This window comes from Pseudomonas cremoris (assembly GCF_014230465.1).
Genome location: NZ_JAAXCY010000011.1, coordinates 172,312 through 228,866 on the forward strand (window position 1 = coordinate 172,312; position 56,555 = coordinate 228,866).

53 protein-coding genes, 5 tRNA genes and 2 pseudogenes (2 of these 60 only partly in view) are annotated in these 56,555 nt (G+C 60.3%); 25 read left to right on the forward strand and 35 right to left on the reverse strand.

Going from position 1 to position 56,555, the window contains the following annotated elements:
• The 5 genes from HF257_RS25430 to HF257_RS25450 form a co-directional block, all read left to right on the forward strand.
• On the forward strand, window positions 1–1,004 hold the 3' portion of the coding sequence (locus HF257_RS25430; protein ID WP_185708330.1) for an ABC transporter substrate-binding protein. It extends 595 nt beyond the left edge of the window; the window shows 1,004 of its 1,599 coding nt (coding positions 596–1,599); its start codon lies beyond the left edge, outside the window; its stop codon occupies window positions 1,002–1,004.
• A gap of 76 nt (window positions 1,005–1,080) precedes the next feature.
• Window positions 1,081–2,091 (forward strand): ABC transporter permease subunit, encoded by a 1,011-nt coding sequence (locus tag HF257_RS25435; protein ID WP_017739471.1) that lies wholly within the window; start codon window positions 1,081–1,083, stop codon window positions 2,089–2,091.
• 10 nt (window positions 2,092–2,101) lie between these two features.
• Window positions 2,102–3,013: an ABC transporter permease subunit gene (locus HF257_RS25440; RefSeq protein WP_185708329.1), complete on the forward strand. Its 912-nt coding sequence runs from the start codon at window positions 2,102–2,104 to the stop codon at window positions 3,011–3,013.
• A 10-nt stretch (window positions 3,014–3,023) separates the two neighbouring features.
• Window positions 3,024–3,992, forward strand: a complete 969-nt coding sequence (locus HF257_RS25445) for an ABC transporter ATP-binding protein (RefSeq protein WP_185708328.1) — start codon at window positions 3,024–3,026, stop codon at window positions 3,990–3,992.
• A complete protein-coding gene (locus HF257_RS25450; RefSeq protein WP_185708327.1) occupies window positions 3,992–4,963 on the forward strand; it encodes a peptide ABC transporter ATP-binding protein in 972 nt (323 codons plus the stop codon). The genes HF257_RS25445 and HF257_RS25450 overlap by 1 nt, the downstream gene beginning before the upstream one ends.
• 112 nt (window positions 4,964–5,075) lie before the next feature.
• Here the strand turns inward: HF257_RS25450 and HF257_RS25455 are convergent, their stop codons facing one another.
• The 3 genes from HF257_RS25455 to HF257_RS25465 all read right to left on the reverse strand — a co-directional run bounded on the left by HF257_RS25455 (window position 5,076) and on the right by HF257_RS25465 (window position 7,498).
• Window positions 5,076–5,336, reverse strand: a complete 261-nt coding sequence (locus HF257_RS25455; protein WP_185708326.1) for a hypothetical protein — start codon at window positions 5,334–5,336, stop codon at window positions 5,076–5,078.
• Window positions 5,337–5,433: 97 nt separating this feature from the next.
• Window positions 5,434–5,673 (reverse strand): hypothetical protein, encoded by a 240-nt coding sequence (locus tag HF257_RS25460; protein ID WP_185708325.1) that lies wholly within the window; start codon window positions 5,671–5,673, stop codon window positions 5,434–5,436.
• Window positions 5,674–5,914: 241 nt separating this feature from the next.
• Window positions 5,915–7,498, reverse strand: a complete 1,584-nt coding sequence (locus HF257_RS25465) for a peptide chain release factor 3 (RefSeq protein ID WP_185708324.1) — start codon at window positions 7,496–7,498, stop codon at window positions 5,915–5,917.
• A gap of 332 nt (window positions 7,499–7,830) precedes the next feature.
• On the opposite strand from HF257_RS25465, the gene HF257_RS25470 reads away from it, so the two are divergent.
• From HF257_RS25470 to HF257_RS25490, 5 genes are all read left to right on the forward strand, one after another.
• The gene (locus HF257_RS25470; RefSeq protein ID WP_185708323.1) at window positions 7,831–8,547 is read left to right on the forward strand and encodes an ABC transporter permease; all 717 of its coding nucleotides are present in this window, start codon (window positions 7,831–7,833) and stop codon (window positions 8,545–8,547) included.
• A gap of 20 nt (window positions 8,548–8,567) precedes the next feature.
• On the forward strand, window positions 8,568–9,461 hold the full coding sequence (locus tag HF257_RS25475; RefSeq protein ID WP_185708322.1) for a glycine betaine ABC transporter substrate-binding protein: 894 nt from the start codon (window positions 8,568–8,570) through the stop codon (window positions 9,459–9,461).
• A 12-nt stretch (window positions 9,462–9,473) separates the two neighbouring features.
• On the forward strand, window positions 9,474–10,127 hold the full coding sequence (locus tag HF257_RS25480; RefSeq protein WP_016971596.1) for an ABC transporter permease: 654 nt from the start codon (window positions 9,474–9,476) through the stop codon (window positions 10,125–10,127).
• A complete protein-coding gene (locus tag HF257_RS25485; protein ID WP_133074677.1) occupies window positions 10,124–11,281 on the forward strand; it encodes an osmoprotectant ABC transporter ATP-binding protein OsmV in 1,158 nt (385 codons plus the stop codon). Before HF257_RS25480 ends, HF257_RS25485 begins: the two co-directional genes overlap by 4 nt.
• Before the next feature lie 477 nt (window positions 11,282–11,758).
• Window positions 11,759–12,922 (forward strand): type III PLP-dependent enzyme, encoded by a 1,164-nt coding sequence (locus tag HF257_RS25490; RefSeq protein ID WP_010213203.1) that lies wholly within the window; start codon window positions 11,759–11,761, stop codon window positions 12,920–12,922.
• Window positions 12,923–12,971: 49 nt separating this feature from the next.
• Here HF257_RS25490 and HF257_RS25495 read toward each other — a convergent pair whose 3' ends face one another.
• Complete coding sequence (locus HF257_RS25495) at window positions 12,972–13,721, reverse strand: tetratricopeptide repeat protein (protein WP_185708321.1); 750 nt, start codon at window positions 13,719–13,721, stop codon at window positions 12,972–12,974.
• Window position 13,722: 1 nt separating this feature from the next.
• Entirely contained in the window at window positions 13,723–14,403 is a 681-nt protein-coding gene (locus tag HF257_RS25500; protein WP_185708320.1) for a Fe2+-dependent dioxygenase, read from the reverse strand.
• Between the two features lie 209 nt (window positions 14,404–14,612).
• Here HF257_RS25500 and HF257_RS25505 point away from each other — a divergent pair, with 209 nt between their 5' ends.
• On the forward strand, window positions 14,613–16,898 hold the full coding sequence (locus HF257_RS25505; protein WP_185708319.1) for a TonB-dependent receptor: 2,286 nt from the start codon (window positions 14,613–14,615) through the stop codon (window positions 16,896–16,898).
• Between the two features lie 135 nt (window positions 16,899–17,033).
• Complete coding sequence (locus HF257_RS25510; protein WP_185708318.1) at window positions 17,034–19,559, forward strand: PepSY domain-containing protein; 2,526 nt, start codon at window positions 17,034–17,036, stop codon at window positions 19,557–19,559.
• A 134-nt stretch (window positions 19,560–19,693) separates the two neighbouring features.
• On the opposite strand, the gene HF257_RS25515 is transcribed toward HF257_RS25510, so the two are convergent.
• The 4 genes from HF257_RS25515 to ptsP all read right to left on the reverse strand — a co-directional run bounded on the left by HF257_RS25515 (window position 19,694) and on the right by ptsP (window position 26,933).
• A complete protein-coding gene (locus tag HF257_RS25515; RefSeq protein WP_185708317.1) occupies window positions 19,694–21,235 on the reverse strand; it encodes an alkaline phosphatase D family protein in 1,542 nt (513 codons plus the stop codon).
• A 194-nt stretch (window positions 21,236–21,429) separates the two neighbouring features.
• Window positions 21,430–23,142 carry a PTS fructose-like transporter subunit IIB gene (locus HF257_RS25520; protein WP_185708316.1) on the reverse strand — a complete coding sequence of 571 codons (1,713 nt, stop codon included), beginning with the start codon at window positions 23,140–23,142 and terminating at the stop codon, window positions 21,430–21,432.
• A gap of 11 nt (window positions 23,143–23,153) precedes the next feature.
• Window positions 23,154–24,074 carry a 1-phosphofructokinase gene (pfkB, locus tag HF257_RS25525; protein ID WP_185708315.1) on the reverse strand — a complete coding sequence of 307 codons (921 nt, stop codon included), beginning with the start codon at window positions 24,072–24,074 and terminating at the stop codon, window positions 23,154–23,156.
• Window positions 24,075–26,933, reverse strand: coding sequence for a phosphoenolpyruvate--protein phosphotransferase (gene ptsP / locus HF257_RS25530; RefSeq protein WP_185708314.1), 2,859 nt, complete (start codon window positions 26,931–26,933; stop codon window positions 24,075–24,077).
• A 292-nt stretch (window positions 26,934–27,225) separates the two neighbouring features.
• Between ptsP and cra the strand changes: the two genes are divergently transcribed.
• Both cra and HF257_RS25540 read left to right on the forward strand, forming a co-directional pair.
• Window positions 27,226–28,221, forward strand: a complete 996-nt coding sequence (gene cra, locus HF257_RS25535; RefSeq protein ID WP_185708313.1) for a catabolite repressor/activator — start codon at window positions 27,226–27,228, stop codon at window positions 28,219–28,221.
• Between the two features lie 2 nt (window positions 28,222–28,223).
• Complete coding sequence (locus HF257_RS25540; protein ID WP_185708312.1) at window positions 28,224–29,000, forward strand: TatD family hydrolase; 777 nt, start codon at window positions 28,224–28,226, stop codon at window positions 28,998–29,000.
• Here the strand turns inward: HF257_RS25540 and HF257_RS25545 are convergent.
• The 6 genes and pseudogenes from HF257_RS25545 to HF257_RS25565 form a co-directional block, all read right to left on the reverse strand.
• On the reverse strand, window positions 28,947–29,378 hold the full coding sequence (locus HF257_RS25545; RefSeq protein WP_185708311.1) for a hypothetical protein: 432 nt from the start codon (window positions 29,376–29,378) through the stop codon (window positions 28,947–28,949). The two genes, HF257_RS25540 and HF257_RS25545, sit on opposite strands and share 54 nt — an antisense overlap.
• 126 nt (window positions 29,379–29,504) lie before the next feature.
• Window positions 29,505–30,218 (reverse strand): methyl-accepting chemotaxis protein, encoded by a 714-nt coding sequence (locus HF257_RS33685; protein ID WP_408635735.1) that lies wholly within the window; start codon window positions 30,216–30,218, stop codon window positions 29,505–29,507.
• A gap of 144 nt (window positions 30,219–30,362) precedes the next feature.
• Window positions 30,363–31,502, reverse strand: a pseudogene (locus HF257_RS33690) (HAMP domain-containing protein); the annotation flags it as partial.
• Window positions 31,503–31,680: 178 nt separating this feature from the next.
• Entirely contained in the window at window positions 31,681–32,517 is an 837-nt protein-coding gene (ampE, locus tag HF257_RS25555; protein WP_185708309.1) for a regulatory signaling modulator protein AmpE, read from the reverse strand.
• A complete protein-coding gene (gene ampD, locus HF257_RS25560) occupies window positions 32,514–33,077 on the reverse strand; it encodes a 1,6-anhydro-N-acetylmuramyl-L-alanine amidase AmpD (protein ID WP_185708308.1) in 564 nt (187 codons plus the stop codon). The genes ampE and ampD overlap by 4 nt, the downstream gene beginning before the upstream one ends.
• Before the next feature lie 61 nt (window positions 33,078–33,138).
• Complete coding sequence (locus tag HF257_RS25565) at window positions 33,139–35,277, reverse strand: DUF1631 domain-containing protein (RefSeq protein ID WP_185708307.1); 2,139 nt, start codon at window positions 35,275–35,277, stop codon at window positions 33,139–33,141.
• Window positions 35,278–35,465: 188 nt separating this feature from the next.
• Between HF257_RS25565 and nadC the strand changes: the two genes are divergently transcribed.
• A complete protein-coding gene (gene nadC / locus HF257_RS25570) occupies window positions 35,466–36,314 on the forward strand; it encodes a carboxylating nicotinate-nucleotide diphosphorylase (RefSeq protein ID WP_185708306.1) in 849 nt (282 codons plus the stop codon).
• A gap of 51 nt (window positions 36,315–36,365) precedes the next feature.
• Here the strand turns inward: nadC and HF257_RS25575 are convergent, their stop codons facing one another.
• The 4 genes from HF257_RS25575 to HF257_RS25590 form a co-directional block, all read right to left on the reverse strand.
• The gene (locus HF257_RS25575; protein WP_185708305.1) at window positions 36,366–36,671 is read right to left on the reverse strand and encodes a DUF6388 family protein; all 306 of its coding nucleotides are present in this window, start codon (window positions 36,669–36,671) and stop codon (window positions 36,366–36,368) included.
• A gap of 151 nt (window positions 36,672–36,822) precedes the next feature.
• Window positions 36,823–36,895, reverse strand: a tRNA-Thr gene (locus HF257_RS25580).
• A gap of 48 nt (window positions 36,896–36,943) precedes the next feature.
• The gene (locus HF257_RS25585) at window positions 36,944–38,344 is read right to left on the reverse strand and encodes an O-antigen ligase family protein (RefSeq protein WP_185708304.1); all 1,401 of its coding nucleotides are present in this window, start codon (window positions 38,342–38,344) and stop codon (window positions 36,944–36,946) included.
• A 35-nt stretch (window positions 38,345–38,379) separates the two neighbouring features.
• Entirely contained in the window at window positions 38,380–38,796 is a 417-nt protein-coding gene (locus HF257_RS25590) for a pilin (protein WP_185708450.1), read from the reverse strand.
• 202 nt (window positions 38,797–38,998) lie between these two features.
• Between HF257_RS25590 and HF257_RS25595 the strand changes: the two genes are divergently transcribed.
• Genes HF257_RS25595 through yacG form a run of 4 tightly spaced genes read left to right on the forward strand, consistent with a single transcriptional unit; the run spans window position 38,999 to window position 41,887 of the window.
• Window positions 38,999–40,207, forward strand: coding sequence for a type II secretion system F family protein (locus HF257_RS25595; protein WP_185708303.1), 1,209 nt, complete (start codon window positions 38,999–39,001; stop codon window positions 40,205–40,207).
• Window positions 40,204–41,070, forward strand: a complete 867-nt coding sequence (locus tag HF257_RS25600; protein ID WP_185708302.1) for a prepilin peptidase — start codon at window positions 40,204–40,206, stop codon at window positions 41,068–41,070. Before HF257_RS25595 ends, HF257_RS25600 begins: the two co-directional genes overlap by 4 nt.
• Window positions 41,067–41,690 (forward strand): dephospho-CoA kinase, encoded by a 624-nt coding sequence (gene coaE, locus HF257_RS25605; RefSeq protein ID WP_185708301.1) that lies wholly within the window; start codon window positions 41,067–41,069, stop codon window positions 41,688–41,690. The genes HF257_RS25600 and coaE overlap by 4 nt, the downstream gene beginning before the upstream one ends.
• Entirely contained in the window at window positions 41,687–41,887 is a 201-nt protein-coding gene (gene yacG, locus HF257_RS25610; RefSeq protein ID WP_017845472.1) for a DNA gyrase inhibitor YacG, read from the forward strand. Before coaE ends, yacG begins: the two co-directional genes overlap by 4 nt.
• Here the strand turns inward: yacG and HF257_RS25615 are convergent.
• The 3 genes from HF257_RS25615 to HF257_RS25625 form a co-directional block, all read right to left on the reverse strand.
• A complete protein-coding gene (locus tag HF257_RS25615; protein WP_003171680.1) occupies window positions 41,884–42,099 on the reverse strand; it encodes a hypothetical protein in 216 nt (71 codons plus the stop codon). The genes yacG and HF257_RS25615 overlap by 4 nt on opposite strands.
• 66 nt (window positions 42,100–42,165) lie before the next feature.
• Complete coding sequence (locus tag HF257_RS25620; RefSeq protein WP_185708300.1) at window positions 42,166–42,855, reverse strand: energy-coupling factor ABC transporter permease; 690 nt, start codon at window positions 42,853–42,855, stop codon at window positions 42,166–42,168.
• On the reverse strand, window positions 42,852–43,319 hold the full coding sequence (locus tag HF257_RS25625) for an FAD/FMN-containing dehydrogenase (protein ID WP_185708299.1): 468 nt from the start codon (window positions 43,317–43,319) through the stop codon (window positions 42,852–42,854). The genes HF257_RS25620 and HF257_RS25625 overlap by 4 nt, the downstream gene beginning before the upstream one ends.
• A 102-nt stretch (window positions 43,320–43,421) precedes the next feature.
• On the opposite strand from HF257_RS25625, the gene HF257_RS25630 reads away from it, so the two are divergent.
• From HF257_RS25630 to HF257_RS25640, 3 genes are read left to right on the forward strand one after another with little or no spacing between them, the layout of a single operon-like run.
• A complete protein-coding gene (locus tag HF257_RS25630; protein ID WP_083360208.1) occupies window positions 43,422–44,051 on the forward strand; it encodes a DUF1780 domain-containing protein in 630 nt (209 codons plus the stop codon).
• Window positions 44,052–44,106: 55 nt separating this feature from the next.
• Window positions 44,107–44,280, forward strand: a complete 174-nt coding sequence (locus tag HF257_RS25635; protein ID WP_185708298.1) for a DUF3094 family protein — start codon at window positions 44,107–44,109, stop codon at window positions 44,278–44,280.
• A gap of 60 nt (window positions 44,281–44,340) precedes the next feature.
• Window positions 44,341–45,639: an NAD(P)/FAD-dependent oxidoreductase gene (locus HF257_RS25640; protein WP_185708297.1), complete on the forward strand. Its 1,299-nt coding sequence runs from the start codon at window positions 44,341–44,343 to the stop codon at window positions 45,637–45,639.
• Window positions 45,640–45,831: 192 nt separating this feature from the next.
• On the opposite strand, the gene HF257_RS25645 is transcribed toward HF257_RS25640, so the two are convergent.
• From HF257_RS25645 to rluD, 7 genes are all read right to left on the reverse strand, one after another.
• A tRNA-Pro gene (locus HF257_RS25645) sits at window positions 45,832–45,908 on the reverse strand.
• Between the two features lie 94 nt (window positions 45,909–46,002).
• Window positions 46,003–46,078, reverse strand: a tRNA-Lys gene (locus tag HF257_RS25650).
• A gap of 5 nt (window positions 46,079–46,083) precedes the next feature.
• Window positions 46,084–46,160: transfer RNA gene (locus tag HF257_RS25655), tRNA-Pro, on the reverse strand.
• Between the two features lie 9 nt (window positions 46,161–46,169).
• Window positions 46,170–46,245 (reverse strand) — tRNA-Asn (locus tag HF257_RS25660).
• 303 nt (window positions 46,246–46,548) lie between these two features.
• On the reverse strand, window positions 46,549–49,113 hold the full coding sequence (gene clpB / locus HF257_RS25665; protein ID WP_185708296.1) for an ATP-dependent chaperone ClpB: 2,565 nt from the start codon (window positions 49,111–49,113) through the stop codon (window positions 46,549–46,551).
• 130 nt (window positions 49,114–49,243) lie between these two features.
• Window positions 49,244–49,969, reverse strand: a complete 726-nt coding sequence (gene pgeF, locus HF257_RS25670; RefSeq protein WP_185708295.1) for a peptidoglycan editing factor PgeF — start codon at window positions 49,967–49,969, stop codon at window positions 49,244–49,246.
• Window positions 49,966–50,928, reverse strand: a complete 963-nt coding sequence (rluD, locus tag HF257_RS25675) for a 23S rRNA pseudouridine(1911/1915/1917) synthase RluD (RefSeq protein WP_058423068.1) — start codon at window positions 50,926–50,928, stop codon at window positions 49,966–49,968. The genes pgeF and rluD overlap by 4 nt, the downstream gene beginning before the upstream one ends.
• A 149-nt stretch (window positions 50,929–51,077) precedes the next feature.
• On the opposite strand from rluD, the gene HF257_RS25680 reads away from it, so the two are divergent.
• Both HF257_RS25680 and HF257_RS25685 read left to right on the forward strand, forming a co-directional pair.
• Window positions 51,078–52,103: an outer membrane protein assembly factor BamD gene (locus HF257_RS25680; RefSeq protein ID WP_185708294.1), complete on the forward strand. Its 1,026-nt coding sequence runs from the start codon at window positions 51,078–51,080 to the stop codon at window positions 52,101–52,103.
• Window positions 52,104–52,231: 128 nt separating this feature from the next.
• The gene (locus HF257_RS25685) at window positions 52,232–52,465 is read left to right on the forward strand and encodes a PP0621 family protein (protein WP_178919156.1); all 234 of its coding nucleotides are present in this window, start codon (window positions 52,232–52,234) and stop codon (window positions 52,463–52,465) included.
• Here HF257_RS25685 and thiO read toward each other — a convergent pair.
• Genes thiO through pilV form a run of 5 tightly spaced genes read right to left on the reverse strand, consistent with a single transcriptional unit; the run spans window position 52,452 to window position 55,746 of the window.
• On the reverse strand, window positions 52,452–53,561 hold the full coding sequence (gene thiO, locus HF257_RS25690) for a glycine oxidase ThiO (RefSeq protein ID WP_185708293.1): 1,110 nt from the start codon (window positions 53,559–53,561) through the stop codon (window positions 52,452–52,454). The genes HF257_RS25685 and thiO overlap by 14 nt on opposite strands.
• Before the next feature lie 59 nt (window positions 53,562–53,620).
• On the reverse strand, window positions 53,621–54,022 hold the full coding sequence (locus HF257_RS25695) for a type IV pilin protein (RefSeq protein ID WP_185708292.1): 402 nt from the start codon (window positions 54,020–54,022) through the stop codon (window positions 53,621–53,623).
• Window positions 54,023–54,033: 11 nt separating this feature from the next.
• On the reverse strand, window positions 54,034–54,561 hold the full coding sequence (locus HF257_RS25700; protein ID WP_233081434.1) for a pilus assembly PilX family protein: 528 nt from the start codon (window positions 54,559–54,561) through the stop codon (window positions 54,034–54,036).
• A gap of 10 nt (window positions 54,562–54,571) precedes the next feature.
• Window positions 54,572–55,276 (reverse strand): prepilin-type N-terminal cleavage/methylation domain-containing protein, encoded by a 705-nt coding sequence (locus HF257_RS25705; protein WP_185708291.1) that lies wholly within the window; start codon window positions 55,274–55,276, stop codon window positions 54,572–54,574.
• Window positions 55,273–55,746, reverse strand: a complete 474-nt coding sequence (gene pilV, locus HF257_RS25710) for a type IV pilus modification protein PilV (protein ID WP_185708290.1) — start codon at window positions 55,744–55,746, stop codon at window positions 55,273–55,275. Before pilV ends, HF257_RS25705 begins: the two co-directional genes overlap by 4 nt.
• A 191-nt stretch (window positions 55,747–55,937) precedes the next feature.
• Between pilV and HF257_RS25715 the strand changes: the two are divergent.
• Window positions 55,938–56,518: pseudogene (locus tag HF257_RS25715) on the forward strand (GspH/FimT family pseudopilin).
• Here HF257_RS25715 and ispH read toward each other — a convergent pair.
• Window positions 56,472–56,555, reverse strand: the 3' end of a protein-coding gene (ispH, locus tag HF257_RS25720; RefSeq protein WP_185708289.1) for a 4-hydroxy-3-methylbut-2-enyl diphosphate reductase. The gene runs 864 nt beyond the window's last position; 84 of the gene's 948 nt are visible here — the last part of the coding sequence; the start codon falls outside the window, past its right edge — the gene reads right to left on this strand; its stop codon occupies window positions 56,472–56,474. The pseudogene HF257_RS25715 and the gene ispH sit on opposite strands and share 47 nt — an antisense overlap.

Genomic DNA, 56,555 nt, shown 5'->3' on the forward strand with positions numbered 1-56,555 from the left:
TGAACGCCAAGCCCATCGGCACCGGGCCGTTTGTCTTCACCCGCTACCAGAAAGACGCCCAGGTTCGCTTCAAGGCCAACCCGGAGTACTTCCGTGGCAAGCCGCCAGCCGACCCGCTGATCCTGGCCATCACGGTGGACAACAACGTGCGCCTGCAGAAGCTCAAGGCCAACGAGTGCCAAGTCGCGCTGTATCCCAAGCCCGATGACATCCCGAGCATCAAGGCCGATCCGAACCTGAAAGTGGACGAACTGGCAGCGATGACTACTGCCTACACCGCCATGAACACCACCCACAAGTACATGAGCGACGCACGGGTGCGTCACGCGATCAACATCGCGTTCGACAAAAAAGGCTACAACGAGTCCCTGTACGGTAAAGGCAATGCAGTCGATGCCACCGGCCCGTACCCACCGACCCTGCTGGGTTTCAACGACAAGCTGAAAAACCCGCCACGTGACCTCGACAAAGCCCGCGCCCTGCTCAAGGAAGCCGGCGTACCGGAAGGCACCGAGCTCACCCTGTTCACCCGTAATGGCGGCGGCCCGACCAACCCTAACCCGTTGCTCGGCGCCCAGCGCATGCAAGCGGATCTCGCCCAGATTGGCTTGAAGGTCAATATCAAAGTCATGGAATGGGGCGAGATGCTCAAGCGTGCTAAAAACGGCGAGCACGACATGGTTTCCGCCGGCTGGGCCGGTGATAACGGTGACCCGGATAACTTCCTCACCCCGAACCTGAGTTGCGATGCTGCAAAAAACGGCGAAAACTACGCGCGCTGGTGTAACAAAGAGTTTCAAGACTTGATCGACAAGGCACGCGCGGATGCTGAACCCACCCGGCGCGCAGCACTCTATGAACAAGCACTGGACGTTTTCGAGAAGGACCAACCGTGGATCCCCATGGCTTATCCGAAGATGTTCACCGCACTGCGCAAGAACGTCGAGGGTTATACCCAAAGCCCGCTGACGACCAATAACTTCGCCACAACCCAGGTGAAGTAAATAAGAGAAACGCTCGGCACCGCCCACCAGGGCGGTGCCGGACTTGCCTAACCGGCTGATTGAGGTACACAACAAGATGTTTAGTTTTATTGCCCGCCGATTGGGACTATTGATCCCGACGTTTTTCGGCATCACTTTGTTGACGTTTGCGTTAATTCGCATGATCCCTGGCGACCCCGTCGAAGTCATGATGGGCGAAAGGCGCGTCGACCCCGAGATGCACGCACAGGCAATGGAACGCCTTGGCCTTAACAAGCCGCTGTATGCGCAATACCTGGACTACGTCGGCAAGCTCGCCCAAGGCGACCTTGGCGAATCACTGCGTACCCGTACCAGCGTGTGGACCGAATTCACCGCCCTCTTCCCCGCGACCCTGGAACTGTCCATGGCCGCCCTGTTGTTCGCCGGTATCCTGGGCCTGTTGGCCGGGGTGATCGCGGCCTTGAAGCGAGGGTCCCTGTTCGACCATGGGGTGATGGGCATCTCCCTCGCGGGATACTCGATGCCGATCTTCTGGTGGGGCCTGATCCTGATCATGTTCTTCTCGGTGAGCCTGGGCTGGACGCCGGTTTCCGGGCGGATCGACCTGCTCTACGACATCGAGCCGCGCACCGGCTTCATGCTGATCGACACCCTGCTGGCTGACGAGCCGGATGCGTTCTTCGACGCCCTGCACCACCTGATCCTGCCGGCCATCGTGCTCGGCACCATTCCGCTGGCAGTGATCGCGCGGATGACCCGTTCGTCGATGCTCGAAGTGCTGCGCGAAGACTACATCCGCACCGCCAAGGCCAAAGGCCTGTCGCCAGCACGCGTGGTATTCGTCCACGGCCTGCGTAACGCACTGATTCCGGTACTGACCGTGGTTGGCCTGCAAGTCGGCACGCTGCTGGCCGGTGCGGTCCTGACCGAAACCATCTTCTCGTGGCCCGGCATCGGCAAATGGCTGATCGAAGCCATTGGCGCGCGGGACTACCCGGTGGTGCAAAACGGCATTTTGCTGATCGCCTGCCTGGTGATCCTGGTGAACTTCGTGGTGGATATCCTCTACGGCTTCGCCAACCCACGCATCCGTCACCAGCGCTGAGATCAAGACCATGACCACACCTACTCAAGTGTCAGCAGTCGATCAAAGCCTGCTGTACCCGTCCCCGTACAAAGAATTCTGGCAAGCCTTCTCCAAGAACAAAGGCGCGGTTGCCGGCCTGGCGTTCATGTTGCTGATCGTGTTCTGCGCGCTCTTTGCCCCCTGGGTTGCACCGCATAACCCAAGCGAGCAATACCGCGACTTCCTGCTGACCCCGCCAGCTTGGCTGGAGGGTGGACAGATGCAGTTCCTGCTGGGCACCGACGAACTGGGCCGTGACTTGCTCTCGCGCCTGATCCAGGGCTCGCGCCTGTCGCTGCTGATCGGCTTGTCGTCGGTGGTGATGTCGCTGATTCCGGGCATCCTGTTGGGCTTGTTCGCCGGGTTCTTCCCGCGTTTGCTTGGCCCGACCATCATGCGCTTGATGGACATCATGCTGGCCCTGCCGTCGCTGCTGCTGGCTGTCGCCATCGTCGCCATCCTCGGCCCTGGCCTGATCAACACCGTGATCGCCATCGCCATCGTTTCGCTGCCGTCCTACGTCCGTCTGACCCGCGCTGCGGTAATGGGCGAACTGAACCGCGACTACGTGACCGCCGCTCGCCTCGCCGGCGCCGGCCTGCCACGCCTGATGTTCATCACCGTGCTGCCCAACTGCATGGCACCGTTGATCGTTCAGGCGACCTTGAGCTTCTCTTCGGCGATTCTCGATGCCGCGGCCCTGGGCTTCCTGGGCCTTGGCGTACAACCGCCAACCCCTGAGTGGGGCACCATGCTGGCTTCGGCCCGTGACTACATCGAACGCGCCTGGTGGGTGGTGAGCCTGCCGGGTTTGACCATTTTGCTCAGCGTGCTGGCAATCAACTTGATGGGCGACGGCCTGCGCGATGCGCTGGACCCGAAACTCAAGAACGCCGCCTGAGGAGATTCCCATGTCACTGTTAGAAATCAAGAATCTCAACGTCCGCTTCGGCGACAAGACCGCCGTACCAGTGGTCGATGGCCTGGACCTGTCGGTCGACAAAGGCGAAGTCCTGGCAATCGTCGGCGAGTCGGGCTCGGGTAAATCCGTGACCATGATGGCGCTGATGGGCCTGATCGAGCACCCCGGCATCGTCACCGCCGACTCGCTGACCTTCGACGGCAAGGACATGCTCAAGCTGAGCAACCGCCAGCGTCGCCAGATCGTCGGCAAGGACCTGGCGATGGTCTTCCAGGACCCGATGACCGCGCTGAACCCCAGCTACACAGTGGGTTTCCAGATTGAAGAAGTGCTGCGCCTGCACCTGAAAATGTCCGGCAAACAAGCACGCAAGCGCGCCATCGAACTGTTGGAAAAAGTGGAGATCCCGGGCGCTGCCAGCCGTATGGATGCCTACCCGCACCAACTGTCCGGCGGTATGAGCCAGCGCGTGGCGATCGCGATGGCGATTGCTGGCGAGCCCAAACTGCTGATCGCGGACGAGCCAACCACGGCGTTGGACGTAACCATCCAGGCGCAAATCATGGAACTGCTGCTGGCCCTGCAGAAAGAGCAGAACATGGGCCTGGTGTTGATCACCCACGACTTGGCCGTGGTGGCCGAAACTGCCCAGCGCGTGTGCGTGATGTATGCCGGCCAAGCGGTGGAAGTTGGCCAAGTGCCGCAATTGTTCGATATTCCAGCACACCCCTACAGCGAGGCGCTGCTCAAGGCGATTCCCGAGCACAGCCTGGGCGCCTCGCGCCTGGCCACGCTGCCGGGTATCGTTCCAGGCCGTTATGACCGGCCGCAAGGTTGCCTGCTGTCACCGCGCTGCCCGTACGTACAAGAAAGCTGCCGCGCCCAACGCCCAGGCCTTGATCCGAAAACCAACAGCCTTGCGCGCTGCTTCTACCCCTTGAACCAGGAGGTGGCGTAATGGCCGTCGTTCTTACCGCCCGCGACCTCACCCGTCACTACGAAGTGTCCCGTGGCCTGTTCAAGGGCCACGCGTTGGTACGTGCGCTTAATGGCGTGTCGTTCGAATTGGAAGCCGGCAAGACTCTCGCGGTTGTCGGCGAGTCGGGGTGCGGCAAGTCCACCCTGGCCCGTGCGCTTACGCTGATTGAAGAACCGTCTTCTGGCTCGCTGAAAATCGCCGGCCAGGAAGTCGCCGGCGCCGACAAAGCCCAACGCAAGCAACTGCGCAAAGACGTGCAGATGGTGTTCCAGAGCCCTTATGCATCGTTGAACCCACGGCAGAAAGTTGGTGATCAACTCGGCGAGCCGCTGCTGATCAACACAGACCTGTCTGCTGCCGAGCGCCGCGAGAAAGTGCAGGCGATGATGAAGCAGGTGGGCCTGCGCCCTGAGCATTATCAGCGCTACCCGCACATGTTCTCTGGCGGCCAGCGCCAGCGTATCGCCTTGGCTCGCGCGATGATGCTGCAACCCAAAGTGCTGGTGGCGGATGAGCCGACTTCGGCGTTGGACGTGTCGATCCAGGCCCAGGTGCTCAACCTGTTCATGGACCTGCAGCAGGAATTCAACACGGCCTACGTGTTCATTTCCCACAACCTGGCGGTGGTGCAACACGTTGCCGATGACGTGATGGTGATGTACCTCGGTCGCCCGGTGGAAGTGGGCCCCAAGGAAGACATTTACGCGCGTCCCTTGCACCCCTACACCCAGGCGCTGCTGTCGGCCACCCCGACCATTCACCCGGACCCGAACAAGCCGAAGATCAAGATCGTCGGCGAACTGCCCAACCCGCTGAACCCGCCGCCTGGCTGCGCGTTCCACAAGCGCTGCCCTTACGCGACAGCACGCTGCAGCACCGAAGAGCCGCAACTGCGGGCCTTGGATAACCGCCAAGTGGCCTGCCACTACGCGGAGCAGTTCGTGGCGTAACCCGCAATAAAAATGCCCTGGGTGATCAAGCCCAGGGCATTGCACGCGTTCTACCGCCCCATTCGTCGGATTGCGCATCAGTCCTGCAGATGGGGCGTTTTTTTACCGAAAATCAGGTATCGCTGTCGCCATCACTGTCATCGTCATCCGGTGGTGCCTGTTGGTCGTCATCATCCTTGGAGCCGCCCTGGTCTTCATCTCCGGGCTCTGACTCGCTCTTGGCCAACTGCAAACCACCCACCTGCGCCGTCTTCGCCGCTACAAACCCCGGCGACTGGCTCTGCACGGCAGTATTAGCCCACGCGGAGGAGATACCCAGCGATAGCATCACCAGCACTTTTAGCAACAGCACTAAACGTTGAAAAATACTCATGGTCGATTTCCGTCCAGTCAGTGGGTCACATGCGCCGGCGTTCGACCGTCGCTGTCAATCAAGCTAGTTCCAATCCAGGGTTTGCGCCACTCGCCGATCAGGTATCGCCGTCGTCATAGGTTTCGCTGTCTTCGCCTTCGTTGTAGGGGTTTTCGGCGTCTTCCTTTGGCGCAGGCTGGGCTTGAGGTTGCCAACTGCCAGAGTTGACCTCGTTCTGCTTGCGCTTGGTGACGGGGCCGGTGTCTTTCCACTGGGGCGTGCCGGCGTCGGCCAGTACCGGCGTGGCGGGCAGGGCTAGGCTGGCGAGCAGTATCAGGTGGATAAAGCGTTTAAGCACAACGGTCTCCTTCTCGGTCGTTGGGTAAAAACTAGACCCGACGCGCGCTTCTCGCCAATCCCAAGCCAAGTGGAGATTAAATTGTGGGAGCGGGCTTGCTCGCGAATGCGGTGGGTCAGTCACATCTGCATTGACTGGCACACGGTATTCGCGAGCAAGCCCGCTCCCACATTTAGTTTTGCTGCGCCCATGAAAAAGGGTGAAGCCATCACAGCTTCACCCTCTTTTTACCGCTCAGACCTTAATGGTGCTCGCGGGTCGCGCGGAATTTCACATCCGGCCAGCGCTCTTCCATCAGTGCCAGGTTCACCCGGGTCGGCGCCAGGTAGGTCAGGTGACCACCGCCATCGACTGCCAGGTTTTCCACGGCCTTGTTGGAGAACTCTTCCAGCTTCTTCTTATCGCTGCAATCGATCCAGCGCGCGGAGTACACGGTGATCGGCTCGTAGGAGCATTCGACCTTGTATTCCTCTTTCAAACGGCTGGCCACCACATCGAACTGCAGCACACCCACGGCGCCGAGGATGATGTCGTTGCTGCGCTCGGGGAAGAACACCTGGGTGGCGCCCTCTTCCGCCAGTTGCTGCAAACCTTGGCGCAGTTGCTTGGATTTCAGCGGGTCGCGCAGGCGTACGCGGCGGAACAGTTCCGGGGCGAAGTGCGGGATACCGGTAAAGCCCAGGGCTTCGCCTTCGGTGAAGGTGTCGCCGATCTGGATGGTGCCGTGGTTGTGCAGGCCGATGATGTCGCCGGCGTAGGCTTCTTCGAGCTGTTCACGCTCGGAGGAGAAGAACGTCAGGGCGTCGCCAATGCGCACGTCCTTGCCGGTGCGCACGTGGCGCATCTTCATGCCTTTTTCGTATTTGCCGGAACAGATACGCATGAAGGCGATACGGTCGCGATGCTTGGGGTCCATGTTCGCCTGGATCTTGAACACGAAGCCGGTGAACTTCTCTTCCACCGGTTCAACGGTACGTTCGTTGGCCACACGTGGCAGTGGGCGCGGGGCCCAATCAACGACAGCGTCGAGTACGTGGTCGACACCGAAGTTGCCCAAGGCTGTACCGAAGAACACCGGGGTCAGTTGACCGTCGAGGAATTCCTGCTGGTTGAACTCGTGGCAGGCGCCCTGCACCAGTTCCAACTGATCGACAAAACGGTCGTACTCGTCACCCAGGTGGGCGCGGGCTTCGTCGGAGTCGAGTTTTTCGATGATCTTGGTTTCGGTGCGCTCGTGACCGTGGCCGGCGGTGTAGACAATGATGTAGTCATCGGCCAGGTGGTACACGCCTTTGAAGTCGCGGTAGCAACCAATCGGCCAGGTGATCGGCGCGGCCTTGATCTTCAGGACGGCTTCGATTTCATCCAGCAGCTCGATCGGGTCGCGGATATCGCGGTCGAGTTTGTTGATGAAGCTGACGATCGGCGTGTCACGCAGACGGCAGACGTCCATCAGCGCGATGGTACGTGGCTCGACGCCTTTACCGCCGTCGAGCACCATCAGCGCCGAGTCCACCGCGGTCAGGGTGCGGTAGGTGTCTTCGGAGAAGTCTTCGTGGCCCGGGGTGTCGAGCAGGTTGACCATGTGGTCGCGATACGGGAACTGCATGACCGACGTGGTAATGGAAATACCCCGTTGCTTTTCCATTTCCATCCAGTCGGAGGTGGCATGGCGGTCGGATTTGCGGGATTTCACCGTGCCGGCCACAGCGATTGCCTTGCCCATCAGCAACAGCTTCTCGGTGATGGTGGTTTTACCGGCATCGGGGTGGGAAATAATGGCGAAAGTGCGGCGTTTCGCGACTTCGGCGGCCTGGTGGGTCATGGGAAATCGCCTGGCAGGTGAGTCAAAAAAGGGCGGCGAGTATAGCGCAAACCCCGGGCGCCGGACCACCGTTCACCCGATTAGGGGTGGCTAAATGCTGCCAAGTGTGGAACCTTTTAAAAGGTCGAGACGTCCACTCCCCTGCTACCGCACTCGGAACAGGGGCTGATAAATCAGCAAGTTAGCCTGACGAGGCTGCGCTCATGGCTCGATCGCATACCGCGTTGCCGGTATCGGCGAGCTGCATTTCGCGACCACATTTACCGACAGCCAGGAATGGCATTGCCGCCGGAGAATGTGCTCGCCGACAGAAGAAAAAAAGGAGTCCGCCTGTGGCTATTCGCTATGGCAAAGGGCTGATAGGAGGAGCGGTTGTCGTCGCCCTCTTGGCCCTGCTGGTCCATTGGATCGGCATCAACACGATCGAACTGTACCGCGACGATTTGTTGTTTTACCTGCAAGCACATCTGATCCTCGTTCTAGTCTCCATGCTGGCGGCCCTCGTTGTGGGCATCCCCGCCGGTATCCTGCTCAGCCGACCGCACATGGTCGGGCGCGCAGAACGCTTCATGCAGATCTTCAACATCGGCAACACCGTCCCTCCCCTGGCCGTACTGGCCATCGCCCTTGGCGTCCTCGGCATCGGCAGTGGCCCGGCCATCTTCGCGCTGTTCCTAGCCTCCCTCCTGCCTATCGTGCGCAACACCTACGAAGGCCTTGAAAACGTTCAGGGCTCCCTGAAAGAAGCCGCCACCGGCATCGGCATGACGCCGCGCCAGGTGCTGTTTCGCGTGGAATTGCCCAACGCCGTGCCGATCATCATCGGCGGTGTGCGTGTTGCCTTGGCGATCAACGTGGGTACCGCCCCGCTGGCGTTCCTGATTGGAGCCAACAGCCTGGGCAGCCTGATCTTCCCCGGCATCGCCCTGAACAACCAGCCGCAATTGCTGCTTGGCGCCGCGTGTACCGCGTTGCTGGCCTTGCTGCTTGACGGCCTGGTGACCATGGCCAGCCGCCTCTGGCTGGAACGCGGGTTGCGTCCGTCTTAAGGCTTGGCAAAGGAATCGACATGAAAAAGTTAAGCTTGATATTAGGCTGCGTCCTGCTGTTTGCAGGCATTGCGCAAGCCGCCGAAAAACCGGTGATCCGCATCGGTGCCCGGGTGTTTACCGAACAGACCCTGCTCGCCGAAATCACCTCCCAATACCTGCGCACCAAGGGCTATGACACCCGCGTAACCGGCGGCCTGGGCAGCAACCTGGCGCGCAGTGCCCAGGAAAGCGGGCAGCTGGATTTGATCTGGGAATACACCGGCGTGTCGCTGGTGGCCTACAACCATGTGGACGAGAAGCTCGACAGCGAACAGTCCTACGCTCGGGTGAAAGAACTCGACGCGAAAAAAGGTCTGGTCTGGCTCTCGCCATCGCGCTTCAGCAACACCTATGCGCTGGCGCTGCCTGAGAAGGTTGCCCAGGAACATCCTGAGATCAATAGCATCAGCGACCTGACTCAAGCCGTCGCGTCCAAGGCCGACGCCCACCGCCTGGTGGCCCTGGACACCGAGTTCGCCAACCGCTCCGACGGCCTGGCCGGCATGGTCAAGCTGTACGACATGAACCTGACCCGCAAAAACACCCGGCAGATGGACGCCGGCCTGGTCTACACCGCCCTGCGTAACGGCCAAGTGTTTGCCGGTTTGGTCTACACCACTGACGGGCGTCTGAATGCCTTCAAGTTGAAGCTGCTGGAAGACGACAAGCACTACTTCCCGGACTACACCGCAGCGCCCGTAGTGCGTCAGGTGTATCTCGACGCCCACCCGCAATTGGCCGACGACCTCAAGCCGCTCGCCGCGCTGTTCGACGACGAAACCATGCGCCAGCTGAACGCGCGGGTCGACGTCGACCATGAAAGCCCTTCCGCTGTTGCCGCCGACTTCCTGCGCCAACATCCGATCAACTAACGAGGAGAAGACATGGAATTTTTGAACGCCTTTTCCCATCTTGATTGGGCCCAAGTCCTGCACCTGACCGGGCAGCACATCACCCTGGTCGGCATCGCCGTGATCCTTGCGATCCTGATTGGCGTGCCCCTGGGCATCCTGATGACCCGCTTCCCGACGCTGGCTGGCCCGCTACAAGCCAGCGCCACGGTACTGCTGACCGTGCCGTCCATCGCCCTGTTTGGCCTGCTGCTGCCGTTCTACTCCAAGTTCGGTCAGGGCCTGGGGCCAATGCCAGCGATTACCGCCGTGTTCCTCTACTCCCTCTTGCCGATCATGCGTAACACCTACCTGGCCCTGACCGGCGTGGAACCGGGTATTCGCGAGGCCGCACGCGGCATCGGCATGACCTTCGGCCAGCGCCTGCGCATGGTCGAGTTGCCCATCGCCGTGCCGGTGATCCTCGCCGGTGTACGCACCGCCGTGGTGATGAATATTGGTGTGATGACCATCGCCGCCACCATCGGCGCCGGTGGCCTGGGTGTACTTATTCTGGCTTCCATCAGCCGCAGCGACATGTCGATGCTGATCGTCGGCGCCGTGCTGGTCAGTCTTCTGGCCATCTTCGCCGACCTGCTTTTGCAATGGCTGCAACGCTCGCTGACTCCAAAAGGATTGCTCAAATGATCGAACTTCAAAACCTGTCCAAGACCTTCCAAAGCAACGGCAAGACTGTCACCGCCGTGAACGATGTGAGCCTGACCGTCAACGAAGGCGAAATTTGCGTATTCCTCGGCCCATCGGGTTGCGGCAAGAGCACCACGCTAAAAATGATCAACCGCCTGATCAAACCGACCTCGGGCAAGATTTTGATCAACGGCGAAGACACCACCGACCTGGATGAAGTGTCCCTGCGTCGCAACATCGGCTATGTGATCCAGCAGATCGGCCTGTTCCCCAACATGACCATCGAGGAAAACATCGTGGTCGTGCCCAAACTGCTCGGCTGGGACAAACAGAAATGCCACGACCGCGCCCGCGAGTTGATGAGCATGATCAAGTTGGAGCCCAAGCAGTACCTGCACCGCTACCCGCGTGAGTTGTCCGGTGGCCAGCAACAGCGGATCGGTGTGATCCGTGCGTTGGCGGCCGATGCGCCGTTGCTGTTGATGGATGAGCCGTTCGGCGCAGTCGACCCGATCAACCGTGAAATGATCCAGAACGAGTTCTTCGAGATGCAACGCGCGCTGAACAAGACCGTGATCATGGTCAGCCACGACATCGACGAAGCCATCAAGCTAGGTGACAAGATCGCCATCTTCCGCGCCGGCAAGCTGCTGCAGATCGACCACCCGGACACGCTGCTGGCGCACCCGGCCGACGAATTCGTCAGCAACTTCGTGGGTCAGGACAGCACCCTCAAGCGCCTGCTGCTGGTGAAGGCCGAGGATGCGGCGGACAACGCGCCGTCGGTGAGCCCGGAAACCCCGGTGGCCGATGCGCTGGAATTGATGGACGAACATGACCGCCGCTATGTGGTGGTGACCTGCGCCGAGAACAAGGCGCTGGGTTATGTACGACGTCGCGACTTGCACCGTCAGACCGGCACCTGCGGCCAGTACCTGCGCGAATTCAACGCCACGGCGGCGTATGACGAGCATTTGCGCATCCTGCTGTCGCGCATGTACGAGTTCAACCGCTCGTGGTTGCCGGTGATGGATGCGGAGCGGGTGTTTTTGGGGGAGGTGACGCAGGAGTCGATTGCCGAGTACTTGAGCTCGGGTAAATCCCGTGGCGGCAAGACCAGTATCGTCTCCCCTGCGGAAACCGCCCTGGCCTGATCTGACACCACTCGGTTAAAACTGTGGGAGGGGGCTTGCCCCCGATAGCGGTGTGCCAGCTACCGATAAGCTGACTGACACACTGTAATCGGGGGCAAGCCCCCTCCCACATTTGCTCTATGGTGTATCAGGGAAATCCCGCCGATTTGCCCCCTCCGGGGAACATCAATCCGTCACACCTGTCGGTTACATAAGTAGCTGCACGGGTGCTCGCGACGAACGCGTGCAAAAACGCGACATTTTTAGTTGATCTCAAGCCCCTCACGCCCTAAAGTTCGCGCCGAACGTCCATGCTGGAAACGATCCATCCGGCTCAAGTACTGACGACGAGACAGCAAGGCCAAGGGAAGCGGTTAATCCCATGGCCTTTTTGCTTTCGGCGACATGCCTTGGGAAGTAGGCGAACCAAAGTGGGGATACGGAGGACGTTCATTTGCACCCATTGATCAATCTAGTTTGCCCTTAGGAGTTCCCAGCATGTCGATCAACGTCGAAGATTATTTCGCGCGCGCCACTTTTGACAAAATGAAGGCGTTCGCCGACAAGCAAGAAACCCCGTTCGTGGTGATCGACACCGCGATGATCAGCCAGGCCTACGATGACCTGCGCGCCGGTTTCGAATTCGCCAAGGTCTATTACGCGGTCAAGGCCAACCCGGCCGTCGAGATCATCGACCTGCTCAAAGAGAAAGGTTCGAGCTTCGACATCGCCTCGATCTACGAGCTGGACAAGGTGATGGACCGTGGCGTCAGCGCCGACCGTATCAGCTACGGCAACACCATCAAGAAATCCAAGGACATCCGTTACTTCTACGAGAAAGGCGTGCGCCTGTTCTCCACCGACTCCGAAGCCGACCTGCGCAACATCGCCAAGGCCGCGCCGGGTTCGAAAGTGTATGTACGTATCCTCACCGAAGGCTCGACCACGGCTGACTGGCCTCTGTCGCGCAAATTCGGCTGCCAGACCGACATGGCCATGGACCTGCTGATCCTGGCCCGTGACCTGGGCCTGGTGCCGTACGGCATCTCGTTCCACGTCGGTTCCCAACAGCGCGACATCAGCGTGTGGGACGCGGCGATCGCCAAGGTCAAAGTGATCTTCGAACGCCTGAAGGAAGAAGACGGCATCCACCTCAAGCTGATCAACATGGGCGGCGGCTTCCCGGCCAACTACATCACCCGTACCAACAGCCTGGAAACCTACGCCGAAGAAATCATCCGCTTCCTCAAGGAAGACTTCGGCGACGACCTGCCGGAAATCATCCTGGAACCAGGCCGTTCGCTGATCGCCAACGCCGGTATCCTGGTCAGCGAAGTGGTATTGGTTGCACGTAAATCCCGCACCGCCGTCGAGCGTTGGGTGTACACGGACGTGGGCAAATTCTCCGGCCTGATCGAAACCATGGACGAAGCCATCAAGTTCCCGATCTGGACCGAGAAGAAAGGCGAGATGGAAGAAGTGGTCATCGCTGGTCCTACTTGCGACAGCGCCGACATCATGTACGAAAACTACAAGTACGGCCTGCCGTTGAACCTGGCGATTGGTGATCGTTTGTACTGGTTGTCGACGGGTGCGTACACCACCAGCTACAGCGCGGTTGAGTTCAATGGGTTTCCGCCGTTGAAGTCGTTTTACGTGTAAGGCAGCCGTCAATAAAAAACCCATGACATGTCATGGGTTTTTTTACGCCTCAGGAAAGGCTTTTGGCGCGCTGTTGATAGGCATCGGCCATCGCCCGAACCTGCGGATCATTCGCTGCGGCCAACGCCTTGTACGCTGTACGCAGGAACTTCAAATTCCCTCCCACCAACGCCTTGCGCAACCACTCCAGCGCCACGTCGACCTGCCCCCTGTCCGCCAGCACCGCCGCGTAGCTGAACTGCCCGCGAAAATCCCCGCCTTCGGCTGAGCGTCGATACCAGTCCACTGCCGCCTCCAAGTCCCGTTGGCAGAACCGGCCGTCTTCCAGATAACGTCCCACCAGGTTCATCGACTTGGCGTGGCCTTGTTCAGCAGCCAAGCGATAAAAGGTCAAGGCTTGCGGTTGGTCTTCTGCAACACCGCGCCCAGTGGCAAGCAGATTGGCGTAGTTGTACTGCGACCAATCCAACCCCGCCTCAGCCGCCACGTGGTATTCCCGTGCAGCCGCCGCCTCATCGGTGGCGCAACCCCAGCCATGCTCTAAGCACCGCCCGGCCATATTGCGTGCCATCAGGTGCCCGCTTTGAGCCGCGATCTGGAACCAGCGCAGTGCCAAGGCTTCATCCCGTGCAATGCCACGGCCTTCCAGCAAGATTTGCCCGAGCAGCGCCTGGGCGTCGACCACGCCCTCCTTCGCCGCCATCAAGATCGCCTGGGCAGCGCGCACCGGGGACTCATCCAGCATGCTTTGCAACTGCTCGACATTGAGCACTTCTTCACGACGCAGCAAAAAGCCCATGTCAGACCTCAGCCCAGCGGCGCAGCAGGTTGTGGTAAGTGCCGGTGAGCTGGATCAACGCCGGGTGGTCGGGCACGTCTGCGGTCAATTGCTGGATCGCACCGTCCATTTCGAACAGCAGGGTGCGCTGGCTGTCTTCGCGTACCAGGCTTTGGGTCCAGAAAAATGAGGCATAGCGTGCGCCACGGGTCACGGCGTTGACTTTGTGCAGGCTGGAGCCGGGGTACAGCACCATGTCGCCGGCGGGCAGCTTGACCCGCTGCAGACCGAAAGTGTCCTGGATCTCCAGTTCGCCGCCGTCGTATTCATCAGGGTCGCTGAAGAACAGGGTGGACGACAGGTCGGTACGCACCCGCTCAAAGCTGCCCCGTGCCTGGCGCACGGCGTTGTCGATGTGGAAATCGAAACTGTCACCAGCGGTGTAGCAATTGAACAGCGGCGGGAAGACCTTGTTCGGTAACGCCGCTGACATAAACAGCGGATTTTTCCACAACCGTTCGAGCATCGCGGCGCCGATTTCCTTGGCCAGTGGGTGGCCTTCGGGCAATTGCAGGTTGTGCTTGGCTTTCGCGGATTGGTGCCCGGCGGTGATTTTGCCGTCGGCCCATTCGGTGGTTTCCAGCGCTTGGCGAATGCGCTGCACTTCCTCACGAGAGAACAGGCCGGGAATATGCAGCAGCATGGGGCGATACCACCTGAAATCAGAGAGATGCCAATGGTATTGATTCTTATCAAGCCTGTAAAACACCGTGGACGGATGAGATCGTAAAAACCGTAAGCGGAAAGTGTAAAGAATGTAAATTCAACGCAATTAGCAATGTATCGCAATTGATATGAATACTTGTTCACCCTATATTCCGCGGCCTCACATCCTTGGGGAAAGGACACGTCATGTCGCGCACTTCAATAAAAACACCTGCCAGTTCACCACGCATGCTGGCTTCGGCCATCGGCGTTGCTCTCACTGCAAGCTCTGCTGCCCACCTGGCGCAAGCGGCTGAAGACACCGAACAAAAAGGCGAGCGCAACAGCATTTCTCTGGGCGCCACCAGCATCACCGGCCAGGAACAGGACAACACCTCCTACCAAGTGGAAAAAGCCTCGTCGCAGAAGTACACCGCGCCGCTGGTCGACACTCCGCGCTCGGTCACTGTGGTGCCACAACAGGTTCTCAAGGACACCGCCGCCACCTCGTTGCAAGATGCCTTGCGCACCGTACCGGGGATCACGTTCGGCGCCGGCGAAGGCGGCAACCCACAGGGCGACCGTCCGTTCATCCGTGGTTTTGACGCCCAGGGCGACACGTACCTGGACGGCGTGCGCGACACCGGCGGCCAGAGCCGCGAGATCTTCGACATCGAGTCCATCGAAGTCAGCAAAGGCCCGAACTCTTCTTTCGGTGGTCGTGGTTCGGCCGGTGGCAGCATCAACCTGGTGAGCAAGACCCCACAAGCGCGGGACTTCACCAACGGCGGCTTTACCTACGGCTCCGACCAGACTCGCCGCTACGTGCTCGACGTGAACCGTCAGTTCCTCGACGACAGCGCTGCGTTCCGCTTGAACCTGATGAGCCACGAACAGAACGTCGCCGGCCGTGACGCAATCAATTACGACCGTTGGGGCGTGGCCCCGTCGCTGACGTTTGGCCTGGGCACCCCGACCCGCGTCAACCTCAGCTACTACCACATGGAAAGTAACGATCTGCCGGATTCGGGGATTCCTTACGGCTATGGCTCGTCGACCGCGACTGCACACGTGCATGACAAACCCAACGATGGCGGTGACAGCAACAACTTCTACGGCCTCAAGAGCCGCGACTTCCGCAAGACCCGCGCCGATATCAGCACCTTTTCCGTCGAGCACGACCTGAACGACAACATGACGCTGAAAAACACCCTGCGTCATGGCAGCACCGGCCAGGACTACATCCTCACTCAGCCGGATGACAGCAAGCTCAACGTGAACAAATACGGCACCGTATGGCGTCGCGCCAACACCCGCGTGTCGACCACCACCACGACCACCAACCAGACCGATCTGTTTGGCAGTTTCCAGGCGCTGGGTTTCAAGCACAGCTATTCCACTGGACTGGAATTTACCGGTGAAGAGACTCGCGCCAGCAGCTATAACGTCAGCCCGAATGCCAACCCAAACTGCACCGTGGTCAAAGGCAGCCTTGGCGGCCAGTGCACATCCCTGAGCAACCCGAACCCGGATGATGCCTGGACGGGCAGCATCGCCCGGAACTACTACGGCACCACCACCAAGGCCACCAGCCGCGGCGCGTATGTGTTCGACACCATTGAGCTAGACCCGAAATGGCTGCTCAACGTCGGCCTGCGCTATGACACCTTCGACACGGTTGCCAACACCGATTCCGCCACCAGCCGCACCAAAATCAAAGAAGACAGCCAGTTCTTCAACTGGCAGGCCGGCCTGGTCTGGAAACCGCTGGAAAACGGTAGCATCTACGCGTCCTACGCAACCTCCGCAACGCCACCCGGCGGCTTGGTCGGTGAAGGCTCGGACGGTAACCCACTGTCAGCAGGCTCGGCCACCAGCGACCTGCAGCCAGAAGAAACCGTCAACTACGAGCTCGGCACGAAGTGGGACCTGTTCCACGACCGCTTGTCCCTGACCGCTGCTGTGTTCCGTACCGAGAAGAAAAACACCCGCATCCTGGTAAGTGACATGACCTACCAAAACGCCGGTGAATCCCGAGTTGACGGAGTGGAGTTGTCCGCCAGTGGCAAGATCACCGATCAATGGCAGGTATTTGCGGGCTACAGCCACCTCAACAGTGAGCTCGTCAACGCGGGGCTCAATGGCCGTAACGGCAATGTCGGCGTGGGTTCAAGCAAAGGCAATCAAATGCCGAACACGCCGAAGAACACCTTCAGCCTGTGGACCACCTACGACATCACCTCCAAGCTCACCGTCGGTGGCGGCGCGTTCTACGTCGATGAAGTCTATGGTGATGCTGGCAACCTCGTGTATGTGCCGTCCTACACACGCTACGACGCCATGGCCAGCTACAAGTTGACCAAGAACGTCGACCTGCAATTGAACGTACAAAACCTGACTGACAAGGTTTACTACGACAAGGCCTTCTCGACGCACTTCGCCAACCAGGCCGCCGGTCGCACAGTCCTGCTTTCCACCAACTTCCACTTCTAAAAGCGGACAGCAAACAGCAAAAGCCCCACGCATCGGATGCGTGGGGCTTTTGCGTGTAAAACAGAATATTTCTCGATAACTCACGGCATAATGCGCGCCGTGGCATTCACATCCAGATAGACGAGGCGGTCAGACGTGTTGAAGAAAACCCTGTTCCAGTTGCACTGGTTCTTCGGCATTACCGCCGGGCTGGTGCTGGCCTTGATGGGGATCACCGGGGCTGCGGTCTCGTTTCAGGATGAGATTCTGCGGGCACTCAACCCCACGGTACTCAGCGTCGAAAAACGCGAAGCCGGCGTGCTGCCACCCGCCGAACTGGTGCGCAAGCTGGAAGCCACCGAAGGCAAGACCGTGTCCATGCTCTGGGTAGAAAGCGAAAGCGGCAACGCCGCGCGCGTGTTCTTCACCCCGCCGCCCGGCGAACGCCGTGGCCAGATGCGCTACTTCGACCCCTACACCGGCGACTACATGGGCGACGCCGTCGGCCAGGATGTGTTCGGCTTCATCCTGCAACTGCACCGTTTCCTCGCGATGGGCGAAACCGGGCGCAACATCACCGGCGCCTGCACGCTGATCCTGGTGTTCTTCTGCCTCTCCGGCTTGTACCTGCGCTGGCCGCGCCAAGTGGCGAGCTGGCGCGCCTGGTTGGCAGTGGACTGGCGCAAAAAGGGCCGCAGCTTCAACTGGGATTTGCACTCCGTATTCGGCACCTGGTGCTTGCTGGCCTACCTGTTGGCAGCGCTCACCGGCTTGACCTGGTCCTACGACTGGTACAGCCAGGGCGTGACCAAACTGCTCTCCGACGCCCCGCAAAATGAACGCATGCGCAAACGCGGCCCGCCACCGGCAGGCCCGGCGCCCGTGGCCAACTACGACGCCATGTGGAGCAGCATCTACAGCAACGCCGGCCCCGGCTTGAGCGCCTACAACATCCGCATGCCAGCCGTCGCCGGCCAACCGGCCACCGTCTATTACCTGTTGAAAGATTCGCCCCATGACCGTGCGCTTAACCAAATCAACCTGGACCCAGCCACCGGCGAGGTGAAATCCCACGCCCAGTACGCCAGCAAGAGCTTCAAGGCGCAGTTGCTGACCAGCATCTACGCACTGCACACCGGCAGTTATTTTGGTTTGGCGGGACGCATCATCCTCACCGTCAGCTCCCTGCTGATGCCACTGTTCTTCATCACCGGCTGGCTGCTGTACCTGGACCGACGCCGCAAAAAACGTCAGGTCCGCGATGCGCGTAAAGGTCTTGGCGCCAACCACAGCGATGCTCCGGCGTGGCTGATCGGTTTTGCCAGCCAGAGCGGTTTTGCCGAGCAACTGGCCTGGCAGACCGCCGGCCAATTACAGGCCGCCGGGTTGCCGGTGAAGGTGCAGGCATTGGGCAGCGTCAGCCAGGACGACCTGCGCCAATCGCACAATGCGCTGTTTGTGGTCAGTACCTTCGGCGACGGTGAAGCCCCCGACAGCGCGCGTGGTTTCGAGCGCAGCGTGCTTGGCCAGGACCTGTCCCTCAAGGGTCTGAACTACTCGGTGCTGGCGTTGGGTGATCGTCAATACGAACACTTCTGCGGCTTTGCCCGCCGCCTGCATTTCTGGTTGACCAACCAGGGCGGCAACCCGCTGTTCGCCCCAATTGAAGTGGACAGCGGCGACAGCGCCGCCCTGCTGCACTGGCAACAACAACTCGGCCAGCTCACCGGTCACGCCCCTACGGCTGCATGGCCGACGGCCCAGTACGAAAACTGGACGCTGACCCAGCGTACCCTGCTCAACCGCGACAGCAGCGGCTCCGACGTCTACTTGCTGGGCCTGACGGCGACCTCGCCCCAGACCTGGCAGGCCGGCGACCTGGTGGAAGTGCTGCCACGCAATTGCCCCTGGGCCATCGAGCACTTCCTCGAAGGATTGGGCCTGGCCAACAGCGAGGGTGTGCTGGTCGACGGCATGGCGCACACCCTTGACCAGGCCCTGGCCACCCGCCAGTTGCCGACTCATCGTGCCCACCTGGTAGGCCTGCATGCCCAGGCGCTGGTGGACGCACTCGTACCCTTGGGCATGCGCGAATACTCCATTGCCTCGATTGCCAGCGACGGTGTGTTGGAGTTGATCGTGCGTCAGGAACGCCACCCCGACGGCAGCCTGGGCTTGGGTTCAGGCTGGCTCACCGAGTACGCCGCCATCGGCACCGCTATCAGCCTGCGCTTGCGCCGCAACAGTGGTTTCCACCTGCCGGAGGCACCCGTGCCGCTGATCCTGCTGGGCAACGGCACGGGACTCGCCGGCCTGCGCAGCCTGCTCAAAGCCCGCGTTGCCGATGGCCAGCAACGCAACTGGCTGCTGTTCGGCGAACGCAATATCGCCCACGACTTCCTCTGCCAGGACGAGCTGCAAGGCTGGTTGGCCAGTGGGGATCTGGCACTGCTGGACCTGGCGTTCTCCCGCGACCAGGAAGAAAAAATCTACGTACAGGACCGCCTGCGTGAGTCGGCGGATGTGCTGCGTAAATGGCTGGCTGACGGCGCTGCGATTTATGTCTGCGGCAGCTTGCAAGGGATGGCAGCTGGGGTGGACAAGGCATTGGTGGATATTTTGGGCAGTGACGCCGTGGAACGACTTATCGAACAAGGCCGCTACCGCCGGGATGTGTACTGATCCCTCACCAACGCTGAAGATCAAAATGTGGGAGCGGGCTTGCTCGCGAATGCGGTGTATCAGTCAACCTATGTGTAACTGAAACACCGCATTCGCGGGCAAGCCCGCTCCCACAGGTTAGATTGCATTCCAAATCAGGTGGGTTGGAGTTTTTGCTGGAACACTGACACCCCATCCAGGTCCCGCAGAATCACGGTCAACTCCGCCGTTTGCCCATCAATCTGCACCTCGCCAAAAAACTGAAAGCCAGCAAGCGGCGAGGTGTTTTGTGCAGGCGGCGCCTTCTCGAACACCACCTCAGGCCCAAACGTCTTATCCAGCGCATTCGGGCCAAAGCTCCCCGCATTCAAAGGCCCGGCCACAAATTCCCAGAACGGCTCAAAGTCCTGGAACGCCGCCCGATCCGGGTGATAGTGATGCGCTGCGCAGTAATGCACATCCGCCGTCAGCCACACGTGGTTGCGTATCTTATGCGCTCGCAGGAAGCCCAACAGTTCGGCAATTTCCAACTCACGGCCTTGGGGTGCCCCCGGATCATTATTGGCGATGGCCTCCCAGCGCGGCACACCAGGGCTCACCTCACCATCGGGCACGCCAAGGCCGATTGGCATATCAGCGGCAATCACTTTCCACTGTGCCTGGGAGCCCTTGAGTTCACGCTTGAGCCACTCCAGTTGCTCACGCCCGAGGAAGGGTTTTTCGCCGCCCAGGTTGTCATCGTTGGGCCCGCGATAGCTGCGCATGTCCAGCACAAATACATCCAGCAGCGGGCCGTAGCTGAGCTTGCGGTAAATGCGTCCACCACCGTCGGCGGCCTGGCGACGCATCGGTGAATATTCCAGCCAGGCCTGACGTGCACGGCCCACCAAAGTGTTGATGTCCTTGGTCTGGTAACGCTCATCAAGTTGCTTGCTCGGCGACCAGTTATTCACCACTTCGTGGTCGTCCCACTGCCAGATCTGCGGCACCTCGGCATTGAAGCGGCGCACGTTTTCATCCAGCAAGTTGTAGCGGTAATTACCGCGATATTCGTCGAGGGTTTCAGCGACTTTGCTCTTGGCTTCGGTGGTGATGTTGCGCCAGATGCGCCCGTCCTCAACCGTGAGTTGCGCGGGCACCGGGCCGTCGGCGTAGATGGTGTCGCCGCTGTGGATAAAGAAGTCCGGCAGGCGCAGGCGCATGGCTTCGTAGATGCGCATGCCGCCGATGTCCGGGTTGATGCCGAAGCCTTGGCCGACGGTGTCGCCGCTCCACACAAAACGGATATCGCGACGCTGTTGCGGCACGCTGCGCAGGTGGCCAAACCAGGGTTCGCTGGCGACGCCGGTCTGCGCGTCTTCAAAATGCACGCGGTAGAAGATCGCCTGATCGGCGGGCAAGCCGGTGAGTTCGACGCGGGCAGTGAAGTCGCTGCGGTTGTCGGCCAGGGGCGAGACGAATTTGCGCGGGTTACTGAACACGCTGCGGGTGTCCCACTCCACCACCATCCGCGCCGGGCGGTCGCTGCGGCTCCAGATCATGGCGCGGTCGCCGAGCAGGTCACCGGACTGCACACCGTCGGTGAGTTGCGGGCGGTCCTTGACCGAGGCGATGACCGCCGGGGCCAGGCCCGGCAGCAACAGCCCGGCGCCGACGGCTTGCATCACACGGCGACGGCCGAGATCGAAGTGGCTCATGCGGGTGCCCTCTTGAGAATCAAAAGGGAGACTTAAGCATGCGGGGATGAATCAGAGATGACACAGGTCTTGCGATCAGTGGAGATCAAACTGTGGGAGCGGGCTTGCTCGCGAATGCGGTGGGTCAGCCAACAGATGTGGCGACAGATATACCGCATTCGCGAGCAAGCCCGCTCCCACATTTTTGAACCGTGTCAGGCTTTGGCGGGTGCGACCGACAGTTCGACCACCTCAGGCCGCTTGATCAGCGCATACACCAACCCCGTCAACACACTCCCCGCCACAATCGCCAGCAAATACAACAGTGCATGGTTCATCGCATTCGGAATGACCAGCACAAACAACCCGCCATGGGGCGCCGCCAGCACACAGCCGAAATACATCGACAGCGCACCGGTCAACGCACCACCGGCGATGCTCGCCGGGATCACCCGCAGCGGGTCCTTGGCGGCAAACGGGATCGCGCCTTCGGAGATAAAGCACATGCCCAGGATCATCGCCGCCTTGCCCGCCTCACGCTCGGTTTGGGCAAACTTGCGTCGCGCCAGGAACGTGGCGATGCCCATGCCAATCGGCGGCACCATGCCGGCGGCCATGGTCGCGGCCATCGGTGCGCCGCTGTGGGCAGCCAGCAGGCCGACGGAAAACGCATACGCCGCCTTGTTGATCGGCCCGCCCAGGTCCACGCACATCATGCCGCCCAGCAGGATGCCCAGCAGCACCGCGTTGGTGGTGCCCATGGTGCTCAGGAAGTCGGTAAGGCCCACCAGCATGCGCGCCACCGGCGGGCCGACCAGATAGATCATCGCCAGGCCGGTGAACAAACTGGCCAGCAACGGGATGATCAGGATCGGCTTGAGTGCCTCCAGGCTCTGGGGCAATTTCACCGCGCGGGTGATCAGTTTGACGCAATAACCGGCGAGAAAACCGGCGAAGATGCCGCCGATAAAACCCGCCCCCAAGGTGCCTGCCAACAAGCCGCCGATCATGCCCGGCGCAATGCCCGGACGGTCGGCAATCGAGTAGGCGATGTACCCCGCCAACAGCGGCACCATCAGCATGAAGGCGCGATCGCCGACGGTTTTCAGCGCGGCGGCCAGGGTGCCTTCCTGTTCGAATGCGTGAATACCGAACACAAAGGACAAGGCGATCAACAACCCGCCCGCCACCACCATCGGCAACATGAACGACACACCGGTGAGCAGGTGTTTGTACACGCCGGTTTTTTCCGACTTGGCCACCGCGCCGGTCGCAGCGCTTTCCACCGTGCCTTCGGCCAGGGCCTTGTTGAGGGTCGCTTCGGATTGCTTGAGGGCAATGCCGGTGCCGCAGCGATAGATCTTCTTGCCAGCGAAACGCTCGGTGGCGACCTCGATATCGGCGGCCAGCAACACCACGTCGGCATCGGCAATCGCTTGCGGGCTCAACGGCGTGCGTGCGCCCACTGAGCCCTGGGTCTCGACCTGCAAATCGTAGCCCAGGCGCTTGGCGGTTTGCTGCAAGGCTTCGGCCGCCATGAAGGTATGGGCGACGCCCGTCGGGCAAGCGGTGACGGCGACGATACGCGGTGCGCTCTTGGCAGCACTCTCAGTGGCGGCATACACCAGCGCTTCCTCGGCACCTCGACGCAACACCGCTTCCACATCCGCCAGCGCCTGGGCTGGCGTGCTCTGGAACACACGTTTGCCAACAAACCGCGCCATATCCACCGGCGTGCTGCTGACCAGCAATACCCATTCGGCGGCATCAATGGTGGCCTGGGACAACTGGCGTTCAGGGCGCTGCACATCCACCACTTCGACACTGGTGCTCCAGCCCTGGCGCTGCGCAGCGGCGTCCAACAAGCGAGCGCACAGCACACTGGTGACCATGCCGTTCGGGCAGGCAGTAACAATGGCTAACTTCATCACAAACCCTCTTATTGTTCTGTCAGCGTGCGCACATCGACGCCGCTTTGCAGGTGCGCCAACTGCGCATCGTCGCTGATGCCGAAACCAATCTGCGTCACCGCCATCGCGGCAATTGCCGTGGCCCGGCGCAAGGTTTGCTCCGGCGTATCGCCACTGAGCAACCCGTGGAGCATCCCGGCCAGCAATGAGTCGCCAGCACCTACCGTGCTTGCCACACTGACCTTAGGCGGCGTGGCGTGCAGCGCCCTACCCGGGCTGAACCAGCTCACACCTGCGGCGCCATCGGACACCACCACATGCTCCACACCCTGTTGATGCAATTGGCTGACAGCATCCGCGCAATGCCCCAGGGCTTCGGCCAGCTCTTCGGTATTGGGTTTGACCAACCAAGGGCCGGCCTTCAACCCGGCACGCAGCGCTTCGCCGCTGGTGTCCAGGGCGACTTTCAAACCGAGGTTTTTCAACGTTTCCAACAACCCCTGAAACCACTGCGGGCTGACGCCGTTTGGCAGGCTGCCGGCGACCACCACCGCATCGAATTCAAGGCCGATTGCCTCAACGCTCTTGAGCAGTTCTTTTTGCGCCTGCTCCCCCACCCAAGGCCCCGGCGCATTGATGTCGGTGACCCGGCCATCGTATTCGGCAATCTTGATATTGCTGCGGGTTTCGCCCGGAACGCGAACGAACGCATCGCCAAATCCACGGCTGGCAATCAGCGCCTCGAAAGCCTGCGGGTTGTCTTCACCCAGGAAGCCGCCCACGGTCACTTGATGGCCCAGGTCTGCCAACACCTGCGCCACATTCACGCCTTTGCCGGCGGCATGGGTGAGCATGGTTTCACTGCGATTGACTTCACCCGGTTCCAGGCGCGGCAGGCGCACCGTCAGGTCCAACGCCGGGTTCAGCGTCAGGGTCAGAATCCTTGCCATTTACACGGCCTCCACAAGGGCACGCACGTCGGCGGGCGAGCCCACCGCCAGTGCTTTTTGCGCCAGGCCCTGGGCCTCGCTCAAGCTGAATTCACGCACCCGCGCTTTCACTTCCGGGATGCTGCGGGCCGACACGCTCAACTCATCCACACCCAGGCCGATCAGCACCGGCACCGCCAGCGGGTCGGCGGCCAACTCGCCGCACACGCCAACCCACTTGCCATGGGCATGGGCGGCACGCACGGTGATGTCGATCAGTTGCAGTACCGCCGGGTGCAGGCCATCGGCCTGGGCCGACAGGGTTGGGTGGCCACGGTCGATGGCCAGGGTGTATTGGGTCAGGTCGTTGGTGCCGATGCTGAAAAAGTCGACTTCCTTGGCCAGTACCGGCGCGAGCAAAGCCGCCGATGGGACTTCGATCATGATGCCCAGTTGCAGGTCGGCCACCGGGATTTCCTGGCGCAGGCGTTCAGTCATGTCACGGGCGGCACGCCATTCATCAACGCTGCCGACCATGGGAAACATGATGCGCAGCGGACGGTTGTCTGCCGAGCGCAGCAGCGCGCGCAATTGCGCTTCCATGATCTGTGGGCGTTGCAGGGTCAGGCGAATGCCGCGCACGCCGAGGAAGGGGTTTTCTTCCTGAGCAATCGGCCAATACGGCAGCGGCTTGTCACCGCCCACATCCAGGGTGCGCACCACCAGCGGACGACCGCCGAGGCCGTCGAGTACACGGCGGTATTCGGCTTCCTGGGTGGCTTCATCCGGGGCTTGCGGATGAGCCATGAAGATCAGTTCGGTGCGCAACAAGCCGATGCCTTCGGCGCCCTGCTCTACTGCGCTAGCGACGCCGGCGCTTTCGCCGATGTTGGCGAACACTTCTACCGCGTGGCCGTCGCGGGTCAATGCCGGCTCATGGCGCTGGGCCGAAGCGGCTTGCAGGCGCTGCTCGCGGGTGTCGCGCTCGACAGTGGCGCGGTGCAGGGTCTCGGCGTCGGCGTCCACGTGCAGGCGGCCGCGCTGGCCGTCGAGCAACAATGGCGTACCAGAGGCCAGCAGCAACACACCAGGACCCGCGCCAACCAGCGCAGGAATGCCGAGGGCACGAGCGACGATGGCGCTGTGGGCCGTGGCGCCACCACGGGCAGTGAGGATGCCGGCGACACGCGCCGGGTCCAGGCGCGCAACGTCGGATGGACCGACTTCGTCCATCACCAGGATGTAGGGTTCACTGGGTTCCTGAGCGGTTTCGACACCGCACAGTTGCGCCAATACACGACGACCGATGTCACGCAGGTCGGCGGCGCGCTCGGCGAGCAAGGCGTCCTGCAACGACTCTTGCTGTTTGGCGGCGGCTTCGATCACGCTCATCCACGCGGCTTCGGCGCTTTCACCTTGCTTGAGGCGGGTGTCGACTTCGTCGGTCAATTCCGGGTCGTCGAGCATTTCCTGGTGGGTGATGAAAATCTCGCGGATGGCCTTGGACGGATTGCGCTCGATCAAACCCTGAATGTCACCGCGCACGTCGATCAAGGCGGTTTGCAGGCGTTGACGTTCGATCACGGCGGACTCGCCGCGCAGTGGGTATTCGAACACCTGTTGAACCTGGATATGCGCAGGGCCAATGGCAATGCCCGGCGCAGCGGCAATGGCCTGGATCTGGCTGCCGGCCAAGGGCGCGTTGATCACCGGCTCGATATCGAGGACTGCGGGCTGGGCACTCACGGTCGGCAGCGGTTCGACTTCTTCGCCAAGGCCTTCTTCCACCGCGGCCAACAGGGCGGGCAGCGCGTCGCCGGCAATCGTCGGTTCGGCGACAAATTCCAACACCTGGCCGCGCCGTGCACCCAGGCTCAGCAGCTTGCTCAGGCTTTTCACCGACACGGCGCCCACCGGGCCATCGACGATGCGCACGCGGAGGTCGCCATCAAAGTTCTTTGCCAATTGTGCGAGGATCTTTGCCGGGCGCGCGTGCAAGCCATGGGCGTTGGCCAGGGTGATACGGGCGCTGGGCCAATCGGGCGGCAACTCGCCACCGAGTACTTCCAACACGGCACGGCTACTGGTGGCGCGACCCAGTTCCTGACCACGACCTTCGATCAGCAAGGCGCACAGGCGCTCCAGCAGAGCTTGATGGGCTTCGCCGAGGCTGGCCAGGCAGAACAGGCCATTGAGCGGCTGGCCGAGATAACGCATGGGCTTGTCCGGCGTGACAAATGCCAGGCCCGGTCGCTTGACGGTCTGCTCACTGTGCAGCCACCACAGGCCATCGCCCAGGGGCAGCGCATCGACTTGTTGCAAGACGGCGGCAAAACCATTGCTGACGCAATCGGCCTGACGTAGCAGGCGCGCACCGCGCCAGACCAGCTCTTCAAAGTCATCGGCAGACACGCCGAGGCTGATCATCTGCGCGTCCAGCGCCAGTTCCTGCGGCGCACCTTGCAGCAGTTTCAGCAACGCCTCTGCGGACCCGGCTCGGCGCAACGCCTGGCCCAGGTCGGTTTCACCGAGGGCGCGGGTGAGCAGTTGCAGCAGGCGCAGGTGTTCATCGGATTTGGCGGCGATGCCGATGGCCAGGTAGACGATCTGGCCATCGCCCCAGTCCACCCCTTCGGGGAACTGCAGCAGGCGCACGCCGGTGGAAAACACCTGGTCGCGGGTTTCGGGGGTGCCGTGGGGGATGGCAATGCCTTGGCCGAGAAAGGTCGAGCCTTGGGCTTCACGGGCTTGCAAGCCGCTGAGGTAACCCTCGGCGACCAGGCCATCGGCCACCAGTTTTTCAGCGAGCAGGTGCAAGGCAGCAGATTTATCCACAGCCACCTGGCCCATGGAAATCTGCTCTACAGTGAGCTCAAGCATGCCGTTCTCCTAGTTAGTGCGGTGGGTGCACTAGGTATTGTTTTGAAATAACAGTGTATGGCGTTGCGAAATAACTGACTGAGTAGTCAATTGGCAGTAGCCACTCAGTAGCGAATATCGTAAAAATACGCTTGCTGAAACGTTTAATCTAGAATTTATGGCAGATTACGCGTTAATTGCGCAACCTTGAAGAACCACTCGGCGTTTGAGCTTGGACCTTGGTCGTGTGCTGGAATCGGTTACGATTGGACAAAATGTCGGGGCAAGCTCAAAAAAACAAGGAAATCCCGGTTTGAAACTCAGTGATATCGCACGTCTCGCCGGTGTGTCCGTGACCACCGCCAGCTACGTCATCAATGGCAAGGCCGAACAACAACGGATCAGTAGCGCAACCGTCGAGCGGGTGCGTGCCGTGGTTGAAGCCCATGGCTTTACCCCCAACCCCCAGGCCGCCGGTCTGCGCAGTCGGCACACGCGCACCTTGGGCTTTATCCTGCCCGACCTGGAAAACCCCAGTTACGCACGCATCGCCAAGCTCTTGGAGCAAGGTGCGCGGGCACGCGGCTATCAATTGCTGATCGCCAGTTCCGACGATGAGGCCGACAGCGAGCGCCAGTTGCTGCAACTGTTCCGCGCCCGGCGCTGTGATGCGTTGTTTGTGGCCAGTTGCCTGCAGCCCAGCGACGACAGTTACCGTGAGCTGCAAGCCAAGGGCCTGCCGGTGATTGCGATCGACCGGGAAATGGACTCGACGCAGTTTTGCTCGGTGGTCAGCGATGACCGCCAGGCCAGCCAGCAATTGACCGCCAGCCTGCTGCAACTCAAGCCCAAGCAAATCGTGCTGCTGGGTGCACGGGCCGAGTTGAGCATCAGCCAGGAGCGTACAAAGGGATTCTCGTTGGCCCTGCGCGACGCCGACGTGGAGAACAGCATCGAGCACGGCCTGGCCTTCAGCCGCGAGTGCGGCAAAAAGATGATGGAAGAACTCCTGCAACGCCTGGGGCATTTGCCTGATGCGCTGATCACTACATCCTACGTGCTGTTGCAAGGTGTGTTTGATGCGCTGCATGAGGTGCCACTCAAGCAACGGCAAATGCGCCTGGGCACCTTTGGTGACACCCAGTTACTGGATTTTTTGCCGCTGCCCGTCAACGCCATGGCCCAGCAGCATCAACTGATTGCCGATACCGCCCTGAAACTGGCGTTAGCGGCGATTGAAGAACAGCACTACCAGCCTGGCGTGCACGCCATCGGCCGCACGTTCAAGCAGCGTATCCACGAGGCCTGAGCGTGGAACTGATCGATACCCACACCCACCTCGACTTCCCCGACTTCGACAGCGATCGACGGGAAGTCCTCGCCCACAGCCGTGAACTCGGCGTACGGCGCATGGTGGTGCTGGGGGTTTATCAGCAGAATTGGCAGCGGCTGTGGGACCTGGTGCAAGCCGATGCAGGCTTGTTCGCCGCCTTTGGCCTGCACCCGGTGTATCTGGACGGCCACCGGCCCGCCGACCTGACGGAGCTGGGCGACTGGCTGACGCGCCTGCACGGCAACCGACAACTCTGCGCGGTGGGTGAGATCGGCCTGGACTACTTTCTTGAAGATCTGGACCGCGAACGCCAACAACGCCTGTTTGAAGCCCAGCTCAAGCTGGCAGTGGATTTCCAACTGCCAGCGCTGCTGCATGTTCGCCGCAGCCACGCGGCGGTGATCGCCACCCTCAAACGCATCCGCGTGCCGCGGGGCGGCATCATCCATGCATTTGCCGGCAGCCGCGAAGAAGCCCGCGAGTACATCAAGCTCGGCTTCAAACTGGGACTGGGCGGCGCTGCCACCTGGCCTCAGGCCCTGCGCATGCACAAGGTGCTGGCACAGTTGCCGTTGGACGCCGTGGTGTTGGAAACCGACTCACCGGATATGGCACCCGCCATGTACCCCGGCCAGCGCAATAGCCCGCAACACTTGCCGGACATCTGCAACGCCCTTGCCGAACGCATGGGCCTCAGCTCCCTATTGCTGGCTGAGGCGAGCACACGCAATGCGTGCGAGCTGTTCAATTGGTAATGCCGGCGTAACCACTTGCAGGTCCAGCGTAATCCGCTGGCGGTAGCGGACATATCGCAGTACCAAAAAATGCACCAGCAGCACGACCAGCGATACGTTGAACTGCCCGATCACGCTGATCAGCCCCACCCACTCCGCCACCAAGGCCACGAGGAGCACCACGCAGGTCAGCACCAGCATGCTGGGGCGTACCATAGCCCAATGATCCAGTGCCTTGAACTCGCGCAATTGCCTTGGGCAATTCAATTGCAGGACCCGTTGGCAGTAAGGGCAATCGAACGGTTCCTCAATGGCGATAGCATTCAGTTGCCAAGGTTTGAGTTCGAAGGTGATATCGCAGTGGGCGCAGTGCCCTTTGATGCCGATTGCAGTGGTCATCACTGTGCTCCCTTGGAAGTCGACTTGAGTGGAACAAATTCTGACTTATTCAGGTGAACAGAAAAGGTCCGTAGGGAAATCAGGACATACACCACAGTCGCTACAGGCAATTCCTACACCCTTGGCCTACACACGAAACGCGCCAATCAATTGCTTCAGCTCGATGACCTGCATCGACAGCTGTCGACTTGCTGCTTCGGTCTGATGAGCGCCGTCGGCTGCGTGCTCGCCTGCACGGTTGATTTCGACGATGTTCTGGTCGATATCGTGAGCGACCGCCGTCTGTTGTTCCACGGCTGCGGCGATCTGTTGGTTCTGATCGACGATCATGCCTACCGCTCCGAGGATATTTTCCAACGCCTGCTGGACCTTTTCCGACTGCCCCACCGTGCCGTTGGCCATTTCATGGCTGGTGCCCATAGCCTTCACAGCGGCAGCTACGCCGCTGTGCAGCCGACTGATCATCTGATCGATTTCCTCGGTTGAACGCTGGGTACGCCGCGCCAGGGTGCGTACTTCATCGGCCACCACCGCAAAACCACGCCCTTGCTCACCGGCTCGGGCGGCCTCGATGGCGGCATTGAGCGCCAGCAGGTTGGTTTGTTCGGCAATGCTTTTGATCACTTCCAGTACGCTACTGATGGATTGGCTGTCGGTAGCCAACTGGTTGATCACGTGCACCGACTGTTCAATTTCCGAAGCCAGCCGCGCAATACTGCCCTGCTGGGATTGCACCAACCCACGACCGCTGACGGTTTCGTCGTTGACGCTGTGGGCGCTGCTGACCGCCGCCGCCGCGCTGCGCGCCACTTCCTGGGCGGTGGACGACATCTGGTTCATGGCGGTAGCCACTTGTTCGATTTGGGTACGCTGCCCGGACACGGCCTGGTTACTGTGGGCCGATACCGTTTCCACTTGGCTTGCCTGCCATTCAACTTGGCCTACGGTATGCCCGACGCGCTCGATCAAGTCATGGATCTTCGCCACGGTGCCGTTGAACACCTGGCCCAGATCGCCCAGTTCATCGCGGCTGTGGGAAACAAAGGTGACGGTCATATCCCCGGCCGCCACCTTGTCCATCATCAAGCCCAGGCGCCGCAGCGTGGTGCGCGTGGAGGCGTAGAAGCCGCCATACAAATAAAAGATCAGCAAAAATACCGCCGTCAGGGCCGAGACCAACACCACCATATGTGTACGGTTTTGCGCCAGGCGCTGCTCCAGCTGTTGCCCGATGAACGCCAGGGTCGCCTCATTGAGCTGGTAGGTCTGGGCCATCAATTGGCTGACATTGTCATAAAAACCCTGCCACGGGGTGTCGAGGGTTTCTGCCATCACCACCTGTTCTTCAAACAACTCGCTGCCTTTTTTGAGGCTGGCGTTGCTGGCCGTGGCCAGGCTGTCGAGCGCAGTGTGTGCGGCTTTGCTGGCGCCGAGGGCATCCTGCAGTTTCAAGCCATATTCGGCCTGGAGTTTTTCCATCTGCTGCAGCAATTCGTCAAAGCGCGTGCTGGAAGACGAGTTGAGAAAGCCCTGGCCGAGGGAATAGGCGCCCATCGCCCGGCCTTCACCCAGGGTCTGGGTAATTTGCGGGGTAACGCTGGTGATCAGTTCACTGAGTTGGCGCAGGTCGCTTTGAGGATCGCGGCTCAGGCCAGATTGGCTGGCGATGATCTGGCTGAGCATTTGCGCCTTGTTCAGTAACTTGCCGATCAATGCGCTTTTGCTCTGCAGAGAGGTTTCCTGTTGCTGGGCTTTGAAGGCCGCAATCAACTCATCGCGCTTGGCGTCAAAAGCAGCGATCTGCTCAGGCTCGGTGGCCATGGTGGTGAGGCTTTGCAGGCGGCTGAGAACACTCTGTTCCAGGGCGCTGATCTTGCTCTCAAGGTCGCCAGCCTTGCCGGATTGGCCGAGGGTTGCATTGATCTGCACCTGGTTGTTGAGGGTTTCCAGGTCGCGCCGCAGGGCCAGGCTGCTGCCGAGCAAATCGAGGCTTTGCAATTCGATACGGGTGCCCTGGAATTCGCGCCAGGAATCACGTACCAGATAATAGTTGGTCGCCAGCATCGGCAGCAGGAACAGCACGCTGATCAGGCTGAACTTCATGCCGAAACTCAGACGGTTCATCAGCGCGACGGCGGGATAGAGCAAGCTCTTCACAGGTGAACTCCCTTTCTTTTATTTTTATTGAGGCGCAGGGCGGCAGTTAGCCATCACCTGTATAGCTCAATTTGAAAGGGAGTTTTGTAACTTAAGGTTAACAACACGTATGCGGCGAGGGGGCAAGCCCCCCCACTGCATTGAGCTAAGGCAATACCGTCCAGATCGCAAACCCGGCATACCACAACACCGCCGCGCGCAGCAGCAGCTCCCACAGGCGGTCCAGGCTGTTGATACCATCGGCACCCACTACCGGCGGCGGGATTTCAGCGGCCACCAGGCCGACTTTTTCCACCAGTTGAGCGGCGCTGATGTCCCAGCTCAACAGCTCGTGAAGCATCACTCGACTGACCGCGACGAAATTGCCCACCAGCGCAAAACTGGCCGCCAGCAAGCGTACTGGCAACCAGTCGAAAGCATGGCGCAGTTGCCCAGCACGCTCGGCCACCAGCGGGTTCTGGCTGTGTTCACTGGCCAATGCCAGCAGGCGATAGGCAAGCGCTGCAACCGGACCCAACAGGAAGTACCAGAAGATCACCGCGAAAAAACTCTGGTATGCCTGCCACAGCAGATGAGCCTGGACACGTTCGAGCAGTTGCTCGCCGCTGTCGGCGCTCAGGCTCAGGTCACGTTCAGCCACATGCTCGGCGGCTTGCAGATCACCCCGGCGCCAGGCATCCCGAAAGGGGCCGAGCCCGGCCAACAGGTCGCCCCGGCCCAAGCTGTAGATCACCACCAGCAGGTGCACCGGCAGTGCCAGCAGGCCATAGGCCACGGGTTCCAGCACCAGCAGCAACAACGCCAGCAAGGCCACTGGCAACAACACCAACAGCGCCAAAATCAGCCAGGGTTGTTTGCCCACACGCGGGTTCGACTCCAACTTCGCCAGCTCGCGCAACCATCCACCGTCACGTTGCAACCGCTGACGCAGGGCCGAGAACTTCTCGATCCACACGGCCAGCACTAACACCAAGAAACTCATCGTGCGTGTCCTCCATCCTGCAGGGCGCTGCGAAAGCGCGTCCAATCAAAAGCCGGGCCTGGATCGGTCTTGCGTCCCGGCGCGATATCACTGTGACCACAAATGCGCTGGGGGGTGATACCTGGGTAGGCCGCCAACAACTGACGAGCCAGGTCGGTCAGCGACGCGTACTGGGCGTCAGTGAACGGCAGGTCATCGGTGCCCTCCAGTTCTATCCCCAAGGAAAAATCGTTGCAGGTTTCGCGACCTTCGAAACGCGAAACGCCGGCGTGCCAGGCCCGGTCGATACAGGACACAAACTGCGTCACGGTGCCGTCACGTTCAATCAGAAAATGCGCGGACACGCGTAGGTCAGCGATCCCTTCAAAGTAGGGATGCTCCGTGACATCCAGACGATTCTGGAAAAACTCCTGCACTTTACCGGTGGCGAACTGCGCCGGTGGCAAGCTGATGTTGTGCACCACCAACAGCGAGATCTCGCCTGCGGGGCGCTCGTTGAAGTTGGGAGAAGGGCAATGACGAATGCCCTGGCACCAACCGCTGGCGGGATCCAACTGCATACCGGTTCCTTGAACGAGACAAAGTATGACCAGTATGCCGCGTTCGACCCCGCGGTTGCGATCACTTGCCGCGATTGAGTTGACGCAGCCTGCCAACCACCGCCGCCAGCGCCCGCTCGAACAATGGCCCTTCGTCCAAGCTATGCAGCGCGCCTCGCTTGAACGCCAGCGCCAGTTGGCCGGCACTCCGTTCCAGGACCTTGAGCCCCATGCGGCTGACGAAAATATAAGTGTTGGCCGGTGCCATGATCGCGGTGAGCTTGCAGCGTTGGGTGCTGACTTCGTGGTCGTCGAACTCCACCCAACCACCGAGCCGCAATTGATGAACCTTGAGCAGGTCCGGATCATTGTCTGGCAGATCTACAGCGAGCTCTGGCGACATGGCGCTGAGCACAAAAGGCTCGCGTATTTCGACCAACTCGTCGACACCCTCGGGCGCCTGGATGTGCAGGGCCTGCAAACGCAGGAAAAACTCACGGGTGCTGAAAGGATCGAACGCGGCGCTGGTCAGGCCGTCACGCAGCGCCTTGAGTAACTTCGGCACCTGCTCAATCAGCTCGGTGTTGCCCTGCTGGCTGACACTCCAGACCAACTCATCCAGGGTGCGCAACCCCGTTTGCCATTGCACCGACTGCTCACCGTACTTGAGGTTGGCGAGCAAGAGCACCTGGCTCCAGGCCTGCTGCAAGAACTGCAAGACGGAGCGCGGCAAGACCTTCCCCAACAAACGTCGATTCAGCACATCAGCCACTCGCTGGCGCACCGCCTCAGTACGCAAGCGTGCCTCCTCAGTGTCGCGGGTATGCTGTTCAAGCAACTCGCTACGCCGCCACTCTTCGGCGGTGAACACGCGGAACTCAGCCAACAGTTGGACAAAAATCGCTGGGTCGTCGACAAACTCGTTGAGCAAACGCTGGACTGCCTGCTCGATGCGCAGGTACAGGGTGTCGCGCTGATAGTCATCGCGCGGGCTCCACGTCATGGCGGCAGCCGCGACCTCATTGAGCAGACGCCGCGCCGGGTGGCTGGCGCAGCTGAGAATGCTTTTGTCCAACACCGCGACTTTCAACACCGGGATCTGCAGGCGGGCGATCAACGCCTTGAAGGCGTTCGGCACCGTGCGGTCGTTACGGATAAATTCAAACAGCATCGCGATCAGGTTGATCACGTCTTCGTCCGCAGCCTCTACAACCCGTGATTTGCCGCTCTTGACGCTGACTCGGGTGAGCAGCTGCTCAAGTTGGTTGCGCAGGTCAAAATCGTCTTCGGCGTCCGGCTCCGGCACATATTGCTGCAAATGCGAGAGCAGACGCAGCAGGTCTCGAGAGGAAATCGGCAGGGTTTCGGCGCCAGGCTCCAGGGTCGGCGAAACACTGCCGCGTACTGCAGTGAGCAGCCCTTGCAGGGCAGCAAACGCTTGCTGGCCGCTCTCACCAACAGGCTGATCAGCGTTCGACGCTTCCTCTTCACGCGGAAGTTCACGGGCCGCACGCCCACCCGGGCGCCGCGACGGCACAGCCTTGAGCCCAGGCAACACGCCAGTCGCAACCAGCAGTTGATTGGCTTCGCCGTACAATTGGTCGGCGTCGCTGAGCACGTACCTCTCAAAGAGCTTGAGCATGATCAGCTTGACGCGGATTTCTACGCCGAGACTGCGCCCTGCCCGCAGGAAGCATTCGCACAGCAACGCGGGCCCAAGGGGATTTTCACGGTCATCCAGGCGATTACCCAGCAGGGTACTCAAGCGCGTGGTGAGTTGCCCCAGGGCCAGACCGTCGCGGTGGCGCACACGGCCCAGCATGGCCTCAAGGGCCACGGCTTTTTCCAGCTCGTCCTTGGAAGTGCCCGGCGCGGTTTCGTAGGACACCACCGGCACCAATTGCCGCTCGCCACGCCCGGCCAGGCTCAGGCTGGCGAAGGCTTCGAAAAGCCGTTCCATGAACACGCGCTCGAAATTCTTGCGCTTGAGGCGCAAGTCACGCATGGCTTCGAAGAAAATATGATGGTCAACGTTGCTGCGAGCCTTATCCGCCATTTCGAACAACGTGTCATCGGCGTTATCGAACAGCTCCTGCAAACCTTGCTGCAACTGTTGCGCCGCTTTGTCGCGAACCTGCAGCAACACCACCGGCAGTCGGGCGAGCGGCGATGGCGTGGCGTGTGCCTTGTTGATCGGCACCACCTTTCCGTCATTGTGCATCCTGGCCTCCTGAAACGGCGGTATTGGCAGACGTCAAAGCTATGACGCCAATTGCAAGGCGCGAGATTATCTTGCAAACGGGGGTCGTTACGCCAGTGCACTCTGCCATTTGGTCGTAAATGAGCAGGCCGCTGGGTTCAAACGCGCACTGCCCCTATAATCGGGGCACTTTGTTTGTGGAGCCTGTTATGCCGAATCTCCGTCTTGCCGACCTCACCGCCGAAATCGAAGCCAACGTGCGCCGTGCACTGCTGGAAGACATCGGCAGTGGCGACATCACCGCGCAGTTGATCCCGGCCGAACGGCTGGCCACAGCCACGATCATCACCCGTGATGCGGCTGTTATCAGCGGTACGGCCTGGGTGGATGCCGTGTTCCGCCAACTGGACCCACGGGTTGCCGTGCATTGGCAGGTGGCCGACGGCGAACGCGTAAGCCCCAACCAGGTGTTGTTCCACCTCGAAGGCCCGGCGCGGTCGCTGCTGAGTGGCGAACGTTGCGCGCTGAATTTTCTGCAACTGCTGTCCGGCGTTGCGACTCGCGCCCAGTACCTGGCGGATTTCGTCGGCAGCACTCAAGTCAAGCTGCTGGACACCCGCAAAACCCTGCCCGGCCTGCGCCTGGCGCAGAAGTACGCGGTAACCTGCGGCGGCTGCCACAACCATCGCATCGGGCTGTATGACGCTTTCCTTATCAAGGAAAACCATATCGCTGCCTGCGGTGGCATCGCCCAAGCCATCAGCGCCGCCCACAAGATCGCACCAGGCAAGCCGGTTGAAATCGAAGTGGAAAGCCTGGAAGAACTGCGCGAAGCACTGGCGGCGGGCGCCGACATCATCATGCTCGATGAGCTGAGCCTGGAAGACATGCGTGAAGCCGTGCGCCTGACCGGCGGCAAGGCCAAGCTGGAAGCCAGCGGCGGGATCAATGAAAGCACCCTGCTGCCCATTGCTGAAACCGGGGTGGACTACATCTCCATCGGTGCAATGACCAAGGACGTGAAGGCAGTGGATTTGTCGATGCGCCTAAGCATCTAAGGCCTTGTAGTGAGCGGGCTTGCCCCGCGCTGGGCAAACCCGCTCACTCATTCAGACGACGAGATCATTCATCTCGCAATACTCGTCCCATTCAACCCCCAGCACCTCCGCTGCCTCTTTGTGCAAGGCCAGCCGTGCCGCTTCGAACTCTTCCGGTGTCGAGGTGTACTTGAGGGTCAGTTCCCAAGGCTGATAGCCCTGGCTTTCGGCCTCGTCCTCGAATGCCCACTGGATCTGGTCACGCTGATCATCAGCGCTTAGATCCTTGATCTCTTCTTTAAGCTGCGGCGATTCCTCGAGGTATTTTTCGAGGGCTGCTTGATGCCGAACTTCCTGGGTCATTTCAGTCGTGGTCATGTTGTTCTCTTTGGATCGAGGAATGGGGATGCATCTGGGTCATCAAGGTTGCGCAGATACAAAAGAGCGGGCACGAATGCCGGCACGTCTGGCCTTCAGAACCATTCTGGGATCATCTGAAAACATTGCCTTTGGAACAGTGTTGCCTCTTTGCCCGAGACAGGAATCGAACCTGCGACCTTCGCGTTACGAGTGCGCTGCTCTACCGGCTGAGCTACACGGGCGGTGGGCTAAAGCTAGCACCGCATTGGGCGTCCGGCAACTTGCGGCCTTCAGCGGGCAATCACGCCCTGGGCCCAGAAACGCGGCTGCAACAAGTTGTCATGGGTGCTTAGGTACTGCTGCTGGGCTTGATTGATCTGAGGCAGGTCGCGAACGACAATAAAGACCAACAGACCAACGGACACTACCGTCAGCGCTTTCCACACGCCCCAAGCCAACGGCAACGCCGTCGGTGCCGGGGTTCGCCATACATGCAGCGCCATCAGCCAGCCCACCACCAACGCCAGCCATACCTGGGAATTGGGCATCACGATCACGCCATCGACCATCGACTGCACCAACGCCGCGATCAATGCGGCAAGCAGGCATAGCCGCAACAGGTCTGCACGCTTGGTAGACAGCATCCGTTCACGCACCTCAGCCACCGTGGCCCAACCGCCCCGCCACGCCAAAACCGCAACGCACAACGCCGATGGCACACCCCACTCGCTGGTCCATTGCAAAATGGCCTGATGAGGATGGGCGGCAGTCTTGTTGGCAATATCGGCAAAGTGCATCGGCCCGAAGCCCAGCCAAGGACGCTCTACGAGCATATGCCACGCCTGCCACCAGATCGGGCCACGACCCGACAGCGAGGTGGTAAGGCGGTCACTGGCAGCGCTGGCGATCTCGACCCCCAAATAGCCCGCCAGCACCGTGAATACCGCCCCGTACAACAACACCCCGCCAACCACCGCAGCCAGTTGCCACCCCAACCAGCGTCGCCCCGAAGGCCCCAGCGCCGCCAAGACCACACCCGCGACGACCATGCCAAGCCAGGTGCCACGTGTACCACCACTGATAGCGATCAACCACCAGACGCACAGCAACGCAAACACCGCGCCTCGCCAGGCGCGTGAAACATTGGGGATCAGCAAAGGCAGCGCCAGCAGTGGCAAGGTGAATGTCTGGAACTGGCCGTAGAAGCGCTTGTTGGAAAAACCGGACAGCAGCGAATCAGGGTCGAGCGTTGACGCGCCACTGGTGAATGCGAGCCCGCCTGCGTGCAGGTATTGGATCGACTTGATCAGGCACAGTCCCGTCACCACCAGGATCAGGGTCCGGTCCAACGCTTCGCCGCCGTGACGACGGAGCAGGGCAAATGCCACCGCGATCGCCCCACAACTGATAAACACCGCCATCTCGGTGAACGCCCAAAGGGGCTGGTGGGCCAGCACCGAGGACAGCAACCCAAGCGCGATGATCAGCGCCAGGCCCAGGGCGGTCGGCCGGTCCACCAACCGCTCACTGGGGGCGACCGACAGTCCATACAGCACTGCGCAAAACCCGATGGCAACTTGCATCACCCGCTGCAGGTCGTGCCCACTGAACGGAACACACACCCCAACGACCAACAGGCACACCGTTAATACCAGGAAAACTTTGCCACGTTGCTGTACGGATAACGCCATCAGCCACCTCTACGTCCATGCAGATGGTTTAGCAGTTATGCGCCGTTGGTGCCGCACCCCTTGGCAACATATTTTTCTTCAGCGGTCGTGGTGCAGGCCCAGCCGGTGGTGGCGCTGCGTGTGAGGGTGATGGTTTTGTTCAGCACCGGCGCCGGGGCATCGATAATTTCGCAACTGATCGCGCCGGCGCCGGTGGCCACGTCGCCTGTCACGGCGATCTTGCAGTTGGCGGTGGTGTCACCAGTGCCACCGATCAACGCCAGGGTCGGCACGGTGCCTTGGTTGATAGTGGATTCGTACCCGGCTTTAAGCGCCGTAATTTCTGCCAGGCCGGCGGTGAACTTGGCCTTGGCCTGATGGGTGGTGTACATCGGCAGGCCAATGGTGGCCAAAATGCCGATGATTGCAACGACGATCAACAACTCGATCAGGGTAAAACCTTTTTGACGTATCACATTCACTCTCCAGGATAGAACTCATGACGAGGCGCGTCCTGCGCCCCGCGTTGTGCAGCGGCGCCAGTGTACTCATCCACAAGCGCCCCAGCGCCTGCAAGACGCACATTCTGACATTTTATCCTCCGTTACCGGCCAGCCCAAAGTCGTCACCTGACTAAGCTATAAATCTTCGACGACCTCTGTGCGGAACCATGAGATGGATAACGCTTCGACGCTGTACGCCTGGGAAGGCACCAACCGCAAAGGCCGCCGGGTATCCGGGCAAACCCGCGGGCACAACCCCGCCCTGATCAAGGCCCAACTGCGCCAACAAGGCATCAACCCCGGGCGTGTGCGCAGGCAGCTGGCGGCGCTACCTAACCTTGCCCCATCAATCAAAGCCGCGGACATTACCCTGTTCACTCGCCAATTGGCCACCTTGCTCCGGGCAGGGATCCCTCTGCTGCAAGCGTTCGACATCATCAGCGAAGGCTTTGACAACCGCCTCGTACGCGCACTGGTGCTGGGCCTGAAACAGGAAATCGCCAGCGGCAGTAGCCTTGCCGGCGCCTTGCGCAAACAACCGCGTCATTTCGATCCGTTGTATTGCAACCTGGTGGCCGCTGGCGAACAGTCCGGAGCACTTGAAACGCTGTTGGAACGTGTCGCGATCCACCGGGAAAAGGGTGAGCAGCTCAGGGCCAAAATCAAAAAAGCCATGACCTACCCGGTTGCGGTACTGGTGGTTGCAAGCGTGGTTACTGGCGTGTTGTTGATCCATGTGGTGCCGCAGTTCCAGCATCTTTTCGCCGGGGTGGACAGCAAGTTGCCCAGTTTCACCTTGCAGGTCATCGCGCTCTCCGAGTTCATGCAGCACGCCTGGTGGATGATGGCGCTGGGGCTGGCCGGAGCGGGTATGGGGTTACGCAAGACTTATCAAACCTGTCCCGATTTCCGCCACCGGATGGACGCCGGTTTGTTGAAAATGCCCCTGACAGGCAAACTGCTGAAAAATTCGGCCGTGGCCCGCTATGCCCGCACGCTGTCCACCACCTTTGCGGCTGGCGTGCCGCTGGTGCAAGCGCTGGATTCAGTGGCGGGGGCAGCGGGAAATGAGCCGTTCAGACAGGCAATCGAGCATATGCGTCACGATGTATCCACTGGCATGCAGTTAAATCAATCCATGGCCAGCAGCGGCCTGTTTCCTGGCATGGCGATCCAGATGACGGCAATCGGCGAAGAGTCAGGCACCCTGGACCACATGCTGGATAAAGTCGCCAGTCATTACGAGACTGAGGTAGACAACCAGGTCGACACCCTCACCAGCCTGATGGAGCCTCTGATCATGGTGGTATTGGGCGGCATTGTCGGCGCACTGGTCATCGCCATGTACCTGCCGGTGTTTCAGTTGGGGAGCGCATTTTGAGTGCGCTGCTGAGTGAACACCCGCTGGCCTTCGTGCTGCTCGCGTTGGTATTGGGATTGATCGTCGGCAGTTTTCTCAACGTGCTGGTGTGGCGCCTGCCAAAGATGCTTGAGCGCGAATGGCGCGCCCAGGCCCACGAAGTACTCGGCCTACCTGCAGAGCCTGCCGGGCCGACCTACAACCTCATGCATCCCAACTCTTGCTGCCCGCACTGCAATCACCCCATTCGGCCCTGGGAAAACATCCCACTGCTCAGTTATCTGATACTTCGGGGTCGTTGCGCGCATTGCCGGGCGGCGATCAGCCTGCGCTATCCATTCACGGAACTGACGTGCGGGCTGATCTCGGCATTCGTGGCCTGGCATTTCGGCTTCGGCTGGCAGGCAGGTGCGGTCATGCTGCTGAGCTGGGGGTTGCTGGCGATGAGCCTGATCGATGCCGACCATCAATTGCTGCCCGATGTATTGGTGCTGCCGCTGCTGTGGCTGGGACTGATCGTCAACGGGTTCGGCTTGCTGACCACGCTGCCCGACGCCTTGTGGGGCGCCGTGATCGGATACATGAGCCTGTGGAGCGTGTTCTGGCTATTCAAGCTGGCCACCGGCAAGGATGGCATGGGCCACGGTGACTTCAAGTTGATGGCGTTGCTGGGGGCCTGGGGCGGCTGGCAGATCCTGCCAATGACGCTGTTGATGTCGTCGTTGGTTGGGGTGTTTGTCGGGTTGATACTGATGCGGATACGCAAGACGCAGGCGTCGGCTCCGATGCCATTTGGTCCATATCTGGCGATTGCCGGCTGGATTGCATTGCTCTGGGGTGGTCAAATAACCGACTTCTATTTGCAGTCTGTCGGTTTCAGATGACCACTTCTGTTGCAACACCTTGGATTCTTGGCCTCACCGGCGGCATTGGCAGCGGCAAAAGCGCGGCGGCCCAGCACTTTATCGACCTGGGCATCGACCTGGTGGATGCCGACCATGCCGCCCGCTGGGTAGTCGAGCCTGGCCGCCCGGCACTGGCCAGCATTGCCGAACATTTTGGTGCCGGCGTGCTGCAGCCTGACGGCCAGCTGGACCGTGCTGCGCTGCGCAAACTGATCTTTGAAGTACCCGAAGAGCGCCGCTGGCTGGAAGCCCTGTTGCATCCGTTGATTGGCGAGGAGATTCGCAGCCACCTGGCGCGCGCTCGTTCGCCTTACGCCATCCTGGTGTCGCCATTGTTGGTCGAGTCCGGCCAGCACAGCATGACCCAGCGCATCCTGGTGATCGACGTGCCGCAATCACTGCAGATTCAGCGTACCCTGCAGCGCGACGGCATCAGCGAACAGCAGGTGCAGGCGATTCTCAAGGCCCAGTCCAGCCGCGAAGACCGCCTGAAACATGCCGATGATGTACTGGTCAATGACCAGGACCTTGCCTGGCTGCACAGCGAGGTCGAACGACTGCACCACTTTTACCTTACTTTGCGTGGAGGCCGATCATGAGCCAACCCTTGACCGTCGAATGCCCAACCTGCGGTGCACCCGTGGAATGGAAAGCGACCAATCTCAACCGGCCGTTCTGCTCGGACCGCTGCAAACTCATCGACCTGGGCGCCTGGGCGGCTGAAGAACACAAGATTCCGGTGGCTCCGGATGCCGAAGACGAGCTGTTTTCCGAAGACCTGCCGCCGCGCCACTAAGGGCGCATAAAAGCATATTCCTGCTGGTCGTCGAGGTTCTCTGCAAGGTATTGCAGCTCGTCGGCCAGGTCTTCGAAACTGCGCACACCCTTGCTCTGCTGCACCACCGCACTGAGCATGGCGCGCAGGGTCAAGCCTGGGTCAAAACCGATTTCCTGTGCTGCATCCTGGCTTCTGCGCAACTCCTGCCGTGCCCACTCGTACACACTCATGATCCGTGCTCCTGGAAGAATGTTGCAGAGCATGGGCTTGCCGGGGTGCGCGGGATTTGATCTGGATCAACGCTGCGATTCGTCATCCTTCCAGGGTGCTGAGAGGTAGCGAGTGCGGTTGAATGTCTCCAGCCATTCAGGGCAAAACACCACCAGGGCACTGATCACCATGCCGTTGATAAAGGCCTCTGGAAATATGATCAGCCACAGGTAGCCGACGAAATCTTCCAGCCACTCCGGCATCGCAAAAATACCGTCAAACCATAGCAATCCCAGCCCGGCCAATAGGCAGAGCAACGCCGACAGCGCAGCAGCAAAAAAGCCGGAGCAGAAGATATACACGAAGGGATTGCGCGGCTGTGCACGCTCAACCAACAGTGCGCAGCCTTCGGTAACCAGCACCGGCAGCCCGATCAGCAACAAGCCGTTGACGCCAAGCGCTGCCAGATCCTGGCGTCCCAACAACATCAAGCCCAGTTGAGCGGCAAAGCCTCCAACAATCGCCAGGGGCCAATCCAGCAGCAGGGTGACGGCGGTCATGCCAATGAAGTGGTAGGACACACCCGTATCGAAATCCCGCCGCACCAACCACAGCATGAACAACGCGAATACTGTGCCGAACAACAGGTGCTGGCGTCGGCGGTCGGCGAACAGCTCCACCCACGGCGAACGCAGAATCGCCCACACCAGTACCGGCGCATACAACACCCAGCCGATGCCAAGGGTTTGCGGCGCCAGCACCGCGGCACTGATCACGGCGTCACCTGCTCCAGGGCTTGGCGCAGATCAGCGGCGGAGCTGTATTCACGTTGTGCAACCAGCTTGCCGTTATCCAATTGCAGCCATAGCACTTTATCCACAGGCCCCGGATAACGTGGTGCGATACGCGCATCACGGTCCAGCATGACCCGATAGTTGTAGGACTGCATGGCCGGCACCGCGAACAGCTTGGCGATCAACCGGGGCATGCGCTGGATGTCGGCCACAAACACAGCATGCCGCACCTCAAGATACCCTTTAGGCTGGCCCTGCAATGCCGCATCAAGGACTTTGGCGGCGTCCATGCTGCGGGCCACCAACAGCGTCTGCACCTGGCTATCCAGGGTGTAGGCCTGGTCGAATTGATCGAGCAAGGTCCACGGTACTAAGCGCTCCCCCACCTCAACGGCTTGGGCCCATACAGGCAGCAGACACAAGAACAACACCAAAAAAAACTTCACTGCAGACTCCCCACGCCCGGGATGACGGTTGAATGGGCAGTCTACACCGACCTTTTGAAGCAGGACTTCCTGCGGTCATCATTTGAACGCTAAGCTGGTGGCATGGATGACTCAGATTACTTGCGCCTGCTTACCGTAGCGGCCGAACAAGCCAACGCATTCCTGTCCAATGCCCGCAAATGGGAGCGTGAGCGTTGGGTCTGCCAGCGCCTGCTACAAGGCTTGAATGTGCCTTACCGTGCCGAAGAGTTTCACGCCGCGGGACAAGAGCCGCCAGACGTGTTGTTTCGCGATGCCAGCTTCGAGGTTTTTTTCGTCCTGGACGAAGGTCGGCGCCTGAACGACGAATGGCGCGACGAACTGCTGCGCCGGCGCAGCGCATTCTCCCTGAGCCAGCTGGTGCGGCGCGAGGCCAAGCCACGGCGCATTCCCGCCCATGAGTTCCTGCTGCGCCTGGCGCCAACGCTGCGCAAAAAGGCGCACAACTATAAAGAACGCGGGATGGACCTCGGGGAGTTGGACCTCATCGCCTTCACCAGCCTCAAGCGTGAAGTGCTCGATCTCAACAGCCACTTCCCACCGCCGACCGAATACCTGCGCCAGGGCTGGCGCTCGCTGTCGCTGGTGGGGCCGACGTTTGCACGGGTGCTGTTCGCGCATCCGGATGCGCCGGATTTCTTGCGCAACAACCTGGGCCGCAGCATAGTATTCGACGTGGGCATCAGCCTCTGATCCCCCGGACTGTAACGTGGCGCCCTTTTGCAACGTCTACCTGACGAGGCTTTATATGACCAGCCGCCTGAACCCCGATGACCAGCAGCATGTCGAAGAGTACCTGCAACTCTCCCAAAACCGAGTCGAGCGCAAGCCTTTCCGGCCGTGGCTGCTCCTCGGTGTGGTGCTGGTGGCAGTGGTCGGGCTCGGCTTGCTGAGCCGCCTTTTGAGTTACCTGACGCTATGAGCTGCCTGGCGCTCGCGGGGGTAACTGCTCCGATTTCTTTTAGCCTTGCGAGATATCCCCATGACCCATCGTATTATTATCGTCGGCGGCGGCGCCGGCGGCCTGGAGTTGGCTACCCGCCTGGGTAAGACTCTGGGCAAGCGCGGTACCGCCAGCATCACGCTGGTGGATGCCAACCTGACCCATATCTGGAAGCCCCTGCTGCACGAAGTGGCCGCCGGTTCGCTGAATTCTTCGGAAGACGAGCTCAATTACGTTGCCCAGGCCAAATGGAACCACTTCGAGTTCCAACTGGGGCGGATGAGCGGGCTCGACCGCGAACAGAAGAAAATCCAGTTGGCTGCCACCCTTGATGACGAAGGCCGTGAGCTGGTGCCCGCACGCGTACTGGGCTACGACAGCCTGGTGATCGCAGTCGGCAGCACCACCAACGATTTCGGCACCGAAGGCGCGGCACAGCACTGCTTGTTCCTCGACACCCGTAAACAGGCCGAGCGTTTCCACCAACAGTTGCTCAACCACTACCTGCGTGCGCATGCCGGGCAGACCGATGTGGAAGAGAAAATCAGCGTCGCCATCGTCGGTGCCGGTGCCACCGGTGTCGAGCTGGCCGCCGAGCTGCACAACGCAGCCCATGAACTGGCAGCCTATGGCCTGGACCGCATCAAGCCGGAAAACATGCATATCACCCTGATCGAAGCCGGCCCACGGGTGCTCCCTGCCCTGCCAGAACGTATCGGCGGGCCTGTGCATAAAACCCTGGAGAAACTCGGGGTGACGGTATTGACCAACTCGGCAGTGAGCGAAGTGACGGCTGACGCGCTGATCACCAGCAGCGGCCAGGCAATCCCCGCCAGCCTCAAGGTTTGGGCCGCAGGGATTCGCGCACCGGGTTTTCTCAAGGACATCGATGGCCTGGAAACCAACCGCATCAACCAACTACAAGTGCTGCCGACGCTGCAAACCACCCGCGATGAAAACATCTTCGCCTTTGGCGACTGCGCCGCCTGCCCGCAACCGGGCACTGACCGCAACGTACCGCCACGGGCTCAGGCGGCTCACCAGCAGGCTTCGCTGTTGGCCAAATCGCTGAAACTGCGCATCGAAGGCAAGGACCTGCCGAGCTACAAGTACACCGACTACGGTTCGCTGATCTCGCTGTCGCGTTTTTCCGCTGTGGGTAACTTGATGGGCAACCTCACTGGCAGCGTAATGCTGGAGGGTTGGTTGGCGCGGATGTTCTACGTGTCGCTGTACCGCATGCACCAGATGGCGCTGTATGGGTTCTTCCGTACGGCGATGCTGATGTTGGGTAGCAAGATCGGGCGCGGGACCGAGCCACGCCTCAAGCTGCACTAACGACGCGGTCTCGAATGTGAACGTGTAAGTGTGGGAGCGGGCTTGCTCGCAAATGCGGTGTGTCAGTTAAAGATTCGGTGACTGATACACCGCATTCGCGAGCAAGCCCGCCCCCACATTTGCTTTGTGGTGAACGCAGGTTTTCGCGGACAAAAAAAATCCCCGTATCTTTCGATACGGGGATTTTTAATATGGTCGGGGTAGGGGGATTCGAACTCCCGACATCCTGCTCCCAAAGCAGGCGCGCTACCGGACTGCGCTATACCCCGGTAATAAAAAGGCGACCTTTCAGTCGCCTTCTTCGATCAGCGCTTTTGGCCTCTGATCTTAAGATTCGATTCCAGCCTGAGCTGGTCTCAAAAATGGTGGGTCGTGTGGGATTCGAACCTACGACCAATTGGTTAAAAGCCAACTGCTCTACCAACTGAGCTAACGACCCAAATATGGTCGGGGTAGGGGGATTCGAACTCCCGACATCCTGCTCCCAAAGCAGGCGCGCTACCGGACTGCGCTATACCCCGGTTTGAAATTGGCTCCGTGACCAGGACTCGAACCTGGGACCCAATGATTAACAGTCATTTGCTCTACCGACTGAGCTATCACGGAACTACATATTTCAAAGTACAACTTCTACTGCGGTGTAACCTTCTCTTCGAGTCTTCCGTATCGCTACGTTGTCATGTCTGAGGCGCGCTATTCTACAATCTTAAAAACCCCTGTCAACCCTTTAAATTGCTTTTAAGACAATGATTTGCGCTTGTTTCTGATTTCTTCTTGGGGAGAAGAAACCCGTGGGCTGACGTTGTTGCGGGGCGCACTTTACAAGCCTTTTCCTTACAGTTCAACGCCCTATCGAAAAAAAAAGGCCCCGCAGTGCGGGGCCTTCTTTTACTACGCCAGTTTCAAACCTCAGTGAAAGACGATTTCGTCGTTCTCCACGGTCGCCTCGACGCTGGTGCCAGGCATAAAGCTGCCCGACAGGATCAGCTGTGCCAGGGGGTTCTCGATCCAGCGCTGGATCGCACGTTTCAGAGGCCGTGCGCCATACACTGGGTCGTAACCGACCGCGATCAGCTTGTCCAACGCCTCGCTGCTCAACACCAAGTCCAGCTCACGCTCGGCCAGGCGACTACGCAGGCGGCCCAACTGGATCTCGGTGATGCCCGCGATCTGATCCCGTGCCAGAGGCTCGAAGATCACCACTTCATCGACCCGGTTGATGAATTCCGGGCGGAAGTGACTGGTCAGCGCATCCATTACAGCAGCTCGCTGGCCTTCACGGTCCCCTACCAGTTCCTGGATCTGCGCCGAGCCCAGGTTGGAGGTCATCACGATCACCGTGTTACGGAAGTCCACCGTACGTCCGTGGCTGTCCGTCAGGCGGCCGTCTTCAAGCACTTGCAGCAGGATGTTGAACACATCCGGGTGCGCCTTCTCGACCTCATCCAACAGGATGACCGAGTAAGGCTTACGCCGCACGGCTTCGGTCAGGTAACCGCCCTCTTCGTAACCCACATAGCCTGGTGGTGCTCCGATCAAGCGCGCCACCGAGTGTTTCTCCATGAACTCGGACATATCGATCCGCACCATGGCCTCTTCAGTATCAAAGAGGAACTCGGCCAAGGCCTTGCACAGCTCGGTCTTACCCACACCGGTCGGGCCGAGGAACATGAACGAGCCGCTCGGGCGATTCGGGTCGGACAAACCGGCCCGCGAACGCCGCACCGCGTTGGACACCGCCACCACGGCCTCCTCCTGACCGATCACACGTTCGTGCAACAGGCTTTCCATTTTCAGCAGCTTGTCGCGCTCACCTTCGAGCATTTTCGACACCGGAATGCCGGTCCACTTCGAGACGACTTCGGCAATTTCTTCCTCGGTCACCTTGCTGCGCAGCAACTGGTTCTCAGGCTTGCCATGCTGATCGACCATCTGCAGGCTGCGCTCCAGGTCCGGGATGACCCCGTACTGCAACTCGGCCATGCGGTTCAGGTCGCCTTTACGGCGTGCTGCTTCCAGTTCCTGGCGGGACTGCTCGATTTTCTGCTGGATCTGGGCAGAGCCCTGTACTTCGGCTTTTTCCGAGGTCCAGATTTCTTCCAGGTCCGAATACTCACGTTCCAGGCGGACGATCTCTTCCTGGAGTTTTTCCAGGCGTTTTTTCGCCGCGTCGTCTTCTTCTTTCTTCAGGGCCTGGGACTCAACTTTCAATTGAATCAGGCGCCGATCCAGACGGTCGAGCACTTCCGGCTTGGAGTCGATCTCCATGCGAATACGGCTGGCCGCCTCGTCGATCAGGTCGATGGCCTTGTCGGGCAACTGTCGGTCAGTGATGTAGCGATGGCTCAGTTTGGCCGCCGCAATGATCGCACCGTCAGTAATCGCCACCTTATGGTGGACCTCATAACGCTCTTTCAGGCCACGCAGGATCGCGATGGTGTCCTCTTCGCTCGGTTCTTCCACCAGCACTTTCTGGAAGCGACGCTCAAGGGCCGCGTCCTTTTCAATGTACTGACGATACTCATTGAGCGTAGTGGCACCGACGCAGTGCAACTCACCCCGCGCCAACGCTGGCTTGAGCATATTGCCCGCATCCATCGAGCCTTCGCCTTTACCGGCGCCGACCATAGTGTGCAGTTCGTCGATAAACAGAATGATCTGCCCTTCCTGCTTCGACAATTCATTAAGCAGGGATTTCAGGCGCTCTTCGAACTCACCACGGAATTTGGCACCCGCGATCAACGCCCCCATGTCCAGGGACAGCAGACGCTTGCCTTTAAGGCCGTCCGGCACTTCACCATTGATGATGCGCTGGGCCAAACCTTCGGCAATCGCGGTTTTACCCACGCCTGGCTCACCGATCAGCACCGGGTTGTTCTTGGTGCGACGTTGCAGCACCTGGATGGTGCGACGAATTTCGTCGTCACGGCCGATCACCGGGTCAAGCTTGCCGTCTTCGGCGCGCTTGGTCAGGTCGACGGTGTATTTATCCAGGGCCTGGCGCGACTCCTCATGGTTGGGGTCGTTCACCGCGTCGCCGCCACGCAAGTTGTTGATGGCATTTTCCAGGGCTTTCTTGCTCACGCCCTGGCCCAGCAACAACTTGCCGAGCTTGCTGTTTTCGTCCATGGCGGCGAGCAGTACCAGCTCGCTGGAGATGAACTGGTCACCTTTCTGCTGGGCCAGGCGATCCGCCTGGTTGAGCAGACGCGCCAAGTCCTGCGACATATTCACGTCGCCAGTTGGATTTTGAATTTTCGGCAGTTGGTCGAGCTCTTTGCTCAACTCCTTGCGCAGGCTGTTGACGTCGAAGCCCACCTGCATCAGCAAGGGTTTGATAGAACCACCTTGCTGTTCCAGGAGCGCCTGCATCAAGTGCGCAGGCTCGATGGCCGGGTGGTCGAGACCCACCGCCAAGGATTGAGAATCAGACAATGCCAACTGCAATTTGCTGGTTAAACGATCAATACGCATTAGTCACCTTCCTTTTGAGCAGGCCGGAGCTATAAAACATCCTGAATGAAGAAACCTGCCAGATACCCTTATAGATGGGGTGGATTCTGGGAGTTTCAAGCGTCGGGCAGTTGACGCAAGTCAGAAGAGTCTAGCGTTCGAGCCAGATAAGGGAGGCAAACCGACCAGTGCGAGGGCCGCGACGGTAAGAAAAGAAGCGGGCATCGGTCACGGTGCAGAAGCCGCCACCATAAACGGAGGTGACACCGCGTGCGGCGAGGCGCAGGTGGGCCAGCTTATAGATGTCAGCCATGAACTTGCCGGGATTGCGGCTGGGCACAAAGGCTTCGGCGGTGATTGGCAGTTGCTGCATGAAGGCTTCACGCACTTCCGGGCCGACTTCAAAGGCTTGCGGGCCAATGGCCGGCCCCAGCCAGACCAGTACATCGGCAGGCTCGGCATCCAGGCTTTCGTATGCTGCTTCCAGCACGCCAGCCGCCAGTCCACGCCAACCGGCATGCGCCGCTGCCACACGGGTGCCGGCACGGTTACAAAACAATGCTGGCAGACAATCGGCGGTCATTGACGTGCAGGCGATGCCAGGGGTGCTGGTCCAACTGCCATCGGCTTCAACCGTGCGGCCAGGGTCGGCCTCAACCACCGCCACGCCGTGGACCTGACGCAGCCAGGCAGGTTGAATATCGAAGGCATCGCGAAGACGGCGGCGATTTTCGAGAACAGCTTCCAGGCTGTCCTCGACATGATCGCCCAAATTGAGGCTGTCGAACGGCGCCAGACTGACGCCGCCCGCACGGGTGGTAACGCAGGCTTTCACCTGAGCCGGCGCAGGCCAGTCAGGAATCAGCCAGTCACTCATCCGACAAATGCCTCGCGATCCTGCTTGAGCAGCGTCAGCAACCAGACCAGATCGTCCGGCAACGGCGACTCCCAGCTCATCCGCTTACCGCTCGTCGGATGATCCAGTTCCAGGAAGCGTGCGTGCAGTGCCTGGCGCGGGAAGTTTTTCAGCGATTCAACCATGGTCTGGCTCGCCGCCGGTGGAATACGGAAGCGGCCGCCGTAGGCCGGATCGCCGACCAACGGGAAGTTGATGTGGGCCATGTGCACGCGAATCTGGTGGGTACGGCCGGTTTCCAGCTTGACCCGCACGTGGGTATGGGAGCGGAAACGCTCCAGTACACGGTAGTGGCTCACGGCCTGCTTGCCGCCTTCCATCACCGCCATACGCTGGCGCTGCTGGCCGTGACGACCGATCGGCGCGTTGATCTTGCCACCTGCCACCACGACGCCGATCACGATGCACTCGTAGATCCGGCTGACGCTGCGGCTCTGCAGCTGTGTGACCAACTGCGTCTGTGCCTGAATGGTCTTGGCCACCACCATCAAGCCGGTGGTGTCCTTGTCCAGACGGTGCACGATGCCGCAGCGCGGGACATTGATGATGTCGGGAACGTGGTGCAGCAAGGCATTGAGCAAGGTGCCATCAGCGTGCCCTGCAGCCGGGTGAACCACCAGGCCTGCGGGTTTGTTGATCACCAGGATGTCGTCATCTTCATAGACGATGTCCAGCTCGATGTCTTGGGCGACCCATTCTCCTTGGGCTTCCTGCTCGGCAGTCAGCTCAAGAATCGCACCGCCATGGACTATGTCTCGCGGGCGGATAACCGCTCCATCCACAGTCAGGCGGCCGTCTTTGATCCAGGCGGAAAGGCGCGAGCGCGAGTGCTCAGCGAATAATTGTGCGGCGACTTGATCGAGGCGTTGGCCGCCCAATTCGGACGGCACCTCTGCGCGAAGTTCAATTTTATCGGACATGCTCAGACTAGGCGTGGCACAGCCTTTGGTTTCGGCTGCGCGCTTGTGGTTAAATACGGCGTCTTTTGCCCCGAGGCTTTCAACGGGGCGCTCATCATAACAGGACGGCCCCGCCCAAGACAGCGGCCGTCATAGGGACGCAAGCCGCCATGCAAGTGAAACACCTGCTGCTGATCGCCATCCTCGCCATGACTGCTGCTTGCTCGTCAACAAAGGAAGTCGTCGACGAAAACCTGAGCGAAGTCGAGTTGTACCAACTGGCTCAGAAAGACTTGGACAACAATAGCTACACCAGCGCCACAGCGAAGCTGAAGGCCCTGGAGTCGCGCTACCCGTTCGGCCGTTACGCCGACCAGGCCCAGCTTGAGTTGATCTACGCCAACTACAAGAACGCCGAGCCGGAAGCCGCCAAGTCCGCCGCCGAGCGTTTTATCCGCTTGCACCCGCAACACCCGAACGTGGACTACGCCTACTACATGAAGGGCCTGACGTCGTTCGACCGGGACGTTGGCCTGCTGGCCCGCTTCCTGCCGCTGGACATGACCAAGCGTGACCCGGGCGCTGCCCGCGACTCCTACAACGAGTTCGCCCAGCTCACCAGCCGCTACCCCAACAGCCGCTACGCGCCGGACGCCAAGCAGCGCATGATCTACCTGCGCAACCTGCTGGCCTCCTACGAGATCCACGTTGCCCACTACTACCTGACCCGTCAGGCCTATGTAGCTGCCGCCAACCGTGGCCGTTATGTCGTGGAAAACTTCCAGGAAACCCCTTCGGTGGGTGATGGCCTGGCCGTGATGACCGAGGCTTACCAGCGCCTGCACCTGGACGCCCTGGCGGCCACCAGCCTGGAAACCTTGAAGCTCAACTACCCGGATCACCCAAGCCTGAAAGACGGCCAGTTCGTACCGCAGGTCGCCGAAGCGGACAACCGCTCGTGGCTGAGCAAGTACACCCTGGGCCTGATCGAGTCCCGTCCACCGCTGCCGCCGGGCGAAACCCGCGCCAACCAGGACGTGATCAAGCAGTTCCAGGATGCGAAGGACGCCATTCCTTCGGACCTCAAGCCGCACGACGAGAACGGCGACGTGATCGAAGAAGAAGCACCGCAGGCCCTGGGCAACAATCAGGACCGCTCGTGGTTCAGCTACATGACCTTCGGTGTGTTCGACTGATAGCTGTCAACACAACGCAAAAAGGGAGCCCTTCGGGGCTCCCTTTTTTGTGGCCAAGCATTATTGCGCTGTGCGCCTGCAATGTCCTTGGCTAAACTGGCGCATTCCTTGTCGAGAAACTCACCATCATGGTTCGTCTACTGTTCTGGATTGCCGTTATTGCCGCCGCGGTATGGTTCTGGCGCAAATTCAAAAGCCCGGCCGCCAAACAACAACGCGCCAGCGAGCCCGACGCAGCCTTGATGGTGCGCTGCGCCCACTGCGGCGTGCACCTGCCGCAGGACCGCGCCTTGAGCTCGCGCCAGGAGTGGTACTGCACCCAGGCGCACCTGGAGCAGGGGCCAAAGTCTATCCAGCGGTGATCCGACCTTCCGGCGCGTAAGGCGCGGGGTCAATAATCGGTGTACGTTCCAGCAACAAGTCAGCAAACAACTGACAGGATGCCGGCGCAAGCACCAGGCCATTGCGGTAATGCCCGCAGTTGAGCCACAGGCCTTCAAAGCCCGGTACGGTGCCGATGTAGGGAATGCCCTCCGGCGAGCCAGGGCGCAAGCCGGCCCAATGCCCCACTACCTCGGCGTCTGCCAGGGCCGGGATCAGCTCTACCGCCGAGGCCTTGAGACTTTCCAGGGCCGACTCGGTTGGCGTTTTGTCGAAGCCCTCATGCTCCAGGGTGCTACCGATCAGGATGTGCCCATCACGTCGCGGGATCGCATAACGCCCCTTCGCCAGGACCATGCTCGGCAAAAAGTCGGAGGCGCACTTATACAGGATCATCTGGCCTTTGACCGGCTCCACCGGCAGCGCCAGCCCCAGCGTGCCGAGCAAATCACCACTCCACGCGCCTGCAGCCAGCACGACCTGATCGCCGAAGATCGGCCCCTCTGCGGTATTCACACCCACTACGCGAGCGCCATCCAGGGCGAACCCGGTTACCGCGCATTGCTCATGAATGGTCACGCCTGGCAACGCCAACAGTGCTGCCTTGAGGGATTTGACCAGGCGCGGGTTGCGTACATTGGCCACGTTGGCCATGTAGATCGCCTGGCTGTAGCCACCACCCAACACCGGCACTGCATCATGGGCGGCCGAGACATCCACTTTGCTCAGGGGCCGGCCTTCACGCGCGGCCCAGGCCAACGCATCTGCCTCATCGTCCAGATCGAGCCAGTACAACCCCGTGGTGTGGACTTCCGGGTCGACCCCAGTCGCGGCGAACAGACGCTCAGCCAGCTGTGGATAAAAATCCTGGGACCAATGGGCTAGCGCAGTCACAGCGGGGCTGTAGCGCCACGGGTACAACGGCGAAACAATACCGCCACCGGCCCACGAAGACTCTTGCCCTAGCCCCGCACGCTCCAATAGCACAACTGACTGCCCCTGGGTGGCGAGGTTGAACGCCGTCAACAAGCCGATGACTCCGCCACCGACAATCACTACCTGCTGCTTTGCCATCATTTGATCCAGCCGAAAAATAGGAACAGGCACTCTCGGCGCCCAGTCATCCAGCACCCTCATCATTGCCCCCAGCACAGCTTGCGCGACATTTCGGGCGCCGCACCTGGGTTGCTCCGTGCGCCAACGCTGGTAAGGCTGAACTCACCGCAAGCGTCGCCCGCCATCATCGACTCAGCGACCGGGGTGGCTACGAGAAGGAAATCCTGAGGGTTCAATGCAGCGGTGATTCTATAGCGATCATTGCCCGCACTGACGCCGCTTGCATCAATAAAAGTACCGTTCCTCGTATAAAAGCGCTCCAAGTGCTGAGCCTGCTCGGTCAGCAGCGCGATAATTTCTGCGCGATACACCTTTTTCATGTGGCCCGCGTAACCGGGGTAAGCGATCCCGGCCAAAAGCCCGATGATCGCCACTGCGATCAGTAACTCGACAAGAGTAAAACCTTGGCTGTCCATGCTCATCCCACTGCTCCTTATTGAAGTTGCCGCCATGTCACTCGCACAAACCGCGCACCACCCTCCCCCTCCACCCGCGCGTACATGCTTTCCAGCACCGTACGCGACTGACCACTAAGCCCAACCGCCGTCACTCGATAAAGCACGGCGGGGGTTTGTGCCGGTAAATGGGCCACCCCCAAGGCAGGCCCCAGGAATTGAATGCCATAGAGCCCTCCCTTAAGCGCAACCCAGTTAACTCTCGAAATAGGATTAATCCCGCTGCCGACCACCGCATACGCTTCATCAGGGGGCGCACAGGCGCGGGCCGATTGGCATAACGGCAATGCCGCAGGTGCTCGTCTAACACCCTCCTCTCCAAACCTCAGGCCACTTTCGGCACTTTGAAACGACTGGTTGCGATGCCAAATGCTGCCAGCGATCTTTTGTTGGGCGACAGTACCTTGCATCGACGACAGGCCAACCAATGACAACAACAGCAAGAACACCAGGCTGATCAGCAGAACCATGCCGCGCTGATGTGCATAACCGCCGACTAAAAGCATCATGTCCGTGTTACCCCAAACGATTTCGTAGCGCCGCTACGACGCTGTAGGTCTGATCCTTTACCCGACCTGAGGGGTCTCGAAGCGTCATCTGGATTCTCACGCTACGTATCAGCGATTCGTCGGAAGGGTTGGCGTCGTAGCGCACCACGGCGACCGATGCAGACTTGGCGACCACACCAAAACTGATGTCGAACGCCTCAACGTTATCCACCAACACAGCCTTGGCCGGTGCTGTGGGCGTACTCAGCTTCAACTGGCCCGCTTCAAAGGTGTAAGTCAGCTGGCGTATGGCAAAACGCGCCTGCCCAGGCGCTGGCACCGGGGAGTTTCCTGCATAGGCCTGGGCCTCGCTCGAACAGTCGGACAACACCGTCCAGTCAGGCGTGCCACGTCCGCCGACATCGGCAGTCACCAATGTCAACGCCCTTGAGCTACTCCCCGCCCCCCAATAAACCGGCCGATCAAAGGCCAGCGGGGCATTGTCGATATAGGTTGTGGCCAGGCAACCAAACATCCCCGCCTGGCGGATGTCCTGCATCAGCTTGCCAAGGACAAACCGAGCATCGTCCTGCAGCAACATGGCCGCCTGCTGGCTGGCCTGGGTCGCTCGGGAACTGGTGACCACCTGGCTGACACCAAGTACCAGCAGCAGGCCCAGGGCAAGGGCCAATAGCAATTCCACCAGGCTAAACCCTCGAGCACGACGGTTCATTGCACGCCCGCCATACGACTGGTCAGCGTGAAGGTTTCCCTGGCAGCCAACGTGCTGGAGCCCCGGTGGTCATCCCAACTCACACTGACGGTCACCTCTCCCCCACTGATTGCCACCGAACCTTTGGCACTCTCCCCGGCAAAACCGAGGATATTCGCTTCAAAATCATGCAAGTCCACATCACGCACGCTGGCGGTCGCGGTGCTGGCAGGAGCGCGCTCGGCTCGGCCCCACGAATAGTCTGCGTCAGGGTTGGCACGAATTCGGTCGAGCATGTCGTAGGCGATGAAACTGGCCTGGCTGGTCATCCTGGAACTGTCGGTGTGCTTGAGCGCATTCAGTTGGATTCCCGCAGCACCCAGCAAGCCAGTGGCCAGAATCAGCACCGTTACCAGTACCTCAATCAGCGTCATGCCAACTTGGTGCAGAGGTGAAAGGCGGGGAAAAGTCGTTTTCAGGCAAACAAGCATTACCGTCGTCATCCATGTCGAGGGCCGAAAAGGGCAGAAAGATCTGCTGTGCGGCCCAAGACTAGCGCCGGTTTTTCGTCCGCGCTGCTCCCGGAATAAAGGGAAATACTTTGGACACAAAGGCCATCATTCATCTCCGCAGGTAGAGCGCTATACCTAGGTCAGCGCCCTATTCCACGGACGGAGTTTCCATGAAACAACACGGTTTCACCCTGATCGAACTTCTGCTCGGACTGATCATGAGCGGCATCCTGGCGCACCTTGCAGTGCCAAGCTTCAAGCGCTTGCTCGATTCACAGCAACAACAAAGCGCTGCGCAATCGCTGGCGCAGGGGCTGCGTTACGCGCGCACTGAGGCTGTTGCACGCAACCAGGCAGTGGTCATTCATGCGCTGGGCGACGACTGGGGCCAGGGCTGGCGAGTGATTTTGGATGTGAGTGGACGCGGTCGACCGGACGACGACAACCCGGTACTGCTAATGCGTCAGGACAGCGGGCGTGTTCCAGTCGTGGGCAACGGACCGGTCAAGAGTGAGATCCGCTTCAGCGGGCTGGGCGATCCGGTATTTTCGGGAGGGGGTTTTCGCGCCGGTACCGTGCACATTTGCGCCACGGGTGAGCCGCAAAGCGTGTATCAAATAGTACTGGCACCCAGTGGGCGCATCAGCCTGCGCAGCGATAAAGTCGAGCAGGCGTTGTGCCGGGGCTAACCGGCACACTGGCACTCAGAGCAACGAGCGAACCCGCAATTCCTTGGGCATCGAGAAGGTGATGTTTTCTTCACGACCGGCCAGCTCATCGGCGCCCGT

Excerpts from the sequence above, each read along its gene's own strand:
- HF257_RS25545 (WP_185708311.1), bottom strand. The coding sequence starts at position 29,378 with ATGACCACTGCAATCGGCATCAAAGGGCACTGCGCCCACTGCGATATC.
- HF257_RS25575 (WP_185708305.1), bottom strand. The coding sequence starts at position 36,671 with ATGACCACGACTGAAATGACCCAGGAAGTTCGGCATCAAGCAGCCCTC.
- HF257_RS25455 (WP_185708326.1), bottom strand. The coding sequence starts at position 5,336 with ATGAGTATTTTTCAACGTTTAGTGCTGTTGCTAAAAGTGCTGGTGATG.
- HF257_RS25640 (WP_185708297.1), top strand. The coding sequence starts at position 44,341 with ATGACCCATCGTATTATTATCGTCGGCGGCGGCGCCGGCGGCCTGGAG.
- HF257_RS25435 (WP_017739471.1), top strand. The coding sequence starts at position 1,081 with ATGTTTAGTTTTATTGCCCGCCGATTGGGACTATTGATCCCGACGTTT.
- HF257_RS25480 (WP_016971596.1), top strand. The coding sequence starts at position 9,474 with ATGGAATTTTTGAACGCCTTTTCCCATCTTGATTGGGCCCAAGTCCTG.
- HF257_RS25515 (WP_185708317.1), bottom strand. The coding sequence starts at position 21,235 with ATGAGCCACTTCGATCTCGGCCGTCGCCGTGTGATGCAAGCCGTCGGC.
- HF257_RS25505 (WP_185708319.1), top strand. The coding sequence starts at position 14,613 with ATGTCGCGCACTTCAATAAAAACACCTGCCAGTTCACCACGCATGCTG.
- HF257_RS25440 (WP_185708329.1), top strand. The coding sequence starts at position 2,102 with ATGACCACACCTACTCAAGTGTCAGCAGTCGATCAAAGCCTGCTGTAC.
- HF257_RS25490 (WP_010213203.1), top strand. The coding sequence starts at position 11,759 with ATGTCGATCAACGTCGAAGATTATTTCGCGCGCGCCACTTTTGACAAA.
- HF257_RS25475 (WP_185708322.1), top strand. The coding sequence starts at position 8,568 with ATGAAAAAGTTAAGCTTGATATTAGGCTGCGTCCTGCTGTTTGCAGGC.
- ptsP (WP_185708314.1), bottom strand. The coding sequence starts at position 26,933 with ATGCTTGAGCTCACTGTAGAGCAGATTTCCATGGGCCAGGTGGCTGTG.
- thiO (WP_185708293.1), bottom strand. The coding sequence starts at position 53,561 with ATGATGGCAAAGCAGCAGGTAGTGATTGTCGGTGGCGGAGTCATCGGC.
- pfkB (WP_185708315.1), bottom strand. The coding sequence starts at position 24,074 with ATGGCAAGGATTCTGACCCTGACGCTGAACCCGGCGTTGGACCTGACG.
- rluD (WP_058423068.1), bottom strand. The coding sequence starts at position 50,928 with ATGTCCGATAAAATTGAACTTCGCGCAGAGGTGCCGTCCGAATTGGGC.
- nadC (WP_185708306.1), top strand. The coding sequence starts at position 35,466 with ATGCCGAATCTCCGTCTTGCCGACCTCACCGCCGAAATCGAAGCCAAC.
- HF257_RS25500 (WP_185708320.1), bottom strand. The coding sequence starts at position 14,403 with ATGCTGCTGCATATTCCCGGCCTGTTCTCTCGTGAGGAAGTGCAGCGC.
- coaE (WP_185708301.1), top strand. The coding sequence starts at position 41,067 with ATGACCACTTCTGTTGCAACACCTTGGATTCTTGGCCTCACCGGCGGC.
- ampE (WP_185708309.1), bottom strand. The coding sequence starts at position 32,517 with ATGAGTTTCTTGGTGTTAGTGCTGGCCGTGTGGATCGAGAAGTTCTCG.
- ampD (WP_185708308.1), bottom strand. The coding sequence starts at position 33,077 with ATGCAGTTGGATCCCGCCAGCGGTTGGTGCCAGGGCATTCGTCATTGC.
- HF257_RS25630 (WP_083360208.1), top strand. The coding sequence starts at position 43,422 with ATGGATGACTCAGATTACTTGCGCCTGCTTACCGTAGCGGCCGAACAA.
- pgeF (WP_185708295.1), bottom strand. The coding sequence starts at position 49,969 with ATGAGTGACTGGCTGATTCCTGACTGGCCTGCGCCGGCTCAGGTGAAA.
- HF257_RS25700 (WP_233081434.1), bottom strand. The coding sequence starts at position 54,561 with ATGCTTTTAGTCGGCGGTTATGCACATCAGCGCGGCATGGTTCTGCTG.
- HF257_RS33685 (WP_408635735.1), bottom strand. The coding sequence starts at position 30,218 with ATGAACCAGATGTCGTCCACCGCCCAGGAAGTGGCGCGCAGCGCGGCG.
- HF257_RS25595 (WP_185708303.1), top strand. The coding sequence starts at position 38,999 with ATGGATAACGCTTCGACGCTGTACGCCTGGGAAGGCACCAACCGCAAA.
- HF257_RS25705 (WP_185708291.1), bottom strand. The coding sequence starts at position 55,276 with ATGAACCGTCGTGCTCGAGGGTTTAGCCTGGTGGAATTGCTATTGGCC.
- clpB (WP_185708296.1), bottom strand. The coding sequence starts at position 49,113 with ATGCGTATTGATCGTTTAACCAGCAAATTGCAGTTGGCATTGTCTGAT.
- pilV (WP_185708290.1), bottom strand. The coding sequence starts at position 55,746 with ATGCTTGTTTGCCTGAAAACGACTTTTCCCCGCCTTTCACCTCTGCAC.
- HF257_RS25685 (WP_178919156.1), top strand. The coding sequence starts at position 52,232 with ATGGTTCGTCTACTGTTCTGGATTGCCGTTATTGCCGCCGCGGTATGG.
- HF257_RS25495 (WP_185708321.1), bottom strand. The coding sequence starts at position 13,721 with ATGGGCTTTTTGCTGCGTCGTGAAGAAGTGCTCAATGTCGAGCAGTTG.
- HF257_RS25450 (WP_185708327.1), top strand. The coding sequence starts at position 3,992 with ATGGCCGTCGTTCTTACCGCCCGCGACCTCACCCGTCACTACGAAGTG.
- HF257_RS25565 (WP_185708307.1), bottom strand. The coding sequence starts at position 35,277 with ATGCACAATGACGGAAAGGTGGTGCCGATCAACAAGGCACACGCCACG.
- HF257_RS25445 (WP_185708328.1), top strand. The coding sequence starts at position 3,024 with ATGTCACTGTTAGAAATCAAGAATCTCAACGTCCGCTTCGGCGACAAG.
- HF257_RS25680 (WP_185708294.1), top strand. The coding sequence starts at position 51,078 with ATGCAAGTGAAACACCTGCTGCTGATCGCCATCCTCGCCATGACTGCT.
- HF257_RS25615 (WP_003171680.1), bottom strand. The coding sequence starts at position 42,099 with ATGAGTGTGTACGAGTGGGCACGGCAGGAGTTGCGCAGAAGCCAGGAT.
- HF257_RS25635 (WP_185708298.1), top strand. The coding sequence starts at position 44,107 with ATGACCAGCCGCCTGAACCCCGATGACCAGCAGCATGTCGAAGAGTAC.
- HF257_RS25485 (WP_133074677.1), top strand. The coding sequence starts at position 10,124 with ATGATCGAACTTCAAAACCTGTCCAAGACCTTCCAAAGCAACGGCAAG.
- HF257_RS25465 (WP_185708324.1), bottom strand. The coding sequence starts at position 7,498 with ATGACCCACCAGGCCGCCGAAGTCGCGAAACGCCGCACTTTCGCCATT.
- HF257_RS25520 (WP_185708316.1), bottom strand. The coding sequence starts at position 23,142 with ATGAAGTTAGCCATTGTTACTGCCTGCCCGAACGGCATGGTCACCAGT.
- HF257_RS25585 (WP_185708304.1), bottom strand. The coding sequence starts at position 38,344 with ATGGCGTTATCCGTACAGCAACGTGGCAAAGTTTTCCTGGTATTAACG.
- HF257_RS25695 (WP_185708292.1), bottom strand. The coding sequence starts at position 54,022 with ATGAGCATGGACAGCCAAGGTTTTACTCTTGTCGAGTTACTGATCGCA.
- yacG (WP_017845472.1), top strand. The coding sequence starts at position 41,687 with ATGAGCCAACCCTTGACCGTCGAATGCCCAACCTGCGGTGCACCCGTG.